At 69.1% G+C, this 48519-nt stretch carries 46 protein-coding genes and 1 pseudogene; 28 read left to right on the top strand and 19 right to left on the bottom strand.

Features of this window, described 5'->3' with window-relative positions:
- Positions 1-32: 32 nt before the first annotated feature.
- Genes ftsZ through mraZ form a run of 16 tightly spaced genes read right to left on the bottom strand, consistent with a single transcriptional unit; the run spans position 33 to position 16950 of the window.
- Entirely contained in the window at positions 33-1139 is a 1107-nt protein-coding gene (gene ftsZ, locus C4313_RS04010) for a cell division protein FtsZ (RefSeq protein ID WP_352428585.1), read from the bottom strand.
- Between the two features lie 58 nt (positions 1140-1197).
- Entirely contained in the window at positions 1198-2424 is a 1227-nt protein-coding gene (ftsA, locus tag C4313_RS04005) for a cell division protein FtsA (RefSeq protein ID WP_352428584.1), read from the bottom strand.
- On the bottom strand, positions 2421-3146 hold the full coding sequence (locus C4313_RS04000) for a cell division protein FtsQ/DivIB (RefSeq protein WP_352428583.1): 726 nt from the start codon (positions 3144-3146) through the stop codon (positions 2421-2423). The genes ftsA and C4313_RS04000 overlap by 4 nt, the downstream gene beginning before the upstream one ends.
- 11 nt (positions 3147-3157) lie before the next feature.
- The gene (locus tag C4313_RS03995) at positions 3158-4345 is read right to left on the bottom strand and encodes a D-alanine--D-alanine ligase family protein (protein ID WP_352428582.1); all 1188 of its coding nucleotides are present in this window, start codon (positions 4343-4345) and stop codon (positions 3158-3160) included.
- Positions 4263-5303: a UDP-N-acetylmuramate dehydrogenase gene (gene murB, locus C4313_RS03990; protein WP_352428581.1), complete on the bottom strand. Its 1041-nt coding sequence runs from the start codon at positions 5301-5303 to the stop codon at positions 4263-4265. The genes C4313_RS03995 and murB overlap by 83 nt, the downstream gene beginning before the upstream one ends.
- Positions 5300-6682, bottom strand: a complete 1383-nt coding sequence (gene murC, locus C4313_RS03985) for a UDP-N-acetylmuramate--L-alanine ligase (RefSeq protein WP_352428580.1) — start codon at positions 6680-6682, stop codon at positions 5300-5302. The genes murB and murC overlap by 4 nt, the downstream gene beginning before the upstream one ends.
- 10 nt (positions 6683-6692) lie before the next feature.
- Positions 6693-7217 (bottom strand): CvpA family protein, encoded by a 525-nt coding sequence (locus tag C4313_RS03980; protein ID WP_352428579.1) that lies wholly within the window; start codon positions 7215-7217, stop codon positions 6693-6695.
- Positions 7214-8380, bottom strand: a complete 1167-nt coding sequence (gene murG / locus C4313_RS03975; RefSeq protein WP_352428578.1) for an undecaprenyldiphospho-muramoylpentapeptide beta-N-acetylglucosaminyltransferase — start codon at positions 8378-8380, stop codon at positions 7214-7216. The genes C4313_RS03980 and murG overlap by 4 nt, the downstream gene beginning before the upstream one ends.
- A complete protein-coding gene (locus tag C4313_RS03970) occupies positions 8298-9527 on the bottom strand; it encodes an FtsW/RodA/SpoVE family cell cycle protein (RefSeq protein WP_352428577.1) in 1230 nt (409 codons plus the stop codon). The genes murG and C4313_RS03970 overlap by 83 nt, the downstream gene beginning before the upstream one ends.
- Complete coding sequence (gene murD / locus C4313_RS03965) at positions 9524-10930, bottom strand: UDP-N-acetylmuramoyl-L-alanine--D-glutamate ligase (RefSeq protein ID WP_352428576.1); 1407 nt, start codon at positions 10928-10930, stop codon at positions 9524-9526. Before murD ends, C4313_RS03970 begins: the two co-directional genes overlap by 4 nt.
- A 31-nt stretch (positions 10931-10961) precedes the next feature.
- Complete coding sequence (mraY, locus tag C4313_RS03960) at positions 10962-11984, bottom strand: phospho-N-acetylmuramoyl-pentapeptide-transferase (RefSeq protein WP_352428575.1); 1023 nt, start codon at positions 11982-11984, stop codon at positions 10962-10964.
- A 38-nt stretch (positions 11985-12022) separates the two neighbouring features.
- On the bottom strand, positions 12023-13465 hold the full coding sequence (locus tag C4313_RS03955) for a UDP-N-acetylmuramoyl-tripeptide--D-alanyl-D-alanine ligase (protein ID WP_352428574.1): 1443 nt from the start codon (positions 13463-13465) through the stop codon (positions 12023-12025).
- 17 nt (positions 13466-13482) lie between these two features.
- Positions 13483-15219 (bottom strand): peptidoglycan D,D-transpeptidase FtsI family protein, encoded by a 1737-nt coding sequence (locus C4313_RS03950; RefSeq protein ID WP_352428573.1) that lies wholly within the window; start codon positions 15217-15219, stop codon positions 13483-13485.
- Between the two features lie 47 nt (positions 15220-15266).
- Complete coding sequence (locus tag C4313_RS03945; protein WP_352428572.1) at positions 15267-15575, bottom strand: YveK family protein; 309 nt, start codon at positions 15573-15575, stop codon at positions 15267-15269.
- Positions 15572-16486, bottom strand: a complete 915-nt coding sequence (gene rsmH, locus C4313_RS03940; protein WP_352428571.1) for a 16S rRNA (cytosine(1402)-N(4))-methyltransferase RsmH — start codon at positions 16484-16486, stop codon at positions 15572-15574. Before rsmH ends, C4313_RS03945 begins: the two co-directional genes overlap by 4 nt.
- Positions 16487-16521: 35 nt before the next feature.
- Positions 16522-16950 (bottom strand): division/cell wall cluster transcriptional repressor MraZ, encoded by a 429-nt coding sequence (mraZ, locus tag C4313_RS03935; protein ID WP_352428570.1) that lies wholly within the window; start codon positions 16948-16950, stop codon positions 16522-16524.
- Between the two features lie 276 nt (positions 16951-17226).
- Between mraZ and C4313_RS03930 the strand changes: the two genes are divergently transcribed.
- The 20 genes from C4313_RS03930 to cysS all read left to right on the top strand — a co-directional run bounded on the left by C4313_RS03930 (position 17227) and on the right by cysS (position 36603).
- Positions 17227-18186 (top strand): MDR/zinc-dependent alcohol dehydrogenase-like family protein, encoded by a 960-nt coding sequence (locus tag C4313_RS03930; protein WP_352428569.1) that lies wholly within the window; start codon positions 17227-17229, stop codon positions 18184-18186.
- A complete protein-coding gene (gene pgeF, locus C4313_RS03925; RefSeq protein ID WP_352428568.1) occupies positions 18183-18974 on the top strand; it encodes a peptidoglycan editing factor PgeF in 792 nt (263 codons plus the stop codon). Before C4313_RS03930 ends, pgeF begins: the two co-directional genes overlap by 4 nt.
- Positions 18949-20199, top strand: a complete 1251-nt coding sequence (locus C4313_RS03920; RefSeq protein WP_352428567.1) for a metallophosphoesterase — start codon at positions 18949-18951, stop codon at positions 20197-20199. The genes pgeF and C4313_RS03920 overlap by 26 nt, the downstream gene beginning before the upstream one ends.
- Before the next feature lie 4 nt (positions 20200-20203).
- Positions 20204-20590 (top strand): hypothetical protein, encoded by a 387-nt coding sequence (locus tag C4313_RS03915; protein ID WP_352428566.1) that lies wholly within the window; start codon positions 20204-20206, stop codon positions 20588-20590.
- Positions 20583-20789 carry a hypothetical protein gene (locus C4313_RS03910; RefSeq protein WP_352428565.1) on the top strand — a complete coding sequence of 69 codons (207 nt, stop codon included), beginning with the start codon at positions 20583-20585 and terminating at the stop codon, positions 20787-20789. Before C4313_RS03915 ends, C4313_RS03910 begins: the two co-directional genes overlap by 8 nt.
- Positions 20790-20843: 54 nt before the next feature.
- Positions 20844-21011, top strand: a complete 168-nt coding sequence (locus C4313_RS03905; protein WP_352428564.1) for an SPFH domain-containing protein — start codon at positions 20844-20846, stop codon at positions 21009-21011.
- Between the two features lie 41 nt (positions 21012-21052).
- Entirely contained in the window at positions 21053-23179 is a 2127-nt protein-coding gene (gene uvrB / locus C4313_RS03900; RefSeq protein ID WP_352428563.1) for an excinuclease ABC subunit UvrB, read from the top strand.
- 42 nt (positions 23180-23221) lie between these two features.
- Positions 23222-24175, top strand: a complete 954-nt coding sequence (locus C4313_RS03895; RefSeq protein WP_352428562.1) for a diacylglycerol/lipid kinase family protein — start codon at positions 23222-23224, stop codon at positions 24173-24175.
- 165 nt (positions 24176-24340) lie between these two features.
- On the top strand, positions 24341-25237 hold the full coding sequence (gene prmC, locus C4313_RS03890; protein ID WP_352428561.1) for a peptide chain release factor N(5)-glutamine methyltransferase: 897 nt from the start codon (positions 24341-24343) through the stop codon (positions 25235-25237).
- Between the two features lie 42 nt (positions 25238-25279).
- Positions 25280-25735, top strand: a complete 456-nt coding sequence (gene rpiB / locus C4313_RS03885) for a ribose 5-phosphate isomerase B (RefSeq protein ID WP_352428560.1) — start codon at positions 25280-25282, stop codon at positions 25733-25735.
- A 10-nt stretch (positions 25736-25745) separates the two neighbouring features.
- Positions 25746-26882, top strand: coding sequence for a glycosyltransferase family 4 protein (locus tag C4313_RS03880; protein ID WP_352428559.1), 1137 nt, complete (start codon positions 25746-25748; stop codon positions 26880-26882).
- 17 nt (positions 26883-26899) lie between these two features.
- A complete protein-coding gene (locus C4313_RS03875; protein ID WP_352428558.1) occupies positions 26900-27565 on the top strand; it encodes a hypothetical protein in 666 nt (221 codons plus the stop codon).
- A 119-nt stretch (positions 27566-27684) separates the two neighbouring features.
- The gene (locus C4313_RS03870; protein WP_352428557.1) at positions 27685-28518 is read left to right on the top strand and encodes a class I SAM-dependent methyltransferase; all 834 of its coding nucleotides are present in this window, start codon (positions 27685-27687) and stop codon (positions 28516-28518) included.
- Between the two features lie 20 nt (positions 28519-28538).
- Positions 28539-29852: an NAD(P)/FAD-dependent oxidoreductase gene (locus tag C4313_RS03865; RefSeq protein WP_352428556.1), complete on the top strand. Its 1314-nt coding sequence runs from the start codon at positions 28539-28541 to the stop codon at positions 29850-29852.
- A 26-nt stretch (positions 29853-29878) separates the two neighbouring features.
- Positions 29879-30793, top strand: a complete 915-nt coding sequence (locus C4313_RS03860) for a sortase (protein WP_352428555.1) — start codon at positions 29879-29881, stop codon at positions 30791-30793.
- A gap of 28 nt (positions 30794-30821) precedes the next feature.
- Positions 30822-31763, top strand: a complete 942-nt coding sequence (locus C4313_RS03855; protein ID WP_352428586.1) for a glycosyltransferase family 2 protein — start codon at positions 30822-30824, stop codon at positions 31761-31763.
- Positions 31732-33153 (top strand): undecaprenyl-phosphate glucose phosphotransferase, encoded by a 1422-nt coding sequence (locus C4313_RS03850; RefSeq protein WP_352428554.1) that lies wholly within the window; start codon positions 31732-31734, stop codon positions 33151-33153. Before C4313_RS03855 ends, C4313_RS03850 begins: the two co-directional genes overlap by 32 nt.
- 40 nt (positions 33154-33193) lie before the next feature.
- Positions 33194-33925 carry a class I SAM-dependent methyltransferase gene (locus tag C4313_RS03845; RefSeq protein WP_352428553.1) on the top strand — a complete coding sequence of 244 codons (732 nt, stop codon included), beginning with the start codon at positions 33194-33196 and terminating at the stop codon, positions 33923-33925.
- Positions 33926-34057: 132 nt separating this feature from the next.
- Positions 34058-35107: a PIN/TRAM domain-containing protein gene (locus tag C4313_RS03840; protein WP_352428552.1), complete on the top strand. Its 1050-nt coding sequence runs from the start codon at positions 34058-34060 to the stop codon at positions 35105-35107.
- Positions 35108-35148: 41 nt separating this feature from the next.
- Positions 35149-36603 (top strand): cysteine--tRNA ligase, encoded by a 1455-nt coding sequence (gene cysS / locus C4313_RS03835; protein ID WP_352428551.1) that lies wholly within the window; start codon positions 35149-35151, stop codon positions 36601-36603.
- Between the two features lie 45 nt (positions 36604-36648).
- Here the strand turns inward: cysS and C4313_RS03830 are convergent, their stop codons facing one another.
- Genes C4313_RS03830 through C4313_RS03820 form a run of 3 tightly spaced genes read right to left on the bottom strand, consistent with a single transcriptional unit; the run spans position 36649 to position 40309 of the window.
- Entirely contained in the window at positions 36649-37659 is a 1011-nt protein-coding gene (locus C4313_RS03830; protein ID WP_352428550.1) for an NAD-dependent epimerase/dehydratase family protein, read from the bottom strand.
- Between the two features lie 9 nt (positions 37660-37668).
- Positions 37669-39513: an aldehyde ferredoxin oxidoreductase family protein gene (locus C4313_RS03825; protein WP_352428549.1), complete on the bottom strand. Its 1845-nt coding sequence runs from the start codon at positions 39511-39513 to the stop codon at positions 37669-37671.
- 34 nt (positions 39514-39547) lie between these two features.
- Complete coding sequence (locus tag C4313_RS03820; RefSeq protein ID WP_352428548.1) at positions 39548-40309, bottom strand: dolichyl-phosphate beta-glucosyltransferase; 762 nt, start codon at positions 40307-40309, stop codon at positions 39548-39550.
- A 148-nt stretch (positions 40310-40457) separates the two neighbouring features.
- Here C4313_RS03820 and C4313_RS03815 point away from each other — a divergent pair.
- From C4313_RS03815 to C4313_RS03780, 8 genes and pseudogenes are all read left to right on the top strand, one after another.
- Positions 40458-41267 (top strand): annotated as a pseudogene (locus C4313_RS03815) (ABC transporter ATP-binding protein).
- Positions 41251-43257, top strand: a complete 2007-nt coding sequence (locus C4313_RS03810; RefSeq protein ID WP_352428547.1) for an AMP-binding protein — start codon at positions 41251-41253, stop codon at positions 43255-43257. Before C4313_RS03815 ends, C4313_RS03810 begins: the two are co-directional and overlap by 17 nt.
- Positions 43258-43274: 17 nt before the next feature.
- The gene (locus tag C4313_RS03805; protein ID WP_352428546.1) at positions 43275-44099 is read left to right on the top strand and encodes an enoyl-CoA hydratase; all 825 of its coding nucleotides are present in this window, start codon (positions 43275-43277) and stop codon (positions 44097-44099) included.
- Positions 44100-44101: 2 nt separating this feature from the next.
- On the top strand, positions 44102-44986 hold the full coding sequence (locus C4313_RS03800) for a branched-chain amino acid ABC transporter permease (protein WP_352428545.1): 885 nt from the start codon (positions 44102-44104) through the stop codon (positions 44984-44986).
- A 50-nt stretch (positions 44987-45036) separates the two neighbouring features.
- On the top strand, positions 45037-46110 hold the full coding sequence (locus C4313_RS03795) for a branched-chain amino acid ABC transporter permease (RefSeq protein ID WP_352428544.1): 1074 nt from the start codon (positions 45037-45039) through the stop codon (positions 46108-46110).
- Between the two features lie 38 nt (positions 46111-46148).
- On the top strand, positions 46149-47423 hold the full coding sequence (locus C4313_RS03790) for an ABC transporter substrate-binding protein (protein WP_352428543.1): 1275 nt from the start codon (positions 46149-46151) through the stop codon (positions 47421-47423).
- 13 nt (positions 47424-47436) lie between these two features.
- Positions 47437-48246 carry an ABC transporter ATP-binding protein gene (locus C4313_RS03785; RefSeq protein ID WP_352428542.1) on the top strand — a complete coding sequence of 270 codons (810 nt, stop codon included), beginning with the start codon at positions 47437-47439 and terminating at the stop codon, positions 48244-48246.
- 117 nt (positions 48247-48363) lie between these two features.
- Positions 48364-48501 carry a hypothetical protein gene (locus C4313_RS03780; protein WP_352428541.1) on the top strand — a complete coding sequence of 46 codons (138 nt, stop codon included), beginning with the start codon at positions 48364-48366 and terminating at the stop codon, positions 48499-48501.
- Positions 48502-48519: the final 18 nt, after the last annotated feature.

Raw genomic sequence — 48519 nt, 5'->3', positions numbered from 1 at the left:
GAAATGGCTGATAATAAAAATGTCAGCTGTTGTCAACCCCGGCGGCGCAGGAAGGCCGGGATGTCGAGATCGCCCTCGTTGAAACTGCGGTCCACACCCCCCGGGCGGCGGGCCTCCTCCGGGCGCGCGGCCCCGACCTCCGGCCGGGCGGGAGCCGCCGTCTGAGCGGGACGACGCCCGACCACCGGCGGCCGCTCGAACCCGGTGGCGATGACCGTGATCCGAACCCGGTCCTTCATGGCCTCGTCGATCACCGCCCCGAAGATGATGTTGGCCTCAGGGTGGGCCGCCTGACGGATGATCTCCGCCGCCTGGTTGACCTCGTGCAGGGTGAGATCGGGGCCGCCGGTGACGTTGAAGAGGATGCCGCGGGCCCCATCGATGGTCACCTCCAGCAGGCGGCTGGAGATGGCCTGCTGGGCCGCCTCGACCGCCCGGTTCTCCCCGGCCGCCTCCCCGATGGCCATCAGCGCGGCCCCGCCCTCGGCCATGATCGTGCGCACATCGGCGAAGTCCAGGTTGATCAGACCGGGCACCGTGATCAACTCGCTGATCCCCTGGATGCCCTGGCGAAGCACCTCATCGGCCATCCGGAAGGCCTGGAGGAGGGGGACCTTTTTGTCGGTGATCTCCAACAGGCGGTCGTTGGGGATCACGATCAACGTATCGACAGCCTCCCGGAGCCGGGAGATCCCCTCCTCGGCCGCCTTGGCCCGCCGTGGTCCCTCAAAGGAGAAGGGCCGGGTGACCACCCCGATGGTCAGCGCCCCCACCTCCCGGGCGATGCGTGCGATCACCGGGCTGGCCCCGGTTCCTGTCCCGCCTCCCATCCCCGCCGTGATGAAGACCATGTCGGAGCCGCGCAGGGCCTCGTAGATCAGATCGGCCGACTCCTCGGCTGCCTTGTAACCGATCTCCGGATTGCCCCCCGCTCCCAGCCCGCGGGTGATCTTCTCCCCGATGTGGATGCGGCGATCGGCCCGGGAGAGGGAGAGGGCCTGCACATCGGTGTTGACGGCGATGAACTCCACCCCCCGCAGCCCCTCCTCGATCATGCGGTTGACGGCGTTGCTGCCCCCGCCGCCTACCCCGACGACGCGGATCTTGGCCGGCGTCTGTCCCGTCGCGAAGTCGTCCATCGCACACCTCCTCCTGCAGGATTTCATCAACGGACCCCCGTTGGAAGAGGGCCCGGACTCACCCGGGTAGGATCTCCCGTAAGATCGTCCGCACCGCTCGCCACAGGCGGCCGATCCAAGAATCCCCGGGGGTGGGATAGGCCGCGCCCGCGTCCGCCCGCAAGCCCCAGCGGAGCAAGCCCACCGCCGCGGCGAACATCGGCGAGCGCAAGGTATCCGCAAGCCCTCCCAGATCCCACGGCATCCCCAACCGAACGGGCAACCCGGTGATCTCCCGCGCCACCTCCCGGATGCCCGGCAACAACGCCGCCCCCCCGCACAGGACCAGGCCGGCGGGGAGCAGCCGTTCGTAGCCCGAGGTCCGCAGATCTTTCATGACGAGTTGGAAGATCTCCTGGACCCGAGCCTCGATAATCTCCGCCATCTCCCGACGGGAGAAGGTGAGCGGACCGTTCTCCCCGAACCCCTGCACGGCGATGGTCTCATCGGCCGCTATCGTCGAGGCCGTCGCGTGGCCGTATTTGATCTTGATCTCCTCCGCTACGGTGGCCGGGACATGCAGACCGTAGGCCAGATCGTTGGTGATGTGCTGGCCGCCCACGGGGATCACCGCTGTGTGGGCCACGCTGCCCTCCACAAAAACCGCCAGATCCGTCGTCCCCGCCCCGATGTCGACCAGGGCGACCCCCATCTCCCGCTCTCCCTCGGTGATCACCGCCTCCGCCGCGGCCAGGGGGGAGAGCACGAACTCCTCCACCGCCACCTGGGCCGCCTCGATGCAGCGTCGCAAGTTGGTCAGCGGACCCACCTGGGCGGTCACGATGTGAACTTCGGCCTCCAGCCGGAACCCATACATCCCCAGGGGGTCCCGGATCCCCTCCTGTCCGTCCACCACAAAGGTCCGCGGGATCACGTGCAGGATCTCATGGGAATGGGGGATGGCGATGGCGCGGGCGTTCTCCACCGCCCGCTGCACATCGGCCGGCATGATCCCCCGATCCCCCCGCAGGACCGAGGCCGTCCCCTTGCTGTTGACCGAGGCCACGTAGGGGCCGGCGATCCCCACGATGGCCCGGCGGATCTGATATCCGCTGGTCCGCTCGGCCTTCTCCACCGACATGGCAATGGCCTCGGTGGCCTCGGCGATGTTGACCACCACTCCCCGTCGGATCCCCCGGGCCGGCACCACCCCCACCCCCAGGATCCGGAGCACCCCAGCCTCATCGGCCTCGCCGACCAGGGTGCAGATCTTGTGGGTTCCGATATCCATCGCCACCAGGGTCATGGCGTCCTCTCCGGCTTCCGGAAACCGACAGCGGGGGCCTCCGGGACCCGCAGGTCCAAGTCGGTGGGGTGCTGACCCTGGGCGGCCAGGCGCTCGCGCAAGGCCCGCCAGACGGCGGCCCGCGCCTCCATCGAGCCGAACTCCCCCAGATCCACCTGCCAGCCTAGGGGATCCTGGAACGAGAACCCCTTCCCAGGCTCATAACGGAAAACGGTGATCTCCGGGAAGGCGCGGGCCAGGGCCTGCATCCGCCCCCACAGCCCGCGGTCCACCCACTGGCCGGGGGCCAGCGGCGGCAGGCCGTGGACCTCCAGCCGGCGCTCCGCGCCCGTCGGCCCCTCGGCCACAGCCCGACCCTCCGCGTCTAAGAACACCCGCAGATCCCCGCTCACCCATTCCCAGGGCGCCCGCCCCTCCACCACGAAGAGCGTGCAGAAGGCCGGCCACCGGCAGCGCACGGCGACCTCCTGCAACGTCGGGAAACGACGGCGGACAGCGGCGGCCGCCCCCTCCGGGTCCACCCAGAAGATGTGCAGGCCGTGGATGCCGCTGGCCTCCGCCAAGGCCTCCGGGGAGATCTGTTGGGCCCCTGCCACGTCCAGTCGCGTGTAGAAGGCATCGTGCAGCAACAGCGTCGCCCCCGCCGCCAGCCAGACCCCCAGCAGGATCCCTGCCGCGAGCCGGGAGCCTCCAGTGGGCAGGCTCCACGCGGCCACCGCCATGGAGGCCGGGCTCACGGCGAGGAAGGCCCTTCGCCGGCGCCCCCGGGCCCCGCGCCGTCGGAACGAACGGTGGAAAGCCATGTCAACCCCTCGTAGGCGATGGCATCCCGCTGGCGATCCGCATGGCGCTCCAGCGCCAGTTCGATCAAGCGGTCCAGCAGCGCCGAATAGGGGAGGCCGCTGGCCTCCCACAGGCGCGGATACATGCTGACGGCCGTGAAGCCTGGGATGGTGTTGATCTCGTTGATCACCAGTTCGCCCGTCTCCCGGGAGAGCAGGAAGTCCACCCGCGCCATCCCGCAGGCATCGATGGCCCGAAAGGCCTCCAAGGCCAGCGTCCGGATCCGCTCGGACAACGCCTCGTCCAGCGGGGCCGGGATCACCAACTGCGTTCGATCGTCCAGATACTTCGCCGCGTAGTCGTAGAACTCGCCGGCCGGGATGACCTCCCCCGGCACCGAGGCGATGGGGTCCTCGTTCCCCAGCACGCTGACCTCGATCTCGCGGGCGGCTGGTATCGCCCGCTCCACCAGCATCTTGCGCCCATAACGGGCGGCCTCGGCCAGGGCCGCGGGGAGGTCCTCCCGGTCCTTGACTTTCGAGACGCCGACGCTGGAACCCAGATGGGCCGGCTTCACAAAGCACGGGAACCCGATCTCCCGCTCCACGCGGCCCATCACCCCTTCCGGATCCCGCTCCCATTCCCGCCGCAACACCACGATGTAACGAGCCACCGGAAGGCCGTGGGCTCGGAAAACGTCCTTCATCACCGCCTTGTCCATCCCCACCGCTGAGGCCAGCACCCCTGCCCCCACATAAGGGAGGCCGGCCAGTTCGAGCAGCCCTTGGATCGTCCCATCCTCCCCGAACGGCCCATGGAGAACGGGAAAGATCACATCCACCTCCGGGATCCCCTCGGCGTGGACCCCCGGGATGAGTTCGCGGCGCGGGGCCACCGCTGGAAGGCCCGGGGCCGGCTCCGGCTCCACCACCGGCGGGCTTCCCACCAGATCCTCCATCGTCACAAGGCCTCCGGTCAGCGCCTTCATCGGATCGCCCTGCGTGATCCAACGTCCCTCCTTGGTGATCCCGATGGGCACGACTTCGTATTTGCTTTTATCCAGCGCCCGGATCACCGACTGGGCCGAGAGGAGGCTCACCTCGTGCTCCCCCGATTTCCCCCCGAACAGGACACCCACCCGGATCCTCCGCTTCATCTTCCCACTCCCCGATCAACTCGATCTCCGGTTCCAAGAGGACGCCGAATCGCTCGAAGACGCGGCGCTGGACCTCGGCCATCAGCGCGCGCACCTCCGCCGCCGTGCCGTTCCCCTCGTTGATGAAGAAATTCGCATGAAGGGCGGAGACGACGATCCCGCCCCGCCGCAGCCCCTTGAGCCCCGCGGCCTCGATGAGGCGGCCGGCGTGATACCCAGGAGGGTTCCGGAACATCGAGCCCAGGCTGGAGCCCCCGGGCTGGGTGCGCCGACGATAGGCGCTGAAGGCTGCCATCCGCTCCCACAGCCGCTCCGGGTCCGCCGGACGCAGGAGGAAAGAGGCCGCCAGGACCACCGGCCGGGGCGTCGTCGGCCACGTCTTCAACCGGCTGGTCCGGTAACCCAGGGCCAGCCGATCCGCCGGCCAGGTGGCCACCTCCCCCTCCGGCAACAGCAACGTGACGGCCTCCAGGCATCCGGCGATATCCCCGCCGTGGGCGCCGGCGTTCCCCACGACAGCCCCGCCCACGGTCCCCGGGACCCCGATGGCCCACTCCAGGCCGCCCCATCCCCGCTCGGCACACAGCCGGGCCAGGGTGGGCAGAAGCACCCCCGATGCCGCCCAGACCCGCCCGTCCGCCTCGAAACGCAGGGGTCGGGTGCGGTTCAGCACCACCAGCCCCCGCACCCCCCGGTCGGCGATCAGCACGTTGGAGCCACCCCCCAGCACCGTCACCGGGAGGCCGTCGGCCCAGGCCGCCCGGACCACATCCGCCAGGGCCTCGACCTCCTCGACGATCACCAGGCCATCCGCAGGCCCCCCGATGCGGGCCGTGGTGAACCGGGCCAGCGGAACTCCCCGTTGGAGGTCCAGCCCCCATCGGCGGAGGGCGCGGGCCAGCGCCTCGCCCGGAAGCGCAGGGAAGCCCGAAGCGCTCATCCCTGCCCCTCCCGACGGCGCAGCGCTTCCAGCAACCGCTCCCCGATGCGGTAGCCATCCCCCGCCCCCAGCGTCAGGACCACGTCGCCGGGGCGGACCTCCGCCAGCAGCACCGCCACCGCCGTCTCAAAGTCCGGCACATACCGGGCGCCCGGATGCCCCATGCGGGCCAGCAGGTCCTGGCTGGAGACCCCCATGCTATCGATCTCCCGGGCCGCGTAGATAGGGGTGAGCAGCACGCGATCGGCCTCCGCAAGGGCGCGGGCGAAATCCTCCAGGAAGGCCCGCGTCCGGCTATAGGTATGAGGCTGGAAGACCGCCCACAGGCGCCGGCCGGGATAGCGCCCCCGGGCCGCCTGCAACGTCGCCCGGATCTCCCCCGGATGATGGGCGTAATCATCGATGACCAAGACGCCCCCGGCCTCCCCCTTGACCTCGAAGCGCCGCCCCGTCCCCGGGAAGCAGGCCAGGGCCTCCATGGCCGTCGCCCAGGGGATGTCCATGGCTTCCGCCACCGCCAGAGCGGCCAGGGCGTTCAGGCCGTGGTGGTGTCCCGGGAGGGGCAGGCGCAGGGTCCCCACCCGCTGATCCTCGCGATACACCTCGAAGCCATCGACGGCAAGGGGTCGGGCCCACCAGCGGGCCGGCGGCGCCCAACCGTAGCGGACCACCGATCGCCCCATGGCGGCGAGCCGATCGGCCAGGCGTCGCGCCCCGGGATCGGCCTCGCAGAGGATCAGCGTGCCCTCTCGCGGCACCCCTTCGGCGAAGGCCTGGAAAGCCTCGAAGAAGGCCTCCGCGGTGGGGTAGCAGTCGGGATGATCGTGCTCGATGTTCGTCACCACAGCGATGCGCGGCCGCAGGCCCAGGAACATGCGATCGTATTCGTCCGCCTCCACGATGAAGAATGCTCCCTGCCCCGCCCGGGCGTTCCGCTGGAGCCCGCGGATCCATCCGCCCACGATGAAGGTGGGGTCGCGGCCGGCGGCCAGGGCGATCCAGGCGATCATGGCGGTGGTGGTGGTCTTCCCGTGGGTGCCGGCCACGGCGACGCCCATACGGCCCGCCATCAGGGCACCGATCACCGCCTCCCGCTTCACCACCGGAAGCCCCCGCGCCTCCGCGGCGCGGACCTCGGGGTGGTCGGCCGGCACCGCCGATGAACGCACCACAACCTCCACCCCCTCCAGGTGCGCCGGGTCATGGCCGATGTGCACGGGGATCCCGGCCGCCATCAACCCCTCCGCGAACGGTGAAGGGGAGCGATCGCAACCGCTCACCCGATATCCCCCCTCGTGGAGCACCGTCGCCAGGGCGGAGAGCCCCGCGCCGCCGATGCCCATCAGATGGAAGGCCATCCCCGGCCGCAACCGAAGCATCCGGCATCCCTCAAAGATAGAAGATCAACATGGCGAACAGCGCGACGACCACCGCGAAATACAGCAGCGGCGGCCGGATGAGGGCAGGTGGCATCCACGACAGCATGCCGAGCACCGGACCGCTGGGGTCCGGCGGCCAGAGCACCTCCGGGAACGGATAGCCCGCCTGATCGAGGAAGAACAGGATCGAGCCGGCGATCAGCCAGCCGTTGATCGCGCCGGCGGCGAACCCGGCGATGATCTCCACCCCCTTCTCCCGCTTCGCCCGGCCGGCCAACTGGGTGGAAAGGGCCGGCCCGGCGTAGCCGAAAAGGGCCGCCAGCCCAATGATGGCAGTCTCGGCGAAGAAACCGGTGACCGGGTCCTTGACCAGGGCCTCCCACAGGTGCGGGGTGAACTGCTGCAACAGGCTGAACAGGAACATGGCCCCGATGATGGAAGCGCTGACCAGGATCTCCTTCGCCACGCCCCGCAATGCCCCGATGAGGGCGAACAGGAGCACGAAGGCCCAGAACACCACATGTAGCGCGATCATCGCCCCCTCCCCCCCGTCGAAGCCGGTTGGGGGACGGGATCACGACCCGGTGAGCCGCCGGCCAACGCCAGAACCGTAGCAGCCAGCCGGTCCGCCGCCTCGGGCCGGGCCAGCGCGGCCATCCGACGCCGCATCTCTGCCAGGCGACCCGGATCCCCCAACAGGCCCTGCACCGCCTCCCCCAGCCGTTCCTCCACCTCCGCGTCCGGGATCATCACGGCCGCCCCCTGGCGGACGAGGTAGTCGGCGTTCCGCTCCTGATGTCGCCGCACATATGGGTAAGGCACCAGAACGGCCGGGAGACCGAAGACAGGCAGCTCCCCCAGCGTCGAGGCCCCCGCCCGACAGACCGCCAGATCGGCCATGGCCATGGCCTCTCCCATCTCGTCATGCAGATACGCCACCGGGCGATACCGCGCCTGGCGCTCCGGCGGGAGCCTCGCCCGCCACGCCTGGGCCGCCTCCCCATCCAGCGGACCGGTGAGATGCAGGACCTGGGCCCAGGCCGTGAGATCCTCCAGATGCCGGGCCACTGCTTGGTTCAACCGCCGGGCCCCCCGGCTTCCCCCAAACACGAGGAGCACCGGCTCCTCCTCCCGAAAGCCCCAGCGCGCCAGGCCCTGACGGCGGGCCTCCGCGCGCCTGCGGGCGCCCGCCAGCAGGCCCCGGCGCACCGGATAGCCTGTGACCAGCACCGGGCGCCCTCCGAACGCTGCCTGCGCTTCCGGAACGGTCACCGCCACCTGGGCCGCCAGGCGGGCCAAGAGGCGGACCGCCCACCCGGGCTCGAGATCGGGCAGATAGACCAGGATGGGAACCCGATGCAGGGCCGCCGCCAGAGCAGGGGGGATGGCCGCATAGCCCCCTGTGGTAAACAGCGCCTGGGGGCGCATGCGGCGGATCGCCCGCCTCGCCTGCCTCACGCCCCGCGCCAGCCGCATCACCCCCCAGACCCCGCGCCGCAGGCCCATCCCCACCACCCCGCCCGCCTCCACCGGGAGGAACGGGAACCCGAGCGGCGGGATCAGCCGGGCCTCCATACCGTCCGGGGTTCCCACCCAGATCACCTCCAGCGCCGGATCAACGGCCCGCAGCGCTTCCGCGACGGCCAGCGCCGGGTAGATGTGCCCGCCGGTTCCGCCTCCGACGATCCAGATCCGCATCCCCTTGCTCCCTGGCCACGTGGAGCAACAGCCCGACGCCCAGCAGTTCACTGAGCAGGGCGGATCCTCCGTAACTGATGAACGGCAACGGGATCCCGGTGAAGGGGATGACCCCCATCAGCCCCCCCAGGTTGATCAACGCCTGCCAGGCGATCCACTGCACCACCCCCAGGGCCAACAGGCGCCCGAACAGATCCGGAGCCTTCCAGGCCACCCCCATCCCCAGGGCCACCCACCCTGTCAGCAACAGGATCACCCCCACCAGGCCGGCGAAGCCGAAGGTCTCCCCGATCACGGCAAAGGCGCTGTCCGAATGGGGAAGCGGGATCTGGCCACTTAGGGTCCACAGGTTGGCGCCCGGACCCTTCCCGAACGCCCCTCCGGACCGGATGGCTTTCCAGACCGCCCCCAGATGCCCGCCGGGGCCATCCGGATGGCGCAGCGTCTGGAGATAATCGGCGAGGCGGGCCATCCCATGGGGATGGACCCAGACCAGGACGCCGAAGGCCAAGGCCCCGAGGGCCAACCCGAGCATCACCTGGCCGGGCGTAGCCCCGGAGACCCAGAACATGGAGGCGGCGATCAGCACGATCACCAACCCAGTCCCCAGGTCCGGCTGCAGGAAGATCGGGATCACCGTCGCCCCCAACACCATCAGGAACGGCACGAACCCCCGGCCCCACTCCCGCAGCCGGTCTCCCTTCGTCGGCAGCCAGGTGGCCAGATAGAGGATCACGACCGGCTTGACCAGCTCCGAGGGCTGGAAGGAGCCGTTGTAAAAACTGCGGCGGGCGCCCAGGCGCTCTTCCCCGAAGAGCAGCACGGCGAGCAGAGAAAGCACGCCCGCCAGCATCAACGGGATGGAGAGCCGCTGCAGCCAGCGGCGATCCATCCGCCAGAGGGCCGCCAGGCCCAAAAGCCCCAGCGCGGCGGCCGCCGCCTGGCGCCGGACGAAATACGCGGCATCTCCATAGGCCTGGTAAGCCAGATAATAGGTGGCGTTGTAAATGCACACGAGGCCCAGCACGATCAGCAGGGCCAGGAGGAGCAGGAGCCCCCATTCGCCACGGGAGAGGACGAAGCGAGAGGCCAGGGCCTCCCCCGACGGGACCGTTTGGCCATGCCATTTTCTGCGCGCCGGCGTCATGCCAGGGCCTCCACCAGGGCGCGAAAGTGGTTCCCCCGCTCCTCGAAATCGCGATAGGCGTCGTAACTGGTTCCCCCGGGGGAGAGCAGCACCACCTCCCCGGGGCGGGCGAGGCGGGCCGCCAGGGCCACGGCCTCCTCCAGCGTAGACACCCGCTCCACCTGCTCCAGGGCCGCTGGGCCCATCGCGGCCCGGGCAGCCTGGACCGCCTCCACCACCCGGTCGCCCATTTCCCCGAAGGCGATGAGCACCCGCACCCGCCGCGCGATCTCCCGCGCCGTCTCCTCCCACGGCAAGTGCTTGTCCCGCCCGCCGGCCAGAAGCACCAGGGGCTCCTCGAAGGCCTCCAGGGCGGCCCGCACCCGCTCCGGCGTGGTGGCGATGGAGTCGTTGACATAGCGCACCCCTCGGACCTCGCGCACCAGCTCCAGACGATGAGGCACGCCGGAGAAGGAAGTGGCCACCTCCCGGATGGCGCCGAGGTCGGCGCCCAGGCTGCCGGCCACCACCGCCGCCGCCAGCAGATTCCCCAGGTTGTGGCGCCCGCGGAGGCGCACTTCCTCCACCCGACAGATGGGCCAGGCTTCATCGCCCAGCCGCAGGAAGAGCGTGCCCCCGCGCAGGAACGCCCCCCGGGCGACCTCCCGCTCCCGGCTGAAAAAGCGCAACCGCCCCCGCACGGCCGCCGCCAGCCCCCGGGCGTTGGGATCGTCGTATCCCAACACCGCGATGTCCTCGACGTCCTGGAAATCCAGGATGCGCTGCTTGGCCGCGATATACGCCTCCATCGTCCCGTGGCGATCCAGGTGGTTCGGCGTGATGTTCAGCACAGCGGCCACGTGAGGGCTGACGGTCATGATCTCCAACTGGAAACTGGAGAGCTCCAGCACCACCCGGTCCTCCGGGCCGATCTCCTCCACGAACTCGATGAGGGGCTGGCCGATGTTGCCGCCCACCCACGTCCGGAACCCCGCGGCCCGGCACATCTCCCCCGCCAGGGCCGTCGTGGTGGTCTTCCCGGAAGAGCCGGTGATCCCCGCCGTCCACCCCACGCAGCGCTCCAGGAACAACTGCGCGTCGTTGGCCAGCGGGATCCCCCGCCGGATCGCCTCCTGGACGATGGGGATCCCCAGGGGGACCCCTCCGCTCAGACAGAGCAGGTCGCAGCCTTCGAGCAGCGAGAGGGGATGCCCCCCCAGCGCGTAACGGATCGGGAGCCCCTCCAGCGTCTGAAGAAAGCCCTGCAAGCGCTCGGCCGGCTGGAGGTCGCTGACGGTCACCTCGGCCCCCTGCCGGACCAGCCAGCGGGCCAAGGCCGTCCCCTGCCGGGCGAGGCCCAGGATCACCACCCGCCGCCCGGCCAGGGCCCGGCTGGCGGGCCGCGACGGCCTCGAGAGCGACATCCCGGATCCGTCCGCGGACACGGTTCCCCCCTCACAGCAACGCCAAAGCCACGCCGATCATGGCCGACCAGATGGCGACCAGCCAGAACCGCTGCACCACCTGGGTCTCCGACCAGCCCAGCAACTCGAAATGATGATGCAACGGGCTCATGCGGAACAGCCGCCGTCCCCGCGTCCACTTGAAATACAGGACCTGGAGGATGACCGAGAGGGTCTCGGCCACCGGGATGAGGGCGACCACCGGCAGCAACAGCCACTGGCCGGTCATCAACGCCACCACCCCCAGTGTGGCCCCCAGGGCCTGCGAGCCGACATCGCCCATGAACAATTGGGCCGGGTGGGCGTTGAACCAGAGGAAGGCCATGCATGCCCCCACCACGATGAAGGCGAAGGTGGCCAAGTAGATCTGGCCCTGGAGGTAGGCGATCACCCCATAAGCGATGAACGAGGTGGCCGTGATGATGCCGGCCAGGCCGTCCAGTCCGTCGGTGAAGTTGATGGCGTTGGCCGAGCCCACGATGATGAACGTCGCCACCGGCAGGTAGAGGAGGCCGATGTCGATCTTCTGGGGCACCGTGGGGATGGCCACGCTGCGCAGGCCCATCCCGAAATGCAACACCAGGGCCAGGGCAATCCCCAGGGCGATCTGGATAGGGAACTTGTGGCGGGCCAGCAGGCCGCCGCCCCCCCGCGTTCCCATCCAGTCGTCGACGGCCCCCAGGGCCCCGAAGGCCAGCATGGCCGTCACCGGGACCAGGATCGACCGCCCGATCAACTGGTCGCCCGGCCACCCCATCTGCCGCAGGAACATCCGGCCGGCCTCCGTGTTGGCGATCAGGTTGCCAAGGTTGAGGGCCAGGGTCAGGATCACCACCGGCAGGACGATCATCAGGCCGCCCATGGTGGGCGTGCCCATCTTCACCTGATGGGTGCGCGGCCCCTCGATCCGGATCTTCTTTCCGATGCCGTTCGCCCGCAACCAGCGGATGAGGGGCGGCCCCCAGATCACCGCCAGCAAGAACGAAAGCCCGCCCATGAACAGCGCCTGCGCCACGGATCCACCTCGTCGAGAGCCGTCTTGTCCACGCCCCCCTACCCCTCGCACAAGGCGTTGACGATCTCCTCCATCCGCAGACCCCGCGAGCCCTTCACCAGGATGACGTCCCCGGGCTGGATGACCTGGCGCAGGATCTCGATGGCTTCGGCGTTGGAATCGCACATCCACACCCGGTCCGCCGGCATGCCGACGGCCAGCGCCTCCCGGGCGATGATGCGCGCCCGCGGGCCGACGGCGATGAGCAGATCCGCCACCGCCCCGGCCCGCCCGCCCACCAGCCGGTGCCCCTCGACCTCGTAGGCGCCGAGCTCCAGCATGTCTCCCAGCACGGCGATCTTCCGCCCTTCCAGTTCGGCCAGCAGGTTGAGGGCTGCCAGCATCGACGGCGGGCTGGCGTTGTAGGTGTCGTCCAGGATGATCGATCCCCGCAGGCCGGGCACCGCCACCAGGCGCAACTGGGCCCGCGGATCCCGCAGGCCGGCGAAGATCTCTTCCCAGGTCAGCCCCTCCAAGATCCCCACCGCGATGGCCCGCAGGGCGGTGTGCACGCTGTGCCGTCCCAAGAGGGAAACCCGGACCCGGCGGAAGGTCTCGCCCCGATAGTGCAGGTCGAAGCGGATCCCCTCCAGGCCCTCGCTGACGATCTCGTCAGCCCACAGGTCCGCCTCCGGGTCCAGGCCGTAGAAGAAGACTCGGGCGCGGGTCCGGCCGGCCATGGCCCGCACATAGCGGTCATCCCGGTTGAGCACCGCCACGCCGTCCTCCGGCAGCGCCTCCACCAGCTCCGCCTTGGCCTCCGCGATGGCCTCCAGGGAGCCCAGGCGCTCCAGATGGACGGGGCCGACCATGGTCACCACTCCGATCACCGGGCGGGCGATGGCGCAGAGGGCCGCGATCTCCCCTCGGGCATACATCCCCATCTCCAGCACCGCCCGTTGATGTCGCGGCGTGAGACGGAGCACCATGAGGGGAAGGCCGATCTCACTGTTCAGGTTCCCCTCGGTCTTCAGGACCTCGTAGCGCCGGGAGAGCACCGCCCCGACCAATTCTTTGGTGCTGGTCTTGCCCACGCTCCCCGTGATGCCGATCACCCGCACGGGGAAGCGGGCCCGCCACCAAGCCGCCCACCGGTGCAGGGCCTGCAGGGTGTTCGAAACCCGCAGGCCCACCGGAAGGGAGAGGGACGAGGGCCAGGGACCCCCCTCCAGGTCCACCACCGGCACCTCCCCGGCCGCCTCCGCTTCGTGGATCAACGCGGCCATCGCCCCGCGCCGAAAGGCCTCCCCCACATACCGATGGCCGTCCGTCCGTTCGCCCGGCAGGGCGATGAACAGATCGCCCGCCTCGCAAACCCGCGAGTCGATAGCGATGTGCCGGATGGGGATCTCCCAGGGCGGACGCCGGCCCGCGATGGCCTCGGCCAGGTCCGCCAGGGTCATCCCCTGCACCGCTACCCGCACGCCAGCCTCGCCGGCCATCTTCGCCGTCCTCCACCTTACTCCCCCGCCCGGATCCGAAGCAGCGGGAGGATGCGCGCGGCGATGCGGGCGAACACCGGCGCCGCCTCCTCCGAGCCCCACGGGGACCGTTGCGGGCGGTCGATCTTGACCAGGATCAGCACCTGGGGATCCTCCACCGGCCCGAACCCCACGAAGGAGGCGATGGTGCCCTTGGGATCGTAGCCGAAGGGCGTGGGGATCTGGGCGGTGCCGGTTTTGCCGGCCATCCGATAGCCCGGCACCCGTGCCTTCACCGCCTCCCGCTCGATCACCGCCGCCAGCATCTCCCGCAGCGCCCGGGCCGTGGCCGCCGACAGCGCCCGCCGCCGGACCTGGGGCTCCGTCCGCCGGACCCCTTCGGCCGTGCGCACCTCCCGGACCACAAAGGGGCGCATGATCAGGCCGTCGTTGGCCACCGCCGAGACCGCCACCGCCATCTGGAGCGGGGTCACCGAAACCGCCTGCCCGAAGGACTGACGCCCCATATCGGCCTCCCGCCAGTCTGGATCCCCGTAGGCCCGCACCCGCATCACCGCCTCGTCGGGGAGATCCACATCCGTCCGCTCGCCGATCCCAAAGGCGTGCAGCGCCGGGTAGAAACGCTCCGGGCCCAGCATGCGGGCCAGGGCCGCCGCGCCGACGTTCCGGGAATACACCAGCAGCTCCGTCATATCCAGCCAGCCCCGCCCTTGCGGGTAGCGAGCGGCGTCCCAGTTGCAGATCGGCGCCCCGCCGAACTCCACGCATCCCTGGTCCAGATAGCGGCTCTCCGGCCGCACTACCCCGGCTTCCAAAGCGGCGGCCATGGTGAGGATCTTGAAGACCGAGCCCGGCTCGTAAAGATCTTGAACGGCCGGGTTGCGGGCGTCCGGAGGCAACGTCTCCGGATGGTTCGGGTCGAACCCCGGCAGGCTCACCATGGCCAGGATCTCGCCGGTGCGGGGGTTGAGCACCACGGCGTCGCCGCGCGCCGCCCGGCTCTCCTGCAGGCCCCGCGCCAGCTCCTCCGCGACGATGGCCTGCAGGGTGCGATCCAGCGTGAGGACGATGTCCGCGCCGGGCTCCGGCTCCGCCAGGGCCGCCTCGTCCAACGGCAGCGGCCGCCCCTCGGCATCCACCGGCACCCGCACCACCACCGGCCTCCCGGCCAGATCCCGCTCATAGGCCCGCTCCACCCCCACCGCTCCCGACCGCCGCTCCACCCCCTCGGGGTCCGGCCGGAAGACCACGAAGCCGACCACAGGGCCCAGCAGGGCCCCCTCCGGATACATCCGCGCCCAGTAAGGGACCACCCGAACCCCCCGCAGCCCGGCTTCCTGGACCCGCCGCGCGACCCCCCGAGCCACATCCTCCGGCAGATCCCGGGCCACCGGGAACTGCCACCACGTATCCGGCCAGCCGGCGGCGGCCTCCCGAAGGGAGAAGCCGAGGAAGGGAGCCAGGACCTCATCGATCCGATTCAACCACGCCTCCCGACGCCGGGGATCCCCCCCGTAAGCGATGGGGAGATACTCCAGCACCAAACGGTAACGCGGCACATCCATCGCCAGGACAGCCCCGTTCCGGTCCAGGATGGACCCCCGCCGCGGCTCCAGACGGATCTCCCGGGCCTGGACCCCGAACACGACTTCTGGGGCCCAGAACGCCAGGTAGACCAAGCGGGCCAGCGCCAGCCCGAGGACGAGCGCCGGCGCAAAGGCCACCACCCAGAACCGCAACGACTGTTCCTTCATAAATCGATCTGGCCTCCTGCGCTGTGCCCCGGGGGCGCATGTCTCGCCTAAGGGAGCGGCCCCTCCACCGGCCCCGAGACCGGCACAGAGAGCAGGAGGGGACGGACCCCCTCCGCCTCCCCAAACCCCAACGCCCGGGCCCGTTCCCGGAGCCGGGGCAACGCGCTCTCGCGCGCGATGGCCTCCCGGACCGCCAGGTTCTCCCGCTCCAGGGCGGCGCGGGCCTCGCTCAGACGCTGCACCACCTGCCCCTGCTCCACGGCGGCGGTGGAGAGGAACGTGAACAACAGGATCCAGGCGACGCCGAACAGCATGCCCCCCGCTATAGCCAGGGCCAGACGCCGACGCGGGCTCATCCCAACCGCTCCGCGATGCGCAGCCGGGCGCTGCGCGCCCGGGGGTTGACCCGAACCTCTTCCTCGGAGGGCCGGATGGGCTTGCGGGTGATCAGGCGCAGGGTCGCCCGGTGGCCGCAGGTGCACACCGGGACCTGCGGCGGGCACAGGCAATCCCGCGCCTCCCGCTGGAAGAAGGTCTTCACGATGCGATCCTCCAACGAATGGAAAGCGATGACGGCCAGGCGCCCCCCCGGCTTTAACAAGGAGACGGCCTGGGGAAGGGCCTGCTCCAGGGCGCTGAGTTCGTCGTTGACCGCGATGCGCAACGCCAGGAACGTGCGCGTGGCCGGGTGGAGATCATCCCGCCCCCAGCCCACCGTCCGGGCGATCAGCGCCGCCAGTTCCGTGGTGGTCCGGATGGGCCGGTGGCGCACGATGGCCCGCGCGATCCTCCGGGCGTAGCGCTCCTCGCCGTAACGGCGGATCAACGCGGCCAGTTCCTTCTCCGGCCACCGGTTCACGATCTCCGAGGCTGGGATGCCCTGCCCGGGGTCGTAACGCATGTCCAGGGGCCCTTCGATCTGGAAACTGAAGCCCCGGTGAGGATCGGACAACTGCCACGAGGACAGGCCCAGATCGAACAGGATCCCATCCACCTCCAGAAAGTCATAGCGCACGGCCAGCCGCCGCAACTCGGCGTAGGAGCCCTGGGCCAAGACGACCCGCTCGCCGAAGGGCCGCAGCCGCTCCCGGGCGCGCTCCAGCACCTCGGGATCCCGGTCGATGCCCAGTAGCCGGCCATCGGGAGCCGATCGCTCCAGGATGGCCGCCGCATGGCCTCCGCCTCCCACCGTGGCATCGATGTAGCGGCCGCCCGGTTGGACCTTCAGGCCGTCCAAGACCTCGCGCAACAAGACCGGGATGTGCATGGGGCAGCCTCGGACGACCGGATTCGGGATCGGCCTCAGATCTGCAGGCCGGCCCAGTGTTCCGGAGGGATCCGGCCGTTCTGAAAACGCTCCAGGATCTCCTCCCAGGCGGAGGGAGACCAGATCTCCAGATGGGTGTGCACCCCCACGATCACCGCCTGCGCCTCCAGGCCGGCATACGCCCGCAAGGACGCCGGGATCAGAATGCGGCCCTGCTCGTCGGGCACCACATCGAAGGCCCCCCCGAAGAAGAAGCGCCGCCACTCCCGGGCCTCCGGTACGGTCAACGGCAGCGCGCTGATCCGCTCGGCCACCCGCCGCCACTCCGACCAGGTGAACAGGTACAGACAGGGCTCCAGGCCACGGGTGAGGACCGCCCCGGAGGCAAAGAAAGGACGATAACGGGCGGGGAGGAACAACCGCCCCTTGGCGTCGATCCCATGCCGGTATTCCCCCAGGAACATCGGAACATCCTCCAGGGGCACCGTCGGCGTCCCCCGGGCCCTCCTGCGCGTCCTCGGCTCCACCACTCTCCCCCACTTTGCCCCACTCTACGCCTCCATTATAGGAATTCGCTCCCCCTGCACAAGGGATTTGGGAAATCTTAACGCAGTCCCTTGGATGATCTTGGGAAAAAGGGGTCGCCGGGAGGCATGGGGCGTTTGTCGGCCTTTGGGAAGGCCTCTACAATAAAGAGCTGGCCGGCGCGCTGTCGACCCTTCTAGGGCAGGAGGCCCGCGATGCTCGCCGTCTATCTCAACCGGGGGCTGGAGATCCGACCGGACTATCCGGATCCCACGCCGCCCCCCGGCGAGGCCCGCGTCCGGGTGCGGCTGGCGGGGATCTGCAACACCGACCTGGAACTGATGCGCGGCTACCTGGATTTCCGGGGCGTGCCCGGCCACGAGTTCGTCGGCGTGGTGGCGGAGGCCCCCGGTCACCCCGAGTGGGTCGGCAAGCGCGTGGTCGGGGAGATCAACGCCGCCTGCGGGACCTGCCCCACCTGCCGGGCGGGCCGGCCCACCCACTGCCCGAACCGCACCACCTTGGGCATCTCCGGCCGCGACGGGGCCTTCGCGGAGTTCCTGCTCCTGCCCCTGGTCAACCTCCACGAGGTGCCCCCCGAGATCCCCGACGAGGCCGCCGTTTTCGTCGAGCCCTTGGCCGCCGCCCTCGAGATCCTGCAGCAGGTCCACATCCATCCCACCGACCGGGTGGTGGTGCTGGGGGACGGCAAACTGGGCCTGCTGATCGCCCAGGTCCTCCAGCTAACCGGCTGCGACCTGCTGGTGGTGGGGCGGAACCGCAACAAATTGGCGATCCTGGCCCGCCGGGGGATCCCAGTGGCCACCGTGGAGGAGGCGGGGAACCCCTCCGCCGACGTGGTGGTGGAATGCACTGGGTCACCGGAGGGCTTCGCCCTCGCCCGCCGCTGGGTCCGCCCCCGCGGCACCCTCGTCCTGAAGAGCACCTATCACGGCACCCTCGAGGTCAACATGACCATGATCGCCGTGGATGAGGTCACCGTGGTCGGTTCGCGCTGCGGGCCCTTCGAGCCGGCGCTGCGCCTGCTCCGGCAGGGCCTGGTGGAGGTCCTGCCCCTGATCCACGCCCGCTACCCGCTGCGCCAGGCCGACCGCGCCTTCGAACACGCCGCCCGCAAGGGCGTCCTCAAGGTGCTGCTGGAGATCGCCCCGTGACCCCGCCGACGATGTGGGAAGCGGTCCGGAGCGGGGAGATCGTCTTCTACCGCTTTCGCCCGCCGCCCTGGGCGGCCATCCCCCACGGGTTCCTCACCCGGCGGGGCGGGGTCAGCCTCCCGCCCTTCGCCTCCCTCAACCTGAGCCGGTCCGTCGGCGACCGGCCCGAGGCGGTGGAGGAGAACATGCGGCGGGCCCTTGCTGCCGCCGGCCTCCGCCCCGAGGAGACGGTCACCGCATGGCTGGTCCATGGGAACACCGTCGCCGTGGTCGGGTGGGACGACGGCGGCCGCGCCCTGCCCGGGGTCGACGGCCTGGTCACCGCCGCCCGGGGCCTGGCCTTGTGGCTGCGCTTCGCGGATTGCCTCCCCATCCTCCTGGCGGACCCCGACCTCCCCGCCGTCGGCCTGCTGCACGTGGGCTGGCGGGGGCTGGCGGCGGGGATCCTGGAAGCCGCCCTGGCGATCTTCGAAAGCCGCCTCGGCCGGGCCCCTTCCCGCCTCCACGCGGCCATCGGACCGGGGATCGGCGGCTGCTGCTACGCCATCCGATCGGACGTCATCGAGGCCCTGCGCCCCCGCCTGGGGAAGGATCTCCCCCTTCACCGACGCGATGGGGCGTGGCACCTGGATCTTCCCGAAGCGGCGCGGCGGCATCTGCATCGCCTGGGCGTTCCCTCCGTGACCGTCGCCCCCGTGTGCACGGCGTGCCATGTCGAGGACTGGTTCTCCCACCGCGCCGAAAACGGAAGGACGGGACGCTTTGGGGTCTGGATCCGAAACCCCTGAGGGGATCGCCGTCCCGGCCCCCCTCCGGCGCCGCCGGCGGTTCCGGCCCGGGACCGCGGAGAGCCCGTTCCACCGGTTTCTGGTCTTCATGGACCGTCTGGATCGGCTGCCATGGGCGGTGGTCGGCCTGTGGCTGGCCGCCCTGATGGCGTGGGTGGGGTTGTTGTGGGGAGAGTCCAGCGGCTCGCTGGCCTTCGGCGCAGCGGCGGCGGTGCTGTTCGGAACCTTCGCCGTCGGCGACCTGGTAGTGCTCTGGATGTTGCCGCGCTGGGGGTATTCCTTCGGCCCGCCTCGCCCCCCCTTCTTCGCCTTCTCCCTGTTCCGCCTCTTCCTTGCCGTGACCCCCCTCGCCCTTCGGCCCTTCTCATGGGCGGTGGGCCTCAGCCTGGTCGGGCAACTGGCCTTCACCGGGAACCTCCTCAACGCCCTGATCCGGGAGCCTTTCCGCCTCACCCTGACGGAACTGGTCATCCCCTCGCCGAAACTCCGAGGACTGCCTCCCCTGCGCATCCTCCATCTGACCGACCTCCACCTGGAGCGCCTCACCCGACGGGAGCAGGAGGTGCTGCGCTGGGTCCAGGACCTGGACCCCGACATGATCGTCTTCACCGGAGACCTCCTCAACCTGAGTTATGTACACGATCCGTTGGCCCAGGCCCAGTGCAGCCGCTTCCTGGAGGCCCTCCAGGCCCCCCTGGGAGTCTACCTGGTCACCGGCACCCCCCTGGTGGATCCTCCGGAGTTGGTGCGCCGCCTCCTTTACGGCTTCTCTCACATCACATGGCTGGAGGATCAAGTGGCCCACTTCGGCCAATGGGGCCAGCAGGCTCCCCGGATGTGCCTCATCGGAGTGACCTGCACCCACGACCCGGAGCGGGATGGGCAGCGGCTCCAGGCGCTGATGCGGGAGGTCCCCCCGAACGCCTTCACCGTCCTGCTCTACCACTCGCCGGATCTCTTCCCGGAGGCCAGCGCCCTGGGGATCGATTTGTATCTGTGCGGCCACACCCACGGCGGGCAGATCCGCCTGCCCTTCATCGGGGCCCTGGTGACCGCTTCGATTTACGGCAAGCGCTACGAGATGGGGCGGTATCGGCGGGGCGGGACCACGATGTATGTCAGCCGGGGCCTTGGGATGGAGGGCCTGGGGATGCCCCGCATGCGGCTGATGTGTCCGCCGGAGATCGTGCTCATCCATCTGCAGGGCGACGATGCCTCGGAGTGACCGGATGCGGCGCCTGGAGACCGCCTTATCTGTGTTCCTGGCCCTGGCCGTGGTGCTCACCGGATGCGGGATCTGCCTGATCGGGACGCTGGCCGCCCGCGGCGACCTCTCCTGGTCCGTGGGCGGGACGTCCTTCCGCCTATGGCTGATCCGGGAGCGGGAGGGGGCCGGGCTGGCCCTCTCGGAGACCGTCCCCTTCCAGAGCCCAGAGGGGCTCCGCTGCCAGCGGACCCGGGTCTGGTTTTGGCTCTGGTTCCCTCGCTGGAGCCTTCAGCAAATCCATTATGAAGACTGCCCCTCAGGGGTAAGGCCCGCTTTCCGGCCGGCCGACGGATCGTGCTATGCTAAAGAACAAGGGAGGCACGTCACCGGGAGGGAGGACCGTGTATAACGAGCGCCGGTGGATGCTGCTGGGAGGCGCCCTGGGTGCCCTCTTCGGAACCCTGGCGGCCTATCTGTATCTGAAGGCCCGGCAGGAACGCGGGGGCAGCGGACGACCCTCCCCGGCCGCCCTGGTTCAGAGCGCGGTCACCCTGGTGACCCTGTTGCGGCAGATCGTGGATCTGGCGGAGGGCAAAAGCCGTCGATAAGTCCTTCGCCGTCCGGGTGTGGGAGCCCCAACTGTCCGTCAACCGCATCGGGGGGTGCAGCGCCTTTACGAGACCGAGCGCATCGTGGACGATCTGCGCAGCATCCTGGTGAGCCAACTGGCCGAGACCCTCGGGAACTTCAACCGGCCGGTGGTGGACCTGGCCAGCTTCTTCGAGGAACTCGGCGCCACCCTGCGGGCCAAAGCCCAGAGGCGTTCATGAAGGCTGAGGGCCGCCCCTGGTTGGAGGGACAACGGAACCCCATGGGACGCTTCGAGTTGGTCGCGCCCTTCGAGCCAACCGGCGATCAGCCCCAGGCCATCGAGAAACTGGTCGAGGGCCTGCGCAAAGGCTATCGCTACCAAACCCTGCTGGGGGCCACGGGCACCGGCAAGACGTTCACCATCGCCCACGTCATCGCCCGCGTCCAGCGGCCCACCCTGGTCATCAGCCACAACAAGACCCTGGCCGCCCAGCTCTACGCGGAGTTCCGCGAGTTCTTCCCCCACAACGCCGTGGAATACTTCGTCAGTTACTACGACTATTACCAGCCCGAGGCCTACATCCCCCAGACCGACACGTATATCGAAAAGGAAACCAGCATCAACGAGGAGATCGAGCGGCTCCGGCTGGCGGCCACCCAGGCCCTCTTCACCCGGCGCGATGTGATCATCGTGGCCTCCGTCTCCTGCATCTACGGCATCGGCAACCCCCACGACTGGGGCCAGGTGGTTATCCGGCTGCACCGCGGCCAGGTCCGACGCCGCGACAACCTGCTCCGCCATCTGGTGGACATCCAATACGCCCGCAACGACGTCGACTTCCGGCGGGGCACCTTCCGGGTGCGGGGCGACACAGTGGACGTCTTCCCCGCCTATCAGGACACGGCACTGCGGATCGAGTTCTGGGGCGATGAGATCGAGCGCCTGGTGGAGTTCGACCCCCTCACCGGCGAGGTGCTGCGGCTGCACGAGGCCGTGGAGATCTACCCGGCCAAGCACTTCGTTACCCCCGAGGAGAAACTGCGCCGGGCCATCGCGGCCATCGAGCAGGAACTCCACGAGCGCCTGGAGGAACTGCGGGCCCAGGGGAAGCATCTGGAGGCCGAGCGGCTCCGCCAGCGCACCCTCTACGACCTGGAGATGCTGCGGGAGGTCGGCTACTGCCACGGCATCGAGAACTACTCCCGCCACCTGGACGGACGGGCGCCCGGCGAGCCCCCATGGACCCTGCTGGATTACTTCCCCGACGACTTCCTGGTGGTCATCGATGAGTCCCACATGACCATCCCCCAATTGCGGGGGATGTATCACGGGGACCGCTCCCGGAAGGAGACCCTGGTGGAATACGGGTTCCGGCTCCCTTCGGCCCTGGACAACCGCCCGCTGACTTTCGAGGAGTTCGAGCAACGGGTCCGCCAGGTCATCTTCATGTCGGCCACGCCCGGCCCCTACGAGCTGGAGAAGTCCGAGCAGGTGGTGGAACAACTCATCCGGCCCACCGGCATCCTGGATCCCGTCGTCGAGGTCCGGCCGACCAAGGGCCAGATCGAGGACCTCATCGGGGAGATCCGCCGCCGCGTCGCCCGGGGGGAGCGGGCCCTGGTCACCACCCTCACCAAGCGCATGGCGGAGGAGCTGGCCGATTACCTCAACGAGATGGGGATCCGCACCCACTACCTCCACGCCGACGTAGAGACCCTGGAGCGGGTGGAGATCCTGCGGGATCTGCGCCTGGGGGTCTACGACGTCGTGGTGGGGATCAACCTGCTTCGGGAGGGGCTGGACCTCCCCGAGGTCTCGCTGGTGGCTGTCCTGGACGCCGACAAGGAGGGTTTCCTGCGCAGCGAGACGGCCCTGATCCAGACCATCGGGCGGGCCGCCCGCCACGTCAACGGCACCGCCATCCTCTACGCGGACACCATCACCGAAGCCATGCGTCGCGCCATCGAGGAGACCCAGCGACGGCGGGCCATCCAGGAGGCATACAACCGGGCCCATGGGATCGAGCCGCGTTCCATCGTGAAGGCAGTGCGCGACCTCACCGACCGGGTCCGGGAGATGGCCGCCCAGGAGGCCGGGGCCCCGGCGCGGCCGACGCCGATGCCCCGGGACGAACTGCAACGCTTGATCCGGGCGCTGGAGAAAGAGATGAAGCGGGCCGCCCAGGCCTTGGAGTTCGAGAAGGCAGCAGCCATCCGGGACCAGATCTTCGAGTTGCGCGAGCAGTTGCGGATGATCGAACTGGCGGAGACGCCGCCGGAGGCCCGCCCCCGCAAATGGGTGGCCCTCGATATCGAGGAAGATGAGAAAGAAGCTCCGGCAGGGGTGCCCTCCACCCCACCGACGGCACCGTCCGGCCGCCGCCGCGGGCGCCCGCGCGCCCCGTAGCGGACGTCCGATATCGTCCCTCCAAACCCAGGCGCTGCACCCATGGCCATGTCCGCGCCCCGACGCGTGATGGTGATCTACAACCCGGCGGCCGGCCCCCGGGACGTCCTGCGGGACCTGGAGGCCATCCTCCAGCGCTGGAAAGGCCTGGGGTGGTCGGTCCTCCTCCGGCGCACGGAGCATCCGGGGATGGCCACCGACCTGGCCCGGGAGGCAGCCCTGGAGGGATTCGACTGGGTGGTGGCCGCTGGGGGGGACGGGACGGTGAACGAGGTGGCCAATGGGATCGTCGGGATGCCGACGGCCCTGGGGGTGCTGCCGACGGGCACGGGGAACGTGTGGGCCAAGCAACTGGGCCTGCCCACCCCTGCCCTGACCCATCCCTACGGCCTCCTGAGCGCGGCCCGGCTGCTGGAGACCGCTGCCCCGCGGGCCATCGATGTGGGACGGGCCGACGGCCGCTATTTCCTGCTGTGGGCGGGCATCGGCCTGGACGCCCAGGTGGCCCAGCACATGGAGCCCCGCGACCGGAACACCAAGCGGTTGGGGGCCCTGGCCTACCTGATCGCCGCCGCGATGATCGCTCGGGACTTCCCCGCCATGCGGGCGACGGTGATCGTGGACGGCCGGCGTCGGATGCGCGGCCGCACCCTAGTCGTGCTGGTCACCAACGCCCAACTTTACGGCGGGCTGGTCCGCATCGCCCCCCAGGCCGTGTTGGACGACGGCCAACTGGACATCTGCGTGTTCCGGGGGATGGGCCTGCCGTGGGCCATCCGGCATTTCATCAACGCCTTCGGCGGCAGACACCTCCAGGACCCGGCGGTGAAGTTCTTCCGGGGTCGGCGGGTGATCGTCGAGACCCATCCTGTCGTCCCCGTCCAGGTGGACGGCGAGCCCATCGGCCAGACCCCGATGGTCTTTGAGGTGGTGCCCCGCGCCCTCCGGATCCTGGTCCCGCCGACCGCCCCCGCCGCCCTCTTCGCCGCCCCGTGATGACCCCACCGGGCCGGAGCGGGCGAACCTTTCGATGCCTGGCTTACCGGGCGCTCCCGCTCCCCCCGGCTTGGAAGATCCCTAACAAGCCCCTGGCCAAGACCTCCACCTGGGCGATTGGACCTCCGCTGGGGATCGCGCTATGCTTCCTCTTCAGGAGGTGGAATGCCGGTGACGAGGCCGCATCCCGAAACCACGATGGCGGAGGTCCCCCGGACGGTGGGGGAGGCCCTCCGCTGGGCGGCCCGGCAAGTGCGAGCCCCCCAGCCCCGCCTGGCCGCCGAGGTGCTGCTCGCCCACGTGCTGGGCCTCTCCCGAGCCTCCCTCCTGGCCCACCCGGAGCGGGCCCTGACCGAGGCGGAGGCGGCGGCGTTCGCCCGCCTGGTGGCCCGCTCGGCGCAGGGGGAACCGTTGTTCTACCTGATCGGGGAGCGGGAGTTCTACGGAATGCCTTTCAAGGTGACCCCCGCGGTGCTCATCCCCCGGCCGGAGACCGAACACTTGGTCGACGCCGCCCTGGAATGGGCCCGCAGCCGGGCTTACCGACATTACGGGCCGCTATGTTTCGCGGACATCGGCACCGGCTCCGGTTGCATCGCCGTCGCCCTGGCCGTGTATCTACCCAACAGCCATGGATACGCCACCGACCTCTCGGAGGAGGCGCTGGCCGTCGCTCGGGAGAACGCCGCCCGCCATGGGGTGTCGCATCGGCTCACCTTCCTCCAGGGGGACCTCTGCACGCCCCTGCCGGAGCCCGTGGACCTGCTGGTGGCCAACCTGCCCTATGTGGCCCGGACGGAGTGGGAGGCGCTGGATCCCGCCATCCGGAACTACGAGCCGACTCTGGCCCTGGACGGCGGGGCGGACGGTCTGGAGGTGATCCAGTGTTTCCTGGCCCAAGCCCCACGGGTGCTCCGGCCGATGGGCGCTGTGTTCCTGGAGATCGGCGCCGGCCAGGGGGCGGCGGTGACGGCGCTGGCCCGCGCCGCTTTCCCCCGCGCCGTCGTCCGCCTGCTCCAGGACGCCGCGGGGCTGGATCGCATCGTGGCCATCACCCACTGACCCGCCGAAGGGCCGAAAACCCTGGATCCAGAGGGACATCCCATGCGCATCGCCATCGGTGCCGACCACGCCGGATATGCCCTGAAGACGATCCTGATCGCCCACCTGCAGGCCCAGGGGATCGAAGTGTTGGACTTCGGCACCCACGGCCTGGATGCCGTGGACTACCCCGATTACGCCCGGGCCGTGGCCGAGGCGGTGGCCCGCGGGGAGGCCGATTACGGGGTGCTGATCTGTGGCACCGGCATCGGGATGTCCATCACGGCCAACAAGGTGCCTGGCATCCGCGCCGCCGCTGTCTCCGACGTCTACACCGCGAAGATGAGCCGCGCCCACAACAACGCCAACATCCTCTGCCTGGGCGGCCGGGTGGTCGGTCCGGGCCTGGCCCAGGAGATCCTGGACGTCTGGCTGCGGACCCCCTTCGAGGGCGGCCGCCACGAGCGCCGCATCGCCAAGATCCGCGCCCTCGAGACCGATTGCGGGAAGCGTCCGTAGACCGCCCCCGATGGCGGCAAAGGCCGTTTCCAGCGCCCGCGTCCTGGGCATCGACGCCAGCCGCGCCACCCTGGCTCACCCCACCGGGGTGGAGCGTTACGCCCGCGCGGTCATCCAGGCCCTCCTCCCCCTGGCCGAGGCCCACGGGGTCCGCCTCCGCCTGTATTTCCGAGACCCTCCACCCCCGGGCCTCTTCCCCCCTTCCCCTGCGGTGGAACATCGGGTCCTGCGCTTCCCTCGCCTGTGGACGCATCTGCGCCTGTCTTGGGAGATGGGCCGCCGCCCGCCGGACGTCCTCTTCGTGCCGGCCCACGTGATCCCCCTGTGGCATCCAACCAGCGCGGTGACCATCCACGACCTGGGCTATCGGCATTTCCCCCACGCCCACCCGCCGCTCCAGCGGCTCTATCTCGACCTCTCCACGGCGTGGAGCGCCCGGGCCGCCCGCCGGGTCTTCGCCGACTCGGAAGCCACCCGCCGGGACCTGATCCGCTTCTACCGCGTCCCGCCGGGGAAGGTCGTGGTGGCCTACCCGGGCTTCGATCCCCCACCCTTCCCGCCGGACCCCCAGCCGATCCTGCGCCGCTTCGGGATCCGGGGGCCTTACGTGATCTCCGTGGGGACCATCCACCCGCGCAAGAACTTCGGCCTGATCCTCCAGGCGGTCGCCCGCCGGCTGGCAGAGGGCTGGGAGGGCCAGGTGGTGCTGGTGGGGAAGCCCGGATGGCCCGACCCGACCTTCGAGCGGCTCCGCCGCGATCCCCTGTGGTCCGGCCGCCTGATCTTGACCGGCTACGTGGACGATGGGACCCGCGGGGCGCTGCTCCGCCACGCCGAGGCCTTCCTGTTCCCTTCCCTTTATGAGGGCTTCGGCTTCCCGATCTTAGAAGCTCAGGCATGCGACGTCCCGGTCTTGTGCGCCCCCAGCGGCAGCCTCCCCGAGGTCGCCGGGGAGGGCGCCCTGTTCCTTCCCCCCAATGACCCGGAGCCGTGGGCCGAGGCCCTCGCCCGCCTGGAACGCGAGCCGGGCCTGCGGGCCACTCTGATCGCCCGCGGTCGGGCCAACCTCCGCCGCTTCTCCTGGACGGCCTGCGCCCAGACCCTGTGGGAGGGCCTCTGGGAACTGCTGACACGCCCGCTGGGATGAACCGCCGGGAGGGAGCCATGTCCGGCTGGAAGGGACGCCTGCTGACCCTGAGCCTCTTCGCCGTCGCCATGGCTTATATCGAAAGCGCCACCGTCGTCTACCTGCGCCACGTCTACGGGATCCAGGACCTGCTCCGGGACGCGCCGACTCAGCCCGATGCGCTCACGCCCATCGAACTGGGCCGGGAGGTCGCCACCCTGGTGATGCTGGGGGCGGTGGGGGCCCTCGCCGGTCGGGCTCCCGCCGCCCGCTGGGGGCTGTTCCTCTACGCCTGGGGCCTTTGGGACATCGCCTATTACGTTTGGCTCCGCGTCTTCATCGGCTGGCCGGCCTCCCTGGGCGATTGGGATCTCCTCTTCCTGATCCCCCTCCCCTGGTGGGGGCCGGTGGGGGCGCCCGTCTTGGCCGCCGGGATGATGATGGTCATCGGCGCCGGGATCGCCCGCCGCAGCGAGGCCGGCCTCCCCGTCCGGGTCGATCGGACAGCCCTCCTCCTGGGCGGGATCGGGACGGCCATCGCCCTTTACACCGTCCTCGCCCCTGCCCTGCACGCCCTGCCGGGGGGCCTCGAGGCCGTCGGCCGGGCCCGGCCGACGGCGTTCCCGTGGGGGCTCTACCTCGTCGGCTGGGGCATGGTGACGCTCGCCGGCCTGCGCCTCGCCGGATGGGTCCGATCCCCATAACTCTCCCTGCCCCCGGTTGAGCCGTCGTCCGAAATCCGGTAATCTAGGATCGGCGGGCCAGAGGGAAGCGGTGGCGCCCTCCGGTCCCCGCTGGAGTCCATCCGTCGAGGAGCGCCGCGGTGATCCGAAAACCGCGTTCGGTCTCGGGGGGGCTCGCCCGCCGCGGGCCCTCCCTGCCGCCAGCCCTCTACGGAGAAGATTATTTCCTCTCCGCCTGTGAGGGCTATGAGGAGTTCCTCCGATCCCAGGGGGAACACCTCTCCCGGCGCCTCCAGGCCGCCTTCAGCGTGGCCGCCGTGCGGGCGGGGATGCGCGTCCTGGACGTCGGATGCGGGCGCGGGGAGATCGTCCGCCATTGCGCCCGGCTGGGGGTCACGGCCATCGGCATCGACTACGCCGAGGCCGCCGTCCGCCTCTCGGCCCGCCTGCTGCGCCAGGCCGGATCCCTCCCCGGCCCGGCCGGCCTCGCCCAGGCCGATGCCAAGTTCCTGCCCTTCCCCGACGCTGTTTTCGACCGGGTGCTGATGTTCGACGTGGTGGAACACCTTTTCCCCTGGGAACTTCGGCTGGCCCTGCGGGAGGCCCACCGGGTGCTCAAGCCCGGGGGGATGCTGGTCATCCACACCGCCCCCAACCGCTGGTATGACGCTTATGCTTACCCGCTGGTCCGCCTGGTCCGTACCTTGCAGGGCATGGGCCATCTCTACCCGGCCAACCCGCGCGCGCTCAACGTCCCGATCAACGAGGCGGTCCATGTGAACGAACAGGGGCCCATCGGGCTGTGGTGGAGCCTGCGGCGGGCCGGCTTCCGGGCCGTGCGGGTCTGGCTGGACACACCCCCCCAGCAGCGGCAGGAGGGGCCGGTCTTCCGGCTGCTACGCCGCGTCGCCTTCGGCTGGGTCCCTTTCCGCTGGTTCTTCGAGCGGGAACTGTTCGCCGTGGCCACACGATGAGATCAAAGGAGGCGGGCCCGATGCAAGGGATCGGATATTGGTGGCAGACGGCCGGTCCGTATACGCCGAACCCCCCGCTGGTCGGCGAGGAGACGGCCGACGTGGCCATCGTGGGAGCCGGTTTCACCGGCCTCTCCGCGGCCCTGCATCTGAAAGAGGCCGAGCCGGGACTGCGCGTGGTTGTCCTGGAGCGAGCCTTCGTCGGCTACGGGGCCAGCGGCCGCAACGCCGGGTTCGCCATGACCCTCTTCGGCCTCACCCTGTCGCTGACGGCCCTGCGCTTCGGCGGCCAGGCGGCCGCTGAGGCCCATCATTATATGGAGCGCGCCGTCGATTACGTCGGCGAGCGGATCGCCCGCCACGGCATCGCCTGTGACGCGGAGCGGACCGGGTTCCTGCGGGTTGCCACCTCCGCCGCCTACGTGCGGCGGATCCAGAAGGAGATCGAGCGGGCCCACCGCCTGGGGCTGGAGGGGATCGAGTGGCTGGACGAGGCGGCCGTCCGGGAACAGGTGAACTCTCCCCTCTACCGGGGGGCGTGGTGGGAGCCCCGATGCATTCTCCTCAACCCGGTGAAGTACGTCCGGGGCCTGAAACAGGCCGCCGAGGCCGCTGGCGCGGTGATCCACGAACAGACGCCGGTGGCCCGCATCGAGCGGGACGCCGCATGGTTCACCCTGCGCACCCCCCAGGGGGTCCTGCGGGCCCGCAAATTGGTCCTGGCCGCCAACGCCTATTCCCACCTCCTCCCCCTGGTCCGCCGCAAACAGGTCCCGGCCTTCACCTACATTGTGCTGACGGAGCCCTTGGACCCGGAGCGCCTGGCGCCCATCGGCTGGCGGAACCGCCAGGGCATCGAAGACGCCCGTAACCTGGTTCATTACTACCGTCTCACCCCGGACAACCGCCTCCTGATGGGGGGCGGCGACGTGGGGGTCCCCTTCGGATCCCGAATGGACCTGGACGAGAACCCGCGGATCTTCCACGAACTGGAGGCCTATATCCCGCGGGTGTTCCCCTCCTTGCGGGGCGTCCGTATCGACCACCGATGGGGTGGGCCGGTCTCGGTGACGGTGGACATGGCCCCGGCCCTGGGCTACCTCGGCGACCGCCGGGCGGTCTACGCCCTGGGCTGCATCGGCCACGGGGTGGCCTTGACCACCATGAACGGGCAGATCGTGCGGGATCTGATCCTGGAGCGCCGCACCGAACTCACCGACCTCTTCTTCGTGAACCGAAGGGTCCTCCCCTGGCCTCCCGAGCCCATCCGCTTCGCCGTGGGCCACCTGATTCGGGGGTACATGCGGCTGGAGGACCGGCTGCTGGACCGCTGAGGATCTCCCTCGGTGGTAGAAAACCGATGGCCAAGGAACCCCGCCTGGAGGACCTGGAGCGCGCTCTGGCCCTGAAACGCCGGGAGGTCCGGCTGAAGCGGTGGATCCGGGAGGGGCGGCATCCCCTGGAGGCCCCTCGTCCTCCGGCGGAACTGCCCTCGGCCCCGCCCCCGGCCCTCCCCCCGGATCCTGCCTACCGCGCCGAGGTGGAATGGGAGACCGCCTCGCCCCGATGGTGGTTCCGTCTCCCACGCCGCTCGGTGCCCTTCTGGCGGGATCGGTTGTTGCTGGCCGTGGAGGTGGCCGCCGCCCTGGGGGCGATGATCCTGCTCTTCCGCTCCTGGCAGACGCTGCAGCAGTTGCAGGGGGCGCCCGCCAGGGCGGTCCGGGCTACCCCTTCGCCGACGCCGCTCATCCCCCTCCTGGTGCTGCCGGGCGGCCACCGCCCCCCCACCGCCGCGGAGGAGCCCGCTCTCAACCTCGACGAGATCCCGGAGGACCTGCGGCCCCGCTTGGCCGTCCTGCCCACCCCGGTCCCGATCACGCCGGGCCCCCGCAGCCCCGCGCGCATTGTCATCCCTGCCATCGGGGTCGATGCCCCCGTGGTCCCGGGGACGGACTGGGAGGCCCTCCAACACGGGGTGGGACATCACCCCGGGACGGCCAACCCGGGGGAGCCGGGCAACATGGTCCTGGCGGGGCATAACGACATCTACGGGGAGGTCTTTCGGGATCTGGAGAAACTGCAAATCGGAGATGAGATCTGGATTTACGACAGCGCCGGGCGGGCCTTCCGCTACGTGGTTGCGCACAAACAGGTGGTCCGGCCCACCCAAGTGGAGGTCATGGCCCCCACCCGGGACCCGGTCGTGACATTGATCACATGCTATCCTTATCGGGTGAACACCCATCGCTTGGTGGTGGTGGGGGAACTGCGCTGAGGAGAGAGCTGGAGGCGGAGGATTGGCGGTGACGCTGGACGTCGGCGTGGTGGTCGTCAATTACAACACGCGGGATCTCCTGCGCCGCTGCCTGCAGACGGTGCGGGCCAGCGTGGGGGTGCGCTTCGAGGTCTGCGTGGTCGACAACGCCTCGACCGACGGCAGCGCGGAGTTGGTGGCCCGGGAGTTCCCGGAGGTACGGGTCATCCGCAGCCCCTTCAACGGCGGCTACGCCTACGCCAACAACCTGGGCCTGCGGGCCTTCGGCTTCGGGATCCCGGGCAGAACCCCGGAGCCCCGCTATGCCCTGCTCCTCAACCCGGACACCGAGGTGCCGCCGGACGCCCTGGCCCGCATGGTCGCCTTCCTGGACGCCCATCCGGAGGCGGGGGCGGCTGGCCCGAAGATCGTGCGCCCGGATGGGTCGCTGGATCTGGCCTGCCGGCGCAGCTTCCCCACCCCCGAGGTGGCCTTCTACCGGTTCTCGGGGCTGAGCCGGCTGTTCCCCCGGAGCCCCCGCTTCGCCCGCTACAACCTCACCTTCCTGGATCCGGACCAGACCTACGAAGTGGACGCGGTGGTGGGGGCCTGCATGATGGTGCGCCGGGAGGCCATCATGCAGGTCGGGCTGCTCGACGAATCGTTTTTCATGTACGGGGAGGATCTGGACTGGGCCTATCGGATCAAGCAGGCCGGCTGGAAGATCTACTATTACCCGGAGGTGGTGATCCTCCACGTCAAGCGGGCCTCCAGCCGGATGAGCCCGCGGGCCCGCTACGAGTTCAACCGAGCCATGTGGATCTTCTACCGGAAGCACTATCAGGCGACCACGCCCCGCTGGCTGGATCTCCTGGTGCGGGCGGGGCTGGTCTTGAAGGGGGGCTGGCGCCTCTGGCAGGAGATGCGCCAGGACCTGCGACAGGGAAAGGAGGCCCGGGATGGGCAGGAAGCGCGTCCGCTGGCTTCTTAGCGCCCTCCTTCTCCTCAGCGACCTGGGGATGACGGCGCTGGCCTTCTACGGCGCCTACGAGATCCGCGCGCGGCTGCCCCTACCCTATCCCCCCCAGAACCTGGGGGCCTTCCCCCAGCATCTCCCCATGATGGGGATCTGGATGGGGTATGTGGCCCTCTTCTTCTTTTTCTCACGGCTCTACCATCTGGGGCGGGCCACCTCACGGCTGGACGAGATCTCGCGGGCGGCGGCGGCTTTCTCCCTGGCCGCGGTCTTCACCGTCGCCACCGCCTCGATGGCCTTCAAGGACACTCTGTTCGCCTTCGATTATCCCCGGGCCATGATCCTCTACGCCTGGGGGCTGGGCATCGTCGGGGTGGGGATCGGGCGGCTGGTGGTGCGGGGTCTGTGGGGAAGGCTGCGGGCGCGGGGATGGGATCGCAGCCGCATGCTGATCGTGGGGACCGGCGAGGCCGCCGAGATGGTGATCCGCCGCATCCAGGCCGCGCCGTGGTTCGGCTATGAGGTGGTCGGCGTGGTCGCCCCCCGCTCCAACGGCATCACCCACGTGGCCGGGGTCCCGGTGATCGGGATGGCGGAGGATCTGCCCGACCTCATCTACGCCCGCGACATCGATGAGGTCCTCATCGCCATCCCTGAGGCCCCCCATGAGGAGGTGCTGCGCCTGATCGCGCTGTGCGATCGCAGCAACCTCTCCATCAAGATCTATCCTGACATCTTCCAACTGATCGCCACGCAGCCCTCCCTGGACGACCTGGGGGGGCTCCCGCTGTTGACGGTGCGGGACGTGGCCCAGCGCGGCTGGCGGCTGGCCCTCAAGCGGGCCATGGACATCGTGGGGGCGACCGTCGGCCTGATCCTGCTCTCCCCCTTGATGCTGCTCATTGCCCTCTTGATCAAACTGGACTCGCCGGGGCCGGTGTTCTACGTCCAGGAGCGCATGGGGCTGGACGGCCGCCCCTTCCTGATGTTGAAGTTCCGTTCCATGCGGGCCGACGCGGAGATAGAGGGTCCTGGCTGGACACGACCGGACGATCCGCGGCGGACGCGGGTCGGGGCCCTGCTGCGCCGGCTGAACCTGGACGAGTTGCCCCAGTTGATCAACGTGCTGTTGGGCGACATGAGCCTGGTGGGCCCCCGCCCCGAGCGGCCGATCTATGTGGAGCAGTTCCGCCGGGTGATCCCGCGCTACATGGAGCGGCATCGGGAGAAGGCCGGCATCACGGGGTGGGCCCAGATCAACGGGCTGCGGGGAGATACCTCCATCGCCGAGCGGACCAAATACGACCTGTGGTATGTGGAGAACTGGTCCCTCTGGCTGGACATCAAGATCCTCCTGCGCACCCTGGTCCAGACCCTGACCTTCCGCAGCCCGAACGCCTACTGAGGGCGGGCCCGATCCCTCCGCATCCTGGAGGAGGCCGATGATGAGCCTGTCCCTGGAGAAAGCCGCCCGGCGCGGCGTCCCCAGCCAGATCTGGGGGGCCGGGCAGGCCCGACGCCTGGAATGGATGCGCCGCTTCGCCCGGCTGGAGGGGGCCCGCATCCTGGTGGATGGATGCGGAATCGGGATCTACATGGAAGCCCTGCGGACGTTCACGCCCCATGTGCACGGCCTGGACATCGAGGCCGACTACCTGCAGACGGCGCGGGCCCGCGGCCTGGACCTTCTGGTGCTCGGCGCAGCGGAGGCCCTGCCTTATCCCTCCGGGTCCTTCGACGTGGTGGTCTCCCACGAGGTCATCGAGCACGTCGCCGACGACCGCCGCGCCGCTGCCGAGATGGTCCGGGTCCTGCGGCCGGGCGGCCGCATCCTGCTCTTCTGCCCCAACCGCTGGTTTCCCTTCGAGACCCACGGCCACTACTGGCGGGGACGTTACCACTTCGGGAACACCCCGCTGATCAACTACCTCCCGGGCCCCCTGCGCCACCGCCTGGCGCCCCACGTACGGGCGTATTCCGGGCGGGCCCTGCGTCGCTTGTTCCACGGCCTGCCGGTCCGGGTGATCGCCCACCTCCGCCTCTTCCCAAGCTTCGACCGAATCGGCGGGCGCCATCCCCGCCTCGGGCGCATGCTGCGCCTTCTCCATCGGCTGGAGGGCACCCCTCTGGACCTCATGGGCCTCTCCCATTTCCTGGTTCTAGAGAAGATCCGCTGAGCCGCCCGCCTTGCCTTCCGCATGGCCTCCGGTGTAAGATGAAACGCGCATTGGCCGTTGCCAACGCGCCCCCGCCCGCGAGTAGGCGACGGCCCGTGTCGTTATATTTTCCCGTCTTCCTCCGGAGGATCGATGGACTTTGAGCGCTTCCTGCGTTTGGTGGGCATGCTGGTGCTGGGGGTGGCCGGGTGGCGGCTGGGGATGGACGCCGCCCGCCTAGGCCTGGACACGCGGCCGGCCTGGCAGTTCGCCCTCGCCTTCGCGCTGATCGGCGCCGTCTTGGGGCTGGTCCTGACGCCCTGGCTCACCATCCGCCCGGCCGCCATGGTGCGCCAGGTGATCCGTCAGGTGCCCCTGCAGCAACTGATCGCCGGCACCCTGGGGCTGATCCTAGGCCTGATCATGGCCGGCCTGGTCTCCTATCCCCTCTCCCTACTCCCCGACCCGCTGGGCCGGGTGATGCCTTCCCTGGGCGCCGTCTTCTTCGGCTACCTCGGCCTCACCGTGGCCGGCACCCGCTATCGGGATCTCGTCGCCCTGCTCCCCCGGTCCCTGCGGGAGGGCCGGGAGGGCGAGCGCCTCATCCTGCTAGACACCAGCGTGATCATCGACGGCCGGATCGCCGACATCGCCCGCACCGGCTTCATCAACGCCACCCTCTTGATCCCCCGCTTCGTGCTCAGCGAGCTGCAGCGCATCGCCGACGCCCCCGACCCGCTGCGGCGCAACCGGGGGCGGCGGGGCCTGGAGATCCTGAACCGCATGCAGAAGGAGGCCCACGTCCCGATCCGCATCGTCGACATGGAGGCGGAGGGGCGGGACGTGGACGAGAAGCTGATCGCCCTGGCCCGCCGCCTGCGCTGCCCGATTATGACCAACGACTATAATCTGAACCGCGTGGCCGAGCTCCAGAACGTCAAGGTCCTCAACCTCAACGAACTGGCCAACGCCGTCCGGACCATCCTGTTGCCCGGGGAGACCATCCAGTTGGCCATCATCCAGGAAGGAAAAGAGCCCGGCCAGGGGGTTGGCTACCTGGAGGACGGGACCATGGTGGTGGTGGAGGAGGGGCGGCGCTACATCGGCCGGGAGATCCCGGTGGTGGTGACCAAGGTGCTCCAGACGGCGGCCGGGCGCATGATCTTCGCCCGCCCCGAGGAGCCGGCCCGCAGCGGGGCCTAGCCCATCGGCCCCGCGCATCCTCTTTCTGGGAGCAGAAGACGATGGGACTGGTGGTCTACAATTTCCTGACCCGTCGGAAGGAGCCCTTCGTCCCCCTGCGCGAGGGGCGGGTCCATATGTATGTCTGCGGCCCCACCGTCTACGATCACGCCCACATCGGGCACGCCAAGCTCTACGTGTCCATGGATGTGATCGTGCGCTACTTCCGCTACCACGGCTACAAGGTCCGTTACGTCCAGAACATCACCGACGTCGGGCACCTGCTGGACACGGGGGAGGACCGCATCCTGAAGGGGGCGGCCCGCGAGCGCCTGGAGCCGATGGAACTGGTGGAGAAATACATGCGCAGTTACTTCGAGGACATGGACGCCCTGGGGGTGGTGCGGCCCGACATCTCCCCGCGGGCCTCCTGCCACATCCCCGAGATGATCGAGATGATCAAGGTCCTGATCGCCAAGGGCCACGCCTACGAGGTCAACGGCTCCGTCTATTTCTCGGTGGAATCCTGGCCGGAATACGGCAAGCTCTCCGGGCGCCGCCTGGAGGAGCAGGAAGAAGGGGTCCGTGTCCCGGTGCGGGAAGAGAAACGCCATCCGGCGGACTTCGCCCTCTGGAAGCGGGCCGAGCCGGAGCACCTGCTGCGCTGGCCCAGCCCATGGGGCTGGGGCTATCCCGGCTGGCATATCGAGTGCTCCGTGATGGCCACCAAATACCTGGGCCAGCCCTTTGACATCCACGGGGGCGGCATCGACAACCTCTTCCCCCACAACGAGAGCGAGATCGCCCAAGCGGAGGCCGCCAACGGGGTGCCCTTCGCCCGCTACTGGCTGCTCACCGGCTCCCTCACCGTCGACGGGGTGAAGATGAGCAAGAGCCTGGGGAACGTGGTGCGCATCAAAGACGCCCTGCAACGCTACCGCCCCCAGGCCATCCGCCTCTTCATCCTCTCCAGCCATTACCGCTCGCCCCTCGATTACAGCGAGGCGTCCATGGAGGCCGCCGAGAAGGGCCTGGATCGCCTCTGGAACACCGTCATCGAGGTCCGCGAGCGGCTGGCCCGGGGGAACGCGCCGGAGAGGGCGGAGCCCGAGGTCTTCCTGGAAGAAATCCAGAAGGCCCGGCGGGCCTTCCTCGAGGCAATGGACGACGACTTCAGCACCCCCGAGGCCCTCTCGGCCCTCTTCGAGTTCTCCAAGGAGGTCAACGGGCTGCTCTTCGGCGGCGCCACCGTCGGCCGCCCCATCCTGGAGGCCATCGACGCGGTCTACCGGGAGCTCGGCGGCCAGGTCCTGGGCCTGATCCCCGATACGATCCGCCCGGACCTCCCCTCGGATCTGGTGGCCGGCCTGGTGCAGATGCTCATTGAGATCCGGGCCGAGGCCCGCCGCAACCGGGACTTCGCCCGGGCCGATCAGATCCGGGACCGCCTCCGGGCCCTGGGCATCCTCCTGGAGGACCGCCCGGACGGCACCACCTGGCGGGTAGTCCGCCCCTGACGGATCCCGCGGCCAGGCCTCCCCTCCGCCCCCCAGGGCCTGCCCTCAGGGGGAAGCGGCCGCCGGTCGGCGGCGCGGCGGCAGGATCCCCTGGGACCAATACCACTCCAGGGTCTGGCGCACCCCTTCCTCCAGGGGCGTCGGGGTGAAGCCCAGCTCCCGCCGCGCCTTCTCCGAGTAGACCACCCAGTCATAGAACACATACGAGGCCAGGGCGAGGGGATAGTAGGGCTCGCGGCCGGTCCAAGCGGCCAGGCGGGTCCACAGCCAGGCGAGGGCCCACATCGGGGCCGCCGGCACATTGATCCGCCACGCCGAGGTCCCGGCCACCCGGGCCACGGTCTCGTAGATCTCGGCGTGGCGCCGGCTCTGATCCGCCACGTTGTAGATCTCCCCCGTCCGCCCCCGGCCCAGCGCGGCCTCGATGACACGGCAGAGATCGGGAACGAAGATGGGGAAGGTGTAACGCCGCCCGCCGTGAACCTGGAGCCGCAAGCCTCTCAGGAAGTCCTCGAAGAAGAGCCGGTTGAAGGCGTAGCGCCCCCACGGCCCGTAGAAGGCCCCCGGCCGCAGGATGACGGCCGGCAGTCCCCCCTGCCAGACCGCCTCGAGGACAACCGCCTCCGCCTCCAGTTTGGTCCTCTGATAAAGATCCACCGGCTGCGGAGGATAAGACTCATCGATGACCGTCCCCGGCCGTGGCCGCCCGATCACGGCCACCGTCGAGATGTGCACCAGCCGCCGCACGCCGGCCCGAACCGCCGCTCGGACCACGTTCCGCGTCCCCACGACGTTGATGCTGTGGAACACCTCTGGGGGGCCCCAGAAACGAAAGTATGCGGCCGCGTGGACGACCGCCTCGCACCCTTCCACCGCGCGGGCCACCGCCTCCGGATCCCGCACGTCCCCGAAGGCGATGTCCACCCCCTGCTCGGCCAGGAAGCGCCAGTCCGAGGTCGGCCGGACCAGGGCCCGCACCGCGTGGCCTTGGTCCCGCAGATACGGACACAGGTTTCGACCCAGGAAGCCGGTGGCTCCGGTGACCAGGATCCGCATCGGGGTTTCTCACCGTGGCGCTGCGGAGGATCCTTCGGCGAACCCCAACCCCAGCCGCTGCAGGACGTCCGGCCGGGGCCAGCCGGTCGCCGGATCCCAGCCGCGGACCGCATCGTATTCCCGGCGCATCGTCTCCAGGTCGGGGACAAAGCCGGCAGCGCCCCCCTCGGCCAGCGGCTCCAGCAGGCGCCGGGGAAGGCGGTCCTCCGCCGGGGTCAGCCCCAGGCGGAGGTTGATCAGCCGCTTCAGCTGCCACGCCCGCTCCCCGGCCGCCAGCAGTTGGGGGAGATCCCAATCCCACCCCATGGCCGCGTTGAGCAGCGCCAGGGCCGAGCGGGGAGCGACGTCGGCGAAGTAACACAGCACCAGGGCATTGCACACCGTGCGCCAATCCTGATGGAGGGCCACATAGCGGGCCTTCCCCTCGACGGCGTGGCGATCCAAAAACGGGATGCCCAGATCCTCGCTGGACTGGCCGAGTTCCACCATGAAGAAATCGCTCTGGTTGTGGCAGGCCCCGCGGGGCGAGGTCGCATAGCTCAGGGCCATCCCGGAGACCCCCCGGGGGTCGTGGTAGGGAACCTCCAGCCCCTTCACCTCCACCGCCAGGTCCTCGACCCCAAAGGCGCGGGCCAGGCTCCGGGCTCCCTGCGCCAGCAAGGCCCCGAACCCCTCCCGCCGGGCCGTGCGGGCGATCAGATCGGCCACCGGACGGGCGTCCCCCCAACGCAGGGCCACGCCCTCCGTCTCCCGCTCAGTGAGGATCCCCTTCTCGAACAGCAGGTAGGCCAGGCCGATCACGTTGCCCATGCTGATGGTGTCCAGCCCGAAACGGTCGCAGAGATCGCCCAGGTGGGTGATGAGGGCCAGGTCGTCATTCAGCAGGTTGGGGCCGAAGGCGGCAATGGTCTCATACTCCGGCCCCTTGGCCCGGGTCCGCGCATAGGGACCCTCCGGGATGGTCACCACGCGGCCACAGGCGATCACGCAGGCGTGGCATGCGGACACGCCGGAGAGGATGGACTCGGCCATGGCCGCCCCGCTGATCTTTGAGGCCCCCTCCCACACGCCCTGGCCGAAATAGCGCTTGGGCATGCTGCCCAGGAGCTCGAAATACTCCGCCGCGCCCGCCGTCCCGGTCTCCCGGAAGACCCGGGTGAGGTTCGATTCGCGCAGGGCGCGGTTGGCCTGGGTCCGCAGGCGGGCGAAGGCCTCCGGCCGGGCGATGGGCAGCGGACGGCTCCCCCGCACCGCAATGGCCTTCAGGTTCTTGGCGCCCATGACGGCCCCCATCCCGGTCCGGCCCGCCACCCGACCGTGGTCGCAGAGGATCAGGGCGAAGGGGACCCGGTTCTCTCCGGCGATCCCGATGGCCGCCACCCAGGCCAGGGGATCCGCTACCTCCTCCCGGATCCGGGTCTGAACGGTGTAGGGATCCAACCCCCACAGGTGGGCTGCCGGCCGCAGCGCCACCCGGCCGTCTTGGATCCACAGATAAACCGGCTCGGGGGCCCGCCCTTCGATCCACAGCATGTCGTAACCTGCGGCGCGCAATTCAGGCCCCCAAAAGCCGCCGCAATTGGATTCCCCCCAGCGGGCGGTGGCGGGGGAGCGGGCGCACACCGCGAACCGTCCCACCGCCGGCCCCGCGGTCCCGGTCAAGGGCCCCGTGGCGAAAAGGAGCGGGTTCTCCGGCCCCAGGGGGTCCACCTCGGGGCGGAGGGATTCCCACAGCAGCTGGGCCGCCAGGGCGCTGCCGCCGATGAAGGCCTCCACCCACGCCGCCGGGACCTCCTCCTCGGCCCACCGGCCGGCGGTGAGATCCACCCGCAGCAACCGCCCAAATGTCACCATGGCCGTCCTCCGAAAGGATGTGGGCCCGTGCCCCTCAATCGGGATTATCCGCCTCCGGATCGGTGTGGATCGGCTGCGGATGCGGCGTCCTCCGCACCCGCCACAGCCCCTTGAGGTCCTCCCAGGCGGTGCGCAGGATCTTCACGCGGGTGTCGGGATCCTCGCGCCAGACCACGGGGACCTCCCAGATGGTATAGCCGCGCTGCTCGGCCCGCAGCAACAACTCCGTGTCGAAAAACCAAGACTGGTTGGCCACGAGGGGGACCAGTTCCCGGGCGGCCTGTCGGGTGATGGCCTTGAAGCCGCACTGGGCGTCCCGGAAACGGCGCCGGGGGAAGAAGACCCAGACAATGAGATTGTAGATCCGCGAGATGATCTCCCGCTTCCAGGAGCGCTGGATCCGGGATTGGGGATGCAAGCGGCTGCCGGTGGCCACATGGTAACGGCCCTCGACCAGGGGCTGGATCAGCGGCATGAAGGCCATGAGGTCGGTAGAGAGGTCAACGTCCATGTAAGCCAGTATGTCGGCGTCGCTCTCCAGCCACGCCTTCCGCAGGGCCCGCCCCCGCCCCTTGCGGTTCAGCCGCAGGTAGGCCACCTCCCCGGGCCATTGCTCGGCCAGGCGCCGCCCGATCTCCGGCGTGCGGTCCGTCGAGGCGTTGTCGGCGATGACGATGCGCCAGCGGTAAGGACAATGCTCCTGAAGGAAAGCGCGCAGCCGGCGGACGCTGGGCTCGAGATCCCGCTCCTCGTTATACACAGGGATGACCACGTCCACCCGCACGGGTCGGCTCATCGGTCGCAGCCCTCCACCGGGGACATCCCGGGATCAGTATTGTAACACAGCGCACCGCTTGACAAATAAGCGATTGATCGTTAGAACAACCCCCAAACACAAACGCTCCGCACCCAGGGACCCTTTCCCAGGTCAAAGGAGCGGGCCGGTGGCGGGTTCCCCCGACGTCCTCCTACAGGTAGAGAACCTCTTTTTGGCCTTTGGGGGGGTGGTGTCCCTCAACGGGGTTTCTCTGGAAGTGCGCCGGGGCGAGATCTTTTCCCTCATCGGCCCGAACGGCGCCGGCAAGACCAGCCTCCTCAACTGCATCAACGGCCTCTACCGTCCCCAGCGAGGGCACATCCGCTTCGAAGGGCGCGAGATCACCCGGCTCCCCGCCCATCGGCGCGCCCAGCTCGGCATCGCCCGCACCTTCCAGAAGATCGAGCTCTTCAAGCACATGACCGTCCTGGACAACGTCCGCCTGGGCCGTCACATCCATATGAAGAGCAACCTGCTGGACGCCCTCATCTACTGGGGGCGGGCCGAGCGGGAGGAACTGGCCCACCGGGCCTTCATCGAGGAAGAGATCCTGGACCTGCTGGAGATCGGCCACCTGCGGCATCGGATCGTGGGGATGCTCCCTTAGGGCCTCCAGAAGCGGGTGGATCTCGCCCGCGCCCTCGCCCTCGAGCCCCGCCTCCTGCTTCTCGATGAACCCATGGCCGGGCTGAACCTGGAGGAAGTGGAGGATATGGCCCGCTTCATCATCGAGATCAACGAGAACCCCCGCTGGTCGGTGACGTGCCTGCTGGTGGAACACGATATGGGGGTGGTGATGGATCTCTCCCATCGGGTGGCGGTGCTGAACTTCGGCAGCAAGATCGCCGAGGGGCCTCCGGAGGAGATCCAGCGCGACCCTGTGGTGATCCAGGCCTATCTGGGGGAGGAGGATGCGGCTTATGCGTCGCGTCGGTAAGCGCTGCCGCGCCCTGGAGATCGAGATCACCAAGGACCTCACCATCCCCAAGCAGTTGGTGCGCACCGCCCAGGAATACGGCCACCGCAAGGTCGCCATGCGGGAGAAGGAGTTCGGGATCTGGCGCCCCTATACCTGGGCGGATTACCTGGAGCGGGTGAAGGCTCTTGCCCTGGGCTTCCACCGCCTGGGCCTGCGCCGGGGCGATAAGGTAGCCCTGATCGGCGACAACCGCCCCGAGGGGCTGTGGTCGGAGATGGCCGCCCTGTGCGTGGGCGGCGTGGCCGTCTGGCTCTACCAGGACAGCCTGCCGGAGGAGATCGCCTATATCCTGGACCACAGCGACGCCCGCTTTGTGGTCTGCGAGACCCAGGAGGAGGTGGACAAGGTCCTGGCGATCCGGGACCGCTGCCCGAAGGTCGAGTGGATCTTCTGGGACGACCCCAAGGGGATGCGCAACTATCGGGATCCGATGCTGATGCCCCTGACCGAGGTCATGCGCCTGGGCCGCGAAGCGGCCCAGGAGGACCCCGGGCGCTTTGAGGATCTGGTGGCCCAGGGCCGGGGGGACGACCTCGCCTTGCTGTTCTACACCTCGGGGACCACTGGCAAGCCCAAAGGGGCGATGCTCTCTCATTACAACCTCCTGAAGATGGGCCAGAACCTGATGCGGGTGGACCCCTACTACGAGGACGACGAATACGTGTCCTTCCTCCCCTTCGCCTGGATCGGCGAGCAGATGATGTCGGTCTCCAGCGGGATCCTGGCGGGGTTCACCATCAACTTCCCGGAGGAGCCCGAGACGGCCTGGCACGACCTGCGGGAGATCGCCCCCCATATCATCTTCTCCCCGCCCCGCGTGTGGGAGCAGATGGTCCGCACCATCCAGGTCCTGCACGCGGACTCCCCCTGGCTGAAGCGGAAGGTCTTCGAATGGGGGATGGCCGTCGGCTACCGGCTGGCCGATCGGAAGTTCGCCAAACAAAAGCCCACCTCGTGGGAACGGCTGCTGGGGTGGCTCGCCTATTGGCTGGTCTTCCGGCCCGTGCGGGACCGCATGGGGCTGGCCCGGGTGCGTTATGCCTACACCGGCGGGGCGGCCATGGGGCCCGACCATTTCCGCTTCTACCACGCCCTGGGGGTCAACCTCAAGCAGATCTACGGCCAGACGGAGATCGCGGGGATCTCCGTGCTCCATCGGGATGATGACATCAAGTTCGACACGGTCGGCAAGCCCATCCCGGAGACTGAGATCCGGATCTCCCCCGAAGGGGAGATCCTGGCCCGCAGCCCGTGCGTCTTCCAGGGGTATTACAAAAACCCCGAGGCCACGGCCGAGGCCTTGCGGGACGGTTGGCTGCATTCCGGGGATCGGGGGTTCATCGACGAGGACGGCCACTTGGTGGTGTTCGACCGCTCCAAAGATGTGATGACGCTGCGGGACGGACGGCCTTTCTCGCCGCAATACATCGAGACCCGCCTGAAGTTCAGCCCCTACATCAAGGACGCATGGGTGATCGGCCACCAACTGCCTTACGTGACGGCCGTGATCTGCATCGACTACCACGTGGTGGGCAAATGGGCGGAGGCCCGGCGCATCCCCTACACCAGTTACCAGGAACTCTCTCAGAAGCCGGAGGTCTACGACCTGGTGGCCAGCCAGGTCCGCCGCGTCAACGCCAGCCTGCCGGAGCCCGCTCGCATCGTCCGTTTCGTGAACCTGTTCAAGGAGTTCGACGCCGACGACCAGGAGCTGACCCGCACCCGGAAACTGCGCCGGGGCTTCCTGATGCAGCGCTACCGACCCATCGTCCAAGCCCTCTACGACCCCTCCGCCCATGAGGTCCATTTCGAGACCACCGTCACTTACGAGGACGGGACGGTGAACCAGGTGCGGGCGAGCCTGCGCATCGTGGATCTGGAGCCCATCCCGGAGCGGATCCCGGCGGAGGGGGTGCGGATCCTGGCGCCTCAGGCGGCCGAGGAATAAACGAATGGAGGGGCCCTATGGCGGCAGCGGCCACCCCCACCTATTCCCATATCCTTTTCCATGTCGACGGCCGCATCGCCTACGTGACCATGAACCGGCCGGAGAAGCGCAACGCCCTCTCCGTGGCCCACATGCAGGAACTGATCGCCTGCTTCCGGGCCATCGGGGAGGACCGGACGATCGCGGCCGTCATCCTGCGGGGCAACGGGCCGGCCTTCTGCGCCGGCCACGACCTGAACGAACTGGTGGGCCGCACCCCGGATTTCTACCGCTATGTCTTCGACGTCTGCACTACGTTGATGGAGACCATCCAGTCCATCCCCCAGCCGGTCATCGCCCAGGTCCACGGGATGGCCACCGCGGCCGGCTGCCAGTTGGTGGCCACCTGCGATCTGGCCGTGGCTTCAGAGGACGCCCGCTTCGCCACCCCGGGGGTGAAGATCGGGCTGTTCTGCTCCACCCCCATGGTCGCGGTGAGCCGGAACCTCCCCCGCAAGAAGGTGATGGAGATGCTGCTCACGGGGGAGCCGATCTCGGCCCAGGAGGCCCTCCGCTACGGGCTGGTGAACCGGGTCGTGCCCCGGGAGGCCCTGGAGGCAGAGACCCGCGCCCTCGCCGAGAAGATCGCCGCGGCCAGCCCCTTCGTCGTCGGCCTGGGGAAGCAGGCCTTCTACCGCCAACTGGAGATGCCTCAACCCCAGGCCTACGCCTACGCCCGTGAAGTGATGTCCTTCAACGCCTTGGCCGCCGACGCCCAGGAGGGCATCTGCGCCTTCCTGGAGAAGCGCCCGCCACGGTGGGGGGGATATGCCCAGGGGCCCGACCGCTCCGGGGAGGCGTGAGGATGGAGGTCTTCCTCCAGTTGGTGCTCACCGGCGTCATGGTCGGCAGCATCTACGCCCTGGTGGCCCTGGGCTGGGTGCTGATCTACAAGTGTTCCGGCGTGCTGAACATGGCCATGGGGGAACTCACCCTGATCGGGGCTTATGTCTCCCTCGCGTTCTACGAATGGGGGTTCCCTTTTCCCCTTGCCTTGCTGGCCACCCTCCTCATCGGGGCCATCCTGGGGATCCTGACGGAACGCCTCGTCCTGCGGCGCCTGATCGGGGAGCCGGTGCTGACGGTCATCATGGTCACCGTCGGCCTCTCGTTCTTCTTCCGGGGGATCATCGAGTTGCTCTGGGGGACCGACCTCCGGGTCTTTCACCCCCCGGTTTTCCCCTTCGAACCGATCCGGCTGGGCCCGGTGGTGATCGGCCAGGTCTACCTGTGGAGCTTCATCGCCGCCATGGCGTTGCTGGGGGCCCTGGTGGCCTTCTTCCGGTACACCCGCTGGGGGCTGGCGATGCAGGCCATGGCCGATGACGAGATGGCGGCCATCGCCCTGGGGATCAGCCCGAAGTTCGTCTACGCCGCCGCCTGGGCCATCGCCTTCATGGCCGCCGGGGTCGGGGGGTCCCTGCTGGGCAACATCAACGGCGTGAACATCGCCGTGGGCTACCTGGGTCTCCTGGTGCTGCCGGCGGTGGTCCTCGGCGGCTTGAACTCGATCCCCGGGGCGATCCTCGGCGGGATCACCATCGGGGTCCTCCAGAACCTGGCCGGGGGCTATCTGGACCGCCTCACCCCCGGCGGGGTGAAGGAGATCTTTCCCTTCGTGGTGATGACCCTGGTGCTGCTGGTCAAACCCTACGGGCTCTTCGGATGGGTCCGGATCGAGCGGGTGTAGGCCTGAGCCCTCGGATTCGCCCTGGCTCGGGCGGAGGGGGAGGATAGGGGATGCGGATGCGTTTGCCCAGCGGCGTTTTCTACACGACCTATCGACAAGACCAGGCCCTCTGGCCGACGACGTTCGTGAAGCTCCGGATGTGGGGGCTGTTGGTTTTCCTGTTCGTCATCTTCCCTCAGATCGCCTCCTCCTACTGGCTCTCCCTGGCCAGCCTGGTGGGCTATACGATCCTCTCGGCGATGGGCGTGCAGTTGCTGATCGGCTACACCGGGCAGGTGACCCTGGGGCACGCCGCTTTCATCGCCGCAGGGGCTTACACCGTCGCTGTCCTGGTCCTCCAATACCACGTCCCTTACCCCCTGGCCTTCCTGGCCGCCTTGGTCGTCGCCGGCCTGTGGTCGGTCCTCTTCGGCCTCCCCTCGGCCCGGGTGAAGGGGTTCTACCTCATTATGACCACCATGGCCGCCCAGTTCATCACCGTGGACTTCATCATCACTCAATACGTCAGCCGCATCGGGGAGCGTGGGCACTCGTTCTCGCTGCCCCCGGGGACCCTCTCCATCGGCCCCTGGGTGCTCCGGAGCGACCGCGACATCTACTACCTGATGATCACCCTGGTCACCCTCTCCGTGCTGGCGATGACCAACCTGGCCCGCACCCGCATCGGCCGAGCCTGGATGGCCATCCGGGACCACGACATCGCGGCCGAGGCCCTGGGGATCAACATCGTGGCCTACAAGCTCCTGGCTTTCTTCATGGCCGGGGTCTTCGGCGGGATGGCCGGCGCCTTCTGGGTCGCCAGCCTTTTCGCGGTCAGTCCCGAGCACTTCGCCTGGTCCTGGTCCCTCTGGCTGGTCGGGGTGGTGCTCATCGGGGGCTTGGGCAGCAACTACGGCACCATCTTCGGTTCCCTCTTCATGACCTTGGTGATGGAAGCCCTGCGGAACGGGGTCGCGATGCTGGCGCCCATCGTCCCGGCCCTGGAGGCCTCTTTCCTTTTTGTCAAGGAGGCAGCCTTCGGGTTGGCCATCGTCCTTTTCCTGCTCTACGAGCCGAACGGGCTGGCCTATCGCTGGTGGCAGATCAAGAACTACATCCACCTGTGGCCGTTCTCTTACGAGTGAGCGACAGGTTGCTGTAGATCCTCTTCAAGGAGGGCGCCATGGTCGATCGGGGAGGCACGTGGCTGATGCGGGCCGTGCTGCTGGCGACGCTCGCCCTCGCCGTGGGGTGCGGGCCCCGGGCGACCCCCGCGGCCCAGGCCCCGGCGGGCGAGATCGTCATCGGGGCCATCATGGACACCACCGGGCCGACCTCCGACGTGGGCAAGGATTACGCGGCCGGGATCCAGGACGCCATCCGCTGGATCAACGACCACGGCGGGGTGAACGGCAAACGGATCCGCCTGATCTTGAACGACTACGGCTATCGCATCCCGGAGGCGATCACGCTTTACAAGCGCTGCCGGGATATCGACAAGGTGATCGCCGTCCTTGGGTGGGGGACCGGTGACACTGCCGCCCTGGCGCCCACCGTCGCCAAGGATCAGATCCCCTATATCTCCGCTTCCTACTCTGGGGAACTGACCGATCCCTCCAAGACGCCCTACAACTTCTTCGCCAGCGCCGACTACTCCACCGGGGCCCGGGCCGCCCTCCTGGCGTGGTATGAGGAGGTCTGGTTGAAGGACGAGCGCTTCAAGGCGGAGCGGGAGGCGGGCAAGAAACCCCGCATCGTGATGTTCTACTCCTTCCCCACGCCTTACAGCACCGCTCCCATCAAAGCCCTGAAGGAATTCGCCCAGCTGCTGGGCTTTGAGATCGGACCGGATCAAGACATCTCTTTGACCGCCCTGGACGCCAAGAGCCAGGTTCTGGCGGCCAAGGAGTTCAACCCCCATGTGATCTGGCACGGCAACACCGTCCAATCGGTGGCCACAGCCATCCGCGACGCGAAGGCCCTGGGCTTGACGGCCGATCATCTCGTGAACCCGTATGGGATCGGCGAGGAACTCCTCCGTCTCCTCGGGCCTCAGGCCGAAGGGGTCATGGGATGGCTGGCCGCCGCCCCCTACGGGGCCGACGTCCCCAACATGGACCGAGTAAAGGCGGCAGCCCAGAAATACAACCCTGCCCTCAAGGAGCGCACCGTCCGCACCGTCCAGGCGTGGGCGAACGTGATGCTGCTCTATGAGGCCCTGAAGAAGGCCGACGCCGCCGGCCAGCTCAACGGCCCCGGCATCAAGGCGGCCATCGAGTCCTTCCAGAACCTGGACCTCGGCATGGGGGTTCCCCCCTTGACCTACACCCCCGACGACCACCGGCCGAGCAGCAAGGTGAATGTTTACATCGTGCGGGGCGGCCGGCTTCAATTCCTCAAGACTGTTGACCTGAAGGAGAAGTTCGCGGACCAATGGCCGAAGTGGAAAGGCTACTGAAGGGGATCGACCCATGGCGCCCGGGAACGCCCTGCTGAAGGTCAACAACATCGAGGTCCGTTACCATCAGGTGATCCTCGTCCTCAAGGGGGTCTCCCTGGAGGTCCCCCCGGGGGGCATCGTCGCCCTGCTGGGGGCGAACGGCGCCGGCAAGTCCACCACCCTGAAGGCGATCTCCGGCCTCCTCAAGCACGAGGACGGCCAGATCACCGACGGCAGCATCGTTTTTATGGGCGAGCGCATCGACCGGAAACCGGCCGAGGAGATCGCCGCCATGGGGATCATCCAGGTGCTGGAGGGACGGCGCGTCTTCGAGCACCTCACCGTCGAGGAGAACCTGCGGGTGGGGGCCCATCAGGGGAACGGGCGGGATCTCTCCGACCGGCTGGAGTTGGTCTACCATTACTTTCCCCACCTCAAGACCATCCGGAACCGGATCGCGGGGTTCTGCAGCGGGGGGGAACAGCAGATGCTGGCCATCGGCCGCGCTCTGATGACCCGCCCCCGCCTGCTCCTGCTCGACGAGCCCTCCCTGGGGCTGGCCCCTCTCCTCGTGCGGGAGATCATGGAGATCCTCGCCCGCTTGAACCGGGAGCAGGGCATCGCCATCCTGCTGGTGGAACAGAACGCCAAACTGGCCCTGGAAATCGCCCAGCACGCCTACGTCCTGGAGAACGGCCGGGTGGTCATGGAGGGGCCGGCGGCTGTTCTCCGGGACAACCCCGACATCAAGGAGTTCTACCTCGGGCTCACCGAACTGGGCGCTCGCAAACGGTTCCGCGAGGCCAAATGGTATAAACGCCGGAAGCGCTGGCTGACCTGAAGGGGACCCTCGCTCCAGCCCCAGGGGCGAGCCCGTCGGGTTCCCTCGGCCTCCCATCCTCCGGGAACGCGAAAGGCCCGTCGGTCCACCCCGAATCCGAAACAGAAGGAGGCAGGCATGCGCGGGATCGAACGCTGGCTCGGTCTCCTCACGGTCGTGGGGCTCCTCACCGCCTGCCGCCCTGGGGGCACCGTCCAAATCCAGGACCCCAAAGTCACCCTGGCCCGGGTGGAGGTGGTGGCCTACTACGCCTAGCCCACCCCAGTCCCCACC

This window comes from Thermoflexus sp. (genome assembly GCF_040289485.1).
In the GTDB taxonomy this organism is placed as follows: domain Bacteria; phylum Chloroflexota; class Anaerolineae; order Thermoflexales; family Thermoflexaceae; genus Thermoflexus.
This window is presented reverse-complemented; position numbering and strand designations above follow the sequence as displayed.

Excerpts from the sequence above, each read along its gene's own strand:
- C4313_RS03950 (WP_352428573.1), bottom strand. The coding sequence starts at position 15,219 with ATGAAGGAACAGTCGTTGCGGTTCTGGGTGGTGGCCTTTGCGCCGGCG.
- C4313_RS03945 (WP_352428572.1), bottom strand. The coding sequence starts at position 15,575 with ATGAGCCCGCGTCGGCGTCTGGCCCTGGCTATAGCGGGGGGCATGCTG.
- mraZ (WP_352428570.1), bottom strand. The coding sequence starts at position 16,950 with ATGTTCCTGGGGGAATACCGGCATGGGATCGACGCCAAGGGGCGGTTG.
- C4313_RS03780 (WP_352428541.1), top strand. The coding sequence starts at position 48,364 with ATGCGCGGGATCGAACGCTGGCTCGGTCTCCTCACGGTCGTGGGGCTC.
- C4313_RS03790 (WP_352428543.1), top strand. The coding sequence starts at position 46,149 with ATGGTCGATCGGGGAGGCACGTGGCTGATGCGGGCCGTGCTGCTGGCG.
- C4313_RS03860 (WP_352428555.1), top strand. The coding sequence starts at position 29,879 with ATGGCCAAGGAACCCCGCCTGGAGGACCTGGAGCGCGCTCTGGCCCTG.
- C4313_RS03915 (WP_352428566.1), top strand. The coding sequence starts at position 20,204 with ATGCGGCGCCTGGAGACCGCCTTATCTGTGTTCCTGGCCCTGGCCGTG.
- rsmH (WP_352428571.1), bottom strand. The coding sequence starts at position 16,486 with ATGCACATCCCGGTCTTGTTGCGCGAGGTCTTGGACGGCCTGAAGGTC.
- C4313_RS03850 (WP_352428554.1), top strand. The coding sequence starts at position 31,732 with ATGGGCAGGAAGCGCGTCCGCTGGCTTCTTAGCGCCCTCCTTCTCCTC.
- C4313_RS03865 (WP_352428556.1), top strand. The coding sequence starts at position 28,539 with ATGCAAGGGATCGGATATTGGTGGCAGACGGCCGGTCCGTATACGCCG.
- rpiB (WP_352428560.1), top strand. The coding sequence starts at position 25,280 with ATGCGCATCGCCATCGGTGCCGACCACGCCGGATATGCCCTGAAGACG.
- C4313_RS03830 (WP_352428550.1), bottom strand. The coding sequence starts at position 37,659 with ATGCGGATCCTGGTCACCGGAGCCACCGGCTTCCTGGGTCGAAACCTG.
- C4313_RS03955 (WP_352428574.1), bottom strand. The coding sequence starts at position 13,465 with ATGGCCGGCGAGGCTGGCGTGCGGGTAGCGGTGCAGGGGATGACCCTG.
- C4313_RS03810 (WP_352428547.1), top strand. The coding sequence starts at position 41,251 with ATGCGTCGCGTCGGTAAGCGCTGCCGCGCCCTGGAGATCGAGATCACC.
- C4313_RS03845 (WP_352428553.1), top strand. The coding sequence starts at position 33,194 with ATGAGCCTGTCCCTGGAGAAAGCCGCCCGGCGCGGCGTCCCCAGCCAG.
- C4313_RS03895 (WP_352428562.1), top strand. The coding sequence starts at position 23,222 with ATGGCCATGTCCGCGCCCCGACGCGTGATGGTGATCTACAACCCGGCG.
- cysS (WP_352428551.1), top strand. The coding sequence starts at position 35,149 with ATGGGACTGGTGGTCTACAATTTCCTGACCCGTCGGAAGGAGCCCTTC.
- murD (WP_352428576.1), bottom strand. The coding sequence starts at position 10,930 with ATGTCGCTCTCGAGGCCGTCGCGGCCCGCCAGCCGGGCCCTGGCCGGG.
- murC (WP_352428580.1), bottom strand. The coding sequence starts at position 6,682 with ATGCTTCGGTTGCGGCCGGGGATGGCCTTCCATCTGATGGGCATCGGC.
- C4313_RS03820 (WP_352428548.1), bottom strand. The coding sequence starts at position 40,309 with ATGAGCCGACCCGTGCGGGTGGACGTGGTCATCCCTGTGTATAACGAG.
- murB (WP_352428581.1), bottom strand. The coding sequence starts at position 5,303 with ATGAGCGCTTCGGGCTTCCCTGCGCTTCCGGGCGAGGCGCTGGCCCGC.
- C4313_RS03875 (WP_352428558.1), top strand. The coding sequence starts at position 26,900 with ATGTCCGGCTGGAAGGGACGCCTGCTGACCCTGAGCCTCTTCGCCGTC.
- C4313_RS03785 (WP_352428542.1), top strand. The coding sequence starts at position 47,437 with ATGGCGCCCGGGAACGCCCTGCTGAAGGTCAACAACATCGAGGTCCGT.
- C4313_RS03805 (WP_352428546.1), top strand. The coding sequence starts at position 43,275 with ATGGCGGCAGCGGCCACCCCCACCTATTCCCATATCCTTTTCCATGTC.
- C4313_RS04000 (WP_352428583.1), bottom strand. The coding sequence starts at position 3,146 with ATGGCGGTGGCCGCGTGGAGCCTGCCCACTGGAGGCTCCCGGCTCGCG.
- C4313_RS03800 (WP_352428545.1), top strand. The coding sequence starts at position 44,102 with ATGGAGGTCTTCCTCCAGTTGGTGCTCACCGGCGTCATGGTCGGCAGC.
- C4313_RS03980 (WP_352428579.1), bottom strand. The coding sequence starts at position 7,217 with ATGATCGCGCTACATGTGGTGTTCTGGGCCTTCGTGCTCCTGTTCGCC.
- ftsA (WP_352428584.1), bottom strand. The coding sequence starts at position 2,424 with ATGACCCTGGTGGCGATGGATATCGGAACCCACAAGATCTGCACCCTG.
- prmC (WP_352428561.1), top strand. The coding sequence starts at position 24,341 with ATGCCGGTGACGAGGCCGCATCCCGAAACCACGATGGCGGAGGTCCCC.
- uvrB (WP_352428563.1), top strand. The coding sequence starts at position 21,053 with ATGGGACGCTTCGAGTTGGTCGCGCCCTTCGAGCCAACCGGCGATCAG.
- murG (WP_352428578.1), bottom strand. The coding sequence starts at position 8,380 with ATGCGGATCTGGATCGTCGGAGGCGGAACCGGCGGGCACATCTACCCG.
- C4313_RS03825 (WP_352428549.1), bottom strand. The coding sequence starts at position 39,513 with ATGGTGACATTTGGGCGGTTGCTGCGGGTGGATCTCACCGCCGGCCGG.
- C4313_RS03880 (WP_352428559.1), top strand. The coding sequence starts at position 25,746 with ATGGCGGCAAAGGCCGTTTCCAGCGCCCGCGTCCTGGGCATCGACGCC.
- ftsZ (WP_352428585.1), bottom strand. The coding sequence starts at position 1,139 with ATGGACGACTTCGCGACGGGACAGACGCCGGCCAAGATCCGCGTCGTC.
- C4313_RS03930 (WP_352428569.1), top strand. The coding sequence starts at position 17,227 with ATGCTCGCCGTCTATCTCAACCGGGGGCTGGAGATCCGACCGGACTAT.
- C4313_RS03840 (WP_352428552.1), top strand. The coding sequence starts at position 34,058 with ATGGACTTTGAGCGCTTCCTGCGTTTGGTGGGCATGCTGGTGCTGGGG.
- C4313_RS03795 (WP_352428544.1), top strand. The coding sequence starts at position 45,037 with ATGCGGATGCGTTTGCCCAGCGGCGTTTTCTACACGACCTATCGACAA.
- C4313_RS03970 (WP_352428577.1), bottom strand. The coding sequence starts at position 9,527 with ATGACGCCGGCGCGCAGAAAATGGCATGGCCAAACGGTCCCGTCGGGG.